This is a genomic window from Vibrio sp. 1F255, assembly GCF_041439145.1.
Lineage (GTDB): Bacteria > Pseudomonadota > Gammaproteobacteria > Enterobacterales > Vibrionaceae > Vibrio > Vibrio crassostreae_C.
Map to the genome: position 1 here is coordinate 230,687 of NZ_JBGONQ010000003.1, position 41,898 is coordinate 272,584.

Annotated in this window: 47 protein-coding genes and 2 pseudogenes (1 of these 49 running past the window's edge); 43 read left to right on the forward strand and 6 right to left on the reverse strand. The window is 43.7% G+C overall.

What is annotated here, in order from left to right; genetic code table 11:
- Positions 1-723: the 5' portion of an FCD domain-containing protein gene (locus ACED41_RS03735; RefSeq protein WP_083190198.1), read on the reverse strand. It extends 36 nt beyond the left edge of the window; the window shows 723 of its 759 coding nt (coding positions 1-723); its start codon is at positions 721-723; the stop codon falls past the left edge of the window.
- 414 nt (positions 724-1,137) lie between these two features.
- Here ACED41_RS03735 and ACED41_RS03740 point away from each other — a divergent pair, with 414 nt between their 5' ends.
- The 4 genes from ACED41_RS03740 (at position 1,138) to ACED41_RS03755 (ending at position 8,190) form a co-directional block, all read left to right on the forward strand.
- Positions 1,138-2,136, forward strand: coding sequence for an acetyltransferase (locus tag ACED41_RS03740; RefSeq protein WP_065583623.1), 999 nt, complete (start codon positions 1,138-1,140; stop codon positions 2,134-2,136).
- Positions 2,137-2,623: 487 nt separating this feature from the next.
- Positions 2,624-4,813 carry an immunoglobulin-like domain-containing protein gene (locus tag ACED41_RS03745; protein ID WP_371724504.1) on the forward strand — a complete coding sequence of 730 codons (2,190 nt, stop codon included), beginning with the start codon at positions 2,624-2,626 and terminating at the stop codon, positions 4,811-4,813.
- A 229-nt stretch (positions 4,814-5,042) separates the two neighbouring features.
- The gene (locus tag ACED41_RS03750; RefSeq protein ID WP_017059189.1) at positions 5,043-5,963 is read left to right on the forward strand and encodes a LysR family transcriptional regulator; all 921 of its coding nucleotides are present in this window, start codon (positions 5,043-5,045) and stop codon (positions 5,961-5,963) included.
- 181 nt (positions 5,964-6,144) lie between these two features.
- Positions 6,145-8,190 (forward strand): TonB-dependent receptor domain-containing protein, encoded by a 2,046-nt coding sequence (locus ACED41_RS03755; RefSeq protein ID WP_371724505.1) that lies wholly within the window; start codon positions 6,145-6,147, stop codon positions 8,188-8,190.
- Positions 8,191-8,319: 129 nt separating this feature from the next.
- Here ACED41_RS03755 and ACED41_RS03760 read toward each other — a convergent pair whose 3' ends face one another.
- A complete protein-coding gene (locus ACED41_RS03760; RefSeq protein WP_371724506.1) occupies positions 8,320-9,063 on the reverse strand; it encodes a class I SAM-dependent methyltransferase in 744 nt (247 codons plus the stop codon).
- Between the two features lie 459 nt (positions 9,064-9,522).
- Here ACED41_RS03760 and ACED41_RS03765 point away from each other — a divergent pair, with 459 nt between their 5' ends.
- The 7 genes and pseudogenes from ACED41_RS03765 to ACED41_RS03795 all read left to right on the forward strand — a co-directional run bounded on the left by ACED41_RS03765 (position 9,523) and on the right by ACED41_RS03795 (position 17,488).
- Entirely contained in the window at positions 9,523-10,047 is a 525-nt protein-coding gene (locus ACED41_RS03765) for a GNAT family N-acetyltransferase (RefSeq protein WP_371724507.1), read from the forward strand.
- A gap of 14 nt (positions 10,048-10,061) precedes the next feature.
- Positions 10,062-10,658 carry a LysE/ArgO family amino acid transporter gene (locus tag ACED41_RS03770; RefSeq protein ID WP_371724508.1) on the forward strand — a complete coding sequence of 199 codons (597 nt, stop codon included), beginning with the start codon at positions 10,062-10,064 and terminating at the stop codon, positions 10,656-10,658.
- A 13-nt stretch (positions 10,659-10,671) separates the two neighbouring features.
- Positions 10,672-10,845 (forward strand): annotated as a pseudogene (locus tag ACED41_RS03775) (porin family protein); the annotation flags it as partial.
- Positions 10,846-11,058: 213 nt separating this feature from the next.
- Positions 11,059-12,312 carry an exonuclease subunit SbcD gene (gene sbcD, locus ACED41_RS03780; protein WP_017059194.1) on the forward strand — a complete coding sequence of 418 codons (1,254 nt, stop codon included), beginning with the start codon at positions 11,059-11,061 and terminating at the stop codon, positions 12,310-12,312.
- A gap of 4 nt (positions 12,313-12,316) precedes the next feature.
- Entirely contained in the window at positions 12,317-16,033 is a 3,717-nt protein-coding gene (locus ACED41_RS03785) for an AAA family ATPase (protein ID WP_371724509.1), read from the forward strand.
- A gap of 275 nt (positions 16,034-16,308) precedes the next feature.
- Positions 16,309-16,443, forward strand: a complete 135-nt coding sequence (locus ACED41_RS03790) for a DUF2256 domain-containing protein (RefSeq protein ID WP_081324519.1) — start codon at positions 16,309-16,311, stop codon at positions 16,441-16,443.
- A gap of 160 nt (positions 16,444-16,603) precedes the next feature.
- Entirely contained in the window at positions 16,604-17,488 is an 885-nt protein-coding gene (locus ACED41_RS03795) for a PA4780 family RIO1-like protein kinase (RefSeq protein ID WP_029235559.1), read from the forward strand.
- Positions 17,489-17,635: 147 nt separating this feature from the next.
- On the opposite strand, the gene ACED41_RS03800 is transcribed toward ACED41_RS03795, so the two are convergent.
- The 3 genes from ACED41_RS03800 to ACED41_RS03810 all read right to left on the reverse strand — a co-directional run bounded on the left by ACED41_RS03800 (position 17,636) and on the right by ACED41_RS03810 (position 20,663).
- The gene (locus ACED41_RS03800) at positions 17,636-18,376 is read right to left on the reverse strand and encodes an SDR family oxidoreductase (protein ID WP_065583629.1); all 741 of its coding nucleotides are present in this window, start codon (positions 18,374-18,376) and stop codon (positions 17,636-17,638) included.
- Positions 18,376-19,947, reverse strand: a complete 1,572-nt coding sequence (locus ACED41_RS03805) for a cryptochrome/photolyase family protein (protein ID WP_371724510.1) — start codon at positions 19,945-19,947, stop codon at positions 18,376-18,378. Before ACED41_RS03805 ends, ACED41_RS03800 begins: the two co-directional genes overlap by 1 nt.
- A 293-nt stretch (positions 19,948-20,240) precedes the next feature.
- Positions 20,241-20,663, reverse strand: a complete 423-nt coding sequence (locus ACED41_RS03810; RefSeq protein WP_371724511.1) for a universal stress protein — start codon at positions 20,661-20,663, stop codon at positions 20,241-20,243.
- Between the two features lie 235 nt (positions 20,664-20,898).
- Here ACED41_RS03810 and ACED41_RS03815 point away from each other — a divergent pair, with 235 nt between their 5' ends.
- The 10 genes from ACED41_RS03815 (at position 20,899) to ACED41_RS03860 (ending at position 28,700) form a co-directional block, all read left to right on the forward strand.
- Complete coding sequence (locus tag ACED41_RS03815; protein ID WP_017059201.1) at positions 20,899-22,029, forward strand: PcfJ domain-containing protein; 1,131 nt, start codon at positions 20,899-20,901, stop codon at positions 22,027-22,029.
- A gap of 39 nt (positions 22,030-22,068) precedes the next feature.
- A complete protein-coding gene (locus ACED41_RS03820; RefSeq protein WP_267868948.1) occupies positions 22,069-22,203 on the forward strand; it encodes a hypothetical protein in 135 nt (44 codons plus the stop codon).
- 66 nt (positions 22,204-22,269) lie between these two features.
- On the forward strand, positions 22,270-22,704 hold the full coding sequence (locus tag ACED41_RS03825; protein ID WP_017059203.1) for a GNAT family N-acetyltransferase: 435 nt from the start codon (positions 22,270-22,272) through the stop codon (positions 22,702-22,704).
- 242 nt (positions 22,705-22,946) lie between these two features.
- The gene (locus ACED41_RS03830) at positions 22,947-23,201 is read left to right on the forward strand and encodes a DUF3297 family protein (protein WP_017059204.1); all 255 of its coding nucleotides are present in this window, start codon (positions 22,947-22,949) and stop codon (positions 23,199-23,201) included.
- Between the two features lie 503 nt (positions 23,202-23,704).
- A complete protein-coding gene (gene glpT, locus ACED41_RS03835) occupies positions 23,705-25,078 on the forward strand; it encodes a glycerol-3-phosphate transporter (RefSeq protein ID WP_371724512.1) in 1,374 nt (457 codons plus the stop codon).
- Positions 25,079-25,155: 77 nt separating this feature from the next.
- A complete protein-coding gene (gene glpQ / locus ACED41_RS03840) occupies positions 25,156-26,211 on the forward strand; it encodes a glycerophosphodiester phosphodiesterase (protein WP_102428724.1) in 1,056 nt (351 codons plus the stop codon).
- Between the two features lie 262 nt (positions 26,212-26,473).
- Entirely contained in the window at positions 26,474-26,938 is a 465-nt protein-coding gene (locus ACED41_RS03845) for an ASCH domain-containing protein (RefSeq protein WP_017059207.1), read from the forward strand.
- A 130-nt stretch (positions 26,939-27,068) separates the two neighbouring features.
- Positions 27,069-27,572: an HAD family hydrolase gene (locus ACED41_RS03850; RefSeq protein WP_371724513.1), complete on the forward strand. Its 504-nt coding sequence runs from the start codon at positions 27,069-27,071 to the stop codon at positions 27,570-27,572.
- 112 nt (positions 27,573-27,684) lie between these two features.
- The gene (locus ACED41_RS03855) at positions 27,685-28,065 is read left to right on the forward strand and encodes an STAS/SEC14 domain-containing protein (RefSeq protein ID WP_371724514.1); all 381 of its coding nucleotides are present in this window, start codon (positions 27,685-27,687) and stop codon (positions 28,063-28,065) included.
- A 233-nt stretch (positions 28,066-28,298) separates the two neighbouring features.
- Complete coding sequence (locus tag ACED41_RS03860; RefSeq protein WP_017070706.1) at positions 28,299-28,700, forward strand: NUDIX domain-containing protein; 402 nt, start codon at positions 28,299-28,301, stop codon at positions 28,698-28,700.
- 53 nt (positions 28,701-28,753) lie between these two features.
- Here ACED41_RS03860 and ACED41_RS03865 read toward each other — a convergent pair whose 3' ends face one another.
- Complete coding sequence (locus tag ACED41_RS03865; RefSeq protein WP_102428720.1) at positions 28,754-29,155, reverse strand: YkgJ family cysteine cluster protein; 402 nt, start codon at positions 29,153-29,155, stop codon at positions 28,754-28,756.
- 208 nt (positions 29,156-29,363) lie between these two features.
- Here ACED41_RS03865 and ACED41_RS03870 point away from each other — a divergent pair, with 208 nt between their 5' ends.
- From ACED41_RS03870 to ACED41_RS03975, 22 genes and pseudogenes are all read left to right on the forward strand, one after another.
- A complete protein-coding gene (locus ACED41_RS03870; protein ID WP_017059212.1) occupies positions 29,364-29,525 on the forward strand; it encodes a hypothetical protein in 162 nt (53 codons plus the stop codon).
- The gene (locus ACED41_RS03875; RefSeq protein ID WP_102333290.1) at positions 29,525-30,223 is read left to right on the forward strand and encodes a pseudouridine synthase; all 699 of its coding nucleotides are present in this window, start codon (positions 29,525-29,527) and stop codon (positions 30,221-30,223) included. Before ACED41_RS03870 ends, ACED41_RS03875 begins: the two co-directional genes overlap by 1 nt.
- A 65-nt stretch (positions 30,224-30,288) precedes the next feature.
- Positions 30,289-30,663 (forward strand): VOC family protein, encoded by a 375-nt coding sequence (locus tag ACED41_RS03880; RefSeq protein WP_371724515.1) that lies wholly within the window; start codon positions 30,289-30,291, stop codon positions 30,661-30,663.
- A 96-nt stretch (positions 30,664-30,759) separates the two neighbouring features.
- Entirely contained in the window at positions 30,760-31,368 is a 609-nt protein-coding gene (locus ACED41_RS03885; RefSeq protein ID WP_061024768.1) for a sugar O-acetyltransferase, read from the forward strand.
- A 160-nt stretch (positions 31,369-31,528) separates the two neighbouring features.
- Positions 31,529-31,867 (forward strand): hypothetical protein, encoded by a 339-nt coding sequence (locus ACED41_RS03890; protein WP_371724516.1) that lies wholly within the window; start codon positions 31,529-31,531, stop codon positions 31,865-31,867.
- 430 nt (positions 31,868-32,297) lie between these two features.
- Complete coding sequence (locus tag ACED41_RS03895; RefSeq protein ID WP_371724517.1) at positions 32,298-32,711, forward strand: GFA family protein; 414 nt, start codon at positions 32,298-32,300, stop codon at positions 32,709-32,711.
- A 108-nt stretch (positions 32,712-32,819) separates the two neighbouring features.
- Positions 32,820-33,628, forward strand: a pseudogene (locus ACED41_RS03900) (MBL fold metallo-hydrolase).
- 38 nt (positions 33,629-33,666) lie between these two features.
- Positions 33,667-34,224 (forward strand): nucleotidyltransferase family protein, encoded by a 558-nt coding sequence (locus tag ACED41_RS03905; RefSeq protein ID WP_017068328.1) that lies wholly within the window; start codon positions 33,667-33,669, stop codon positions 34,222-34,224.
- A 139-nt stretch (positions 34,225-34,363) separates the two neighbouring features.
- Positions 34,364-34,717: a tRNA-binding protein gene (locus ACED41_RS03910; RefSeq protein WP_371724518.1), complete on the forward strand. Its 354-nt coding sequence runs from the start codon at positions 34,364-34,366 to the stop codon at positions 34,715-34,717.
- A gap of 205 nt (positions 34,718-34,922) precedes the next feature.
- The gene (locus ACED41_RS03915; RefSeq protein ID WP_371724519.1) at positions 34,923-35,435 is read left to right on the forward strand and encodes a DinB family protein; all 513 of its coding nucleotides are present in this window, start codon (positions 34,923-34,925) and stop codon (positions 35,433-35,435) included.
- A gap of 6 nt (positions 35,436-35,441) precedes the next feature.
- Positions 35,442-35,900, forward strand: a complete 459-nt coding sequence (locus ACED41_RS03920) for a GNAT family N-acetyltransferase (RefSeq protein WP_017063941.1) — start codon at positions 35,442-35,444, stop codon at positions 35,898-35,900.
- A gap of 75 nt (positions 35,901-35,975) precedes the next feature.
- Complete coding sequence (locus ACED41_RS03925) at positions 35,976-36,797, forward strand: NAD-dependent epimerase/dehydratase family protein (protein WP_371724520.1); 822 nt, start codon at positions 35,976-35,978, stop codon at positions 36,795-36,797.
- A 137-nt stretch (positions 36,798-36,934) separates the two neighbouring features.
- Positions 36,935-37,384, forward strand: a complete 450-nt coding sequence (locus tag ACED41_RS03930; RefSeq protein WP_108193919.1) for a DUF3291 domain-containing protein — start codon at positions 36,935-36,937, stop codon at positions 37,382-37,384.
- A gap of 75 nt (positions 37,385-37,459) precedes the next feature.
- Entirely contained in the window at positions 37,460-37,891 is a 432-nt protein-coding gene (locus ACED41_RS03935; RefSeq protein ID WP_017068333.1) for a DUF2000 domain-containing protein, read from the forward strand.
- A gap of 80 nt (positions 37,892-37,971) precedes the next feature.
- Complete coding sequence (locus tag ACED41_RS03940) at positions 37,972-38,391, forward strand: GNAT family N-acetyltransferase (RefSeq protein WP_017083596.1); 420 nt, start codon at positions 37,972-37,974, stop codon at positions 38,389-38,391.
- 34 nt (positions 38,392-38,425) lie between these two features.
- Positions 38,426-38,860: a GNAT family N-acetyltransferase gene (locus ACED41_RS03945; protein ID WP_371724521.1), complete on the forward strand. Its 435-nt coding sequence runs from the start codon at positions 38,426-38,428 to the stop codon at positions 38,858-38,860.
- Positions 38,861-38,949: 89 nt separating this feature from the next.
- Positions 38,950-39,306 (forward strand): hypothetical protein, encoded by a 357-nt coding sequence (locus ACED41_RS03950; protein WP_017063935.1) that lies wholly within the window; start codon positions 38,950-38,952, stop codon positions 39,304-39,306.
- A 59-nt stretch (positions 39,307-39,365) separates the two neighbouring features.
- Positions 39,366-39,710, forward strand: a complete 345-nt coding sequence (locus ACED41_RS03955) for a glyoxalase/bleomycin resistance/dioxygenase family protein (RefSeq protein ID WP_017063934.1) — start codon at positions 39,366-39,368, stop codon at positions 39,708-39,710.
- A 55-nt stretch (positions 39,711-39,765) separates the two neighbouring features.
- On the forward strand, positions 39,766-40,236 hold the full coding sequence (locus tag ACED41_RS03960) for a GNAT family N-acetyltransferase (protein ID WP_017063933.1): 471 nt from the start codon (positions 39,766-39,768) through the stop codon (positions 40,234-40,236).
- Between the two features lie 77 nt (positions 40,237-40,313).
- Entirely contained in the window at positions 40,314-40,658 is a 345-nt protein-coding gene (locus ACED41_RS03965) for a VOC family protein (protein WP_017061800.1), read from the forward strand.
- Between the two features lie 119 nt (positions 40,659-40,777).
- On the forward strand, positions 40,778-41,194 hold the full coding sequence (locus tag ACED41_RS03970; protein WP_017061801.1) for a VOC family protein: 417 nt from the start codon (positions 40,778-40,780) through the stop codon (positions 41,192-41,194).
- Between the two features lie 52 nt (positions 41,195-41,246).
- Entirely contained in the window at positions 41,247-41,663 is a 417-nt protein-coding gene (locus ACED41_RS03975) for a GNAT family N-acetyltransferase (protein ID WP_102333300.1), read from the forward strand.
- The last annotated feature ends 235 nt before the right edge of the window (positions 41,664-41,898 follow it).

The window sequence follows — 41,898 nt, forward strand, 5'->3', positions numbered from 1 at the left end:
GGAGTTAAACAGATAACCATCAAAATTAGGGTCGGTAAAATCAGAAAGCTCTAAAAGCCTAATCTTCACATGTTCTAGATGTTGCCACATCGCTTGCTTGGCTTCGATTGGGTTCTTGCGTCTCATTGCTAGCAAAATAGCAGCATGATCATCTAGCCACTCTTTCCTATAGTCTTGGATCTCGATATGTGTATGCAGTATCTTCCACATAGGGCTAGACTCGCGACGTTCCCACGATTCCTTTAGAATATCGACCAGCACAGAATTCTGTGTCGCTTCGGCAATACACTGATGGAACATTCTGTCACCAACCGGATTTTGGACATTGTTTTCAATTTCGCGGCGCTCAATTTCTAGAGCTTCACGCATTTTTTCGATATCAGCAGGGGTTGCTTGTGTTGCAGCAAACTCAGCAATACTGCTTTCCAATAACTGTCTTGCTTGAAGCATTTCAAAAGGACCTACATCTTCATTTTGTGCCACTGTTGATGTAGTCGGTAAGTTAACGATGTACACTCCCGAGCCTTTCTTTACTTCAACGAGTCCCTCAAGTTCCAGCATGATGATTGCTTCTCTAACCACAGCTCTGCTCACGGATAGACGCTCAGCAATATCTCGCTCGGGCGGTAAACGACTTCCAATCGGGTAAAGACCATCAGATAGTTCTTTTCTCAAGATAAGACCGAGGGTTTGATAAGGGCGTTTGGGTTCGAAGTTGATCATGGAAATGCAGTGTACCTTTGGATCTGTGGTTTGAATTGAAAGTTTTCGCTAACTCGAAAGTCATTTTAAACGCTTATAAATGTCAATTCGAGTAAAAACCTAACTAATCCAACTCTAATTGTATCAAAGCGTAACGGTTCGTTGTGGTCACTTTTATGTACATGAACAAAAGGTTATCAACTTCGATATTAAACTTTCAAAAGCCATACAAGGAACGCGCTCATAGTTTTGAAGTGAGATTAAGCGTATTTCGTATAATCTTGAGTTTTTGATCAATAGCACAAGCCGTGAATAACCGCTATGTTCAATAGAGTTATATCACCTAACAAGTTGATATTGATAATAAACAACGGTGCTTGTAAAAATACAGATATAAACTTCAAGCCTAATCTGATTGAGAGTAAAAGGAACAACATGCACTACGACGTATTCAACGGAGACGCAGATGGCATAATCGCGTTGTTACAGCTGCGATTAAGTGAGCCAAGAGAGAGCGTGCTCATTACTGGTGTTAAGCGTGATATTAAGTTGGTCTCTCAAGTTGTTACTCAAACTATGGAGCCGGGTAAGCAAGGTGATGTTTCTTCCGTTACCGTTTTAGATGTATCGATGGAGAAAAACCTGCCTGCACTGCACTCACTGCTAGACGCAAACATCAATGTATTTTATTGCGATCACCACCGAACAGGGGATGTCCCAACTTCTAGTCATTTAGATACTCTGATTGATACCGCGCCAGAGAGCTGCACGAGCTTGCTGATTAACCAGAAGCTGAATGGTGCGTATGTGGCTTGGGCAATCGCAGCTGCCTTTGGCGACAATCTAAAAACGGTGGCGGCGCGGCTAGCGGATGAAAATGGATTCGCTCAATCTCAAAAAGAGTTTCTAGAAGAGCTAGGTACCTTGATTAACTACAACGGTTACGGTTCGTCACTCAGTGATTTGCATTTCACGCCAGCTGAGCTCTACGAAACCCTTTATCAATACCCGAACCCGTTTGATCTTTTGGATGATAAAGACTCGGTGTTTTATCGACTGCGAGCTGCTTATCAAAATGATTGCCAGCAGTTATCAAACCTTGCTCCTGTTTATGAAAGTGAAGTCGCACGTGTGTTTGAACTACCAGGCGAGACTTGGGCAAGGCGCATCAGTGGCGTATTTGGTAATGAAATCGTTAATCAAGATCCAAACCGAGCGCAAGCAGTATTAACGAAAAACCAAGACGGCGAGTCTTACACGGTGAGCTTACGTGCGCCATTATCAAATAGAACGGGTGCAGACGAAATTTGCTCAAGTTTTGCGACTGGCGGAGGAAGAAAAGCAGCGGCTGGAATTAATCAACTTAATGAACTTGATAAGGTGAATTTTATTTCACTATTGGATGCATATTATTCATCTGGCACTGACGGTTAACTGAAAAACTCCCGACGTATACATTCAAAATCCTACAAATTCTTGCTCCTATATTCCGTTATACGTGTGTATTGCTAGCACATGTATGATGGCTATATCCAGGCTGTTTTAGTGATATCACTCGCAATGGTATCTGGTCTTAGGTCAGTAATTACGGCGTATTTGGGGTGATTTTTGCCGATTTAAAGTTTATTTTTTCCTATCGGTGATTTTTTATATTTTTGGTTAATTATCTTAGTGAATTAAGATTGATTAAGTATTTTCATGGTCAATGTATTCGACCGAAAATAACAGTTTTTAGCATTTCAATTTGAATAAAAAGTCAAAGTCATATTGATTCTGATATTCAATCTGTGACTTAAAATCACAAGTTAAATCAAAGGTCATCTTTTCCTAAAAATTCCATTACTTCTCTATAAATATTCATGATTACAATGAATTGGTTCGGTTGTGATTGGCACAGCTGTTAAGTAAGGAAGTGGGACTAATGTTGAAACGTAAAGCTCTACAATTAGCAGTATCGCTCGGCATGGCGGCAATGTCTGGCGCTGTTTATGCGAATGGTTCAGATATGACGAATCCAGACTCTGGCGTGGTGGTTGGCTATTGGCATAACTGGTGTGACGGTGGCGGCTACCAAGGTGGTAATGCGCCATGTGTGACGCTGGATGAAGTGAACCCAATGTACAACATCGTGAATGTGTCATTCATGAAGGTCTACGATGTGGCTGATGGTCGAATCCCAACTTTTAAACTGGACCCAACCATTGGGCTTTCAGAAGAACAATTTATTGACCAAATCTCGGAACTCAACAAGCAAGGTCGCTCTGTGCTGTTGGCTTTAGGTGGTGCGGATGCACACGTAGAGCTAGAAACCGGTGATGAAAGAGCCTTTGCTGATGAGATTATCCGTCTAACTGAGCGTTACGGTTTCGATGGCCTAGATATCGACCTTGAACAAGCAGCCGTAACCGCAGCAAACAATCAAACCGTGATTCCTGATGCTCTTAAGTTGGTAAAAGACCACTACCGTGCTGAAGGTAAAAACTTCCTTATTACTATGGCGCCTGAGTTCCCGTATCTCACGACAGGCGGTAAGTACGTTCCTTATATCGATAATCTAGAAGGCTACTACGACTGGATTAACCCACAATTTTACAACCAAGGTGGCGATGGTATCTGGGTTGAAGGCGTGGGTTGGATTGCTCAAAACAACGATGCGTTAAAAGAAGAATTCATCTACTACATTTCTGATTCTCTTATCAACGGAACGCGTGGCTTCCACAAAATCCCACATGACAAGCTCGTGTTTGGTATTCCTTCAAGCATCGATGCTGCAGCAACCGGTTTTGTACAAGAGCCACAAGATTTATACGACGCATTTGATAGCCTAACGGCGCAAGGTCAACCGCTACGTGGTGTGATGACTTGGTCTATCAACTGGGACATGGGCACCAACAAAAACGGCCAACAATACAACGAGCAGTTCATTAAAGACTACGGCCCGTTTGTACACGGTCAAGTAACGCCACCACCAGTCGAGGGTGAGCCAGTTCTTAAAGGTATCGAAAATACGCGTGTTCTTCACGGCACAACGTTTGATCCTATGGATGGCGTGACGGCAACAGACAAAGAAGACGGCGATCTAACGTCATCAATCGATGTTGAAGGTTACGTTGAAACCAGTGTTATTGGCACTTACGTTTTGACTTACCGAGTGAAAGACAGCGATAACAACGAAACCACTAAAGCGAGAACGGTAGAGGTTTACAGCCAGAAGCCAGTATTTAATGGTGTGTCTGACACGACTGTTGTGTTGGGAACTGCGTTTGATGCAATGGCAGGCGTGACGGCGAATGATGCAGAAGATGGCGACCTGACAAGCACCATCACACACACTGGCAGTGTCGATGTAAATGAAATCGGCAACTACACACTTGTGTATAGCGTAACAGACAGCGCGAACCAAACTGTAACCGCTGACCGTAAGGTATCTGTAACTGATGGTTCTAACTGTGCTGCTGCATGGGATGCCGACACCGTTTATGTTGAAGGTGACCAAGTATCTCATGACGGTTCAACGTGGGGAGCAGGGTGGTACACTCGCGGCGAAGAACCTGGAACGACAGGTGAGTGGGGCGTTTGGAGAAAAGTTTCAGATTCTTCTTGTGGTGGTAACCCAGATCCGGGCGATGACTTAGAGCTTGCTGTTTCAGGGCTTCAATCAGAATATGCGCCAGATAACGGCAATGTTCGTTTAGATCTAACACTGACATCAAATGAAGCGTTAGATGTTACCGCTATGGTGATCAACAGTGCAGGTACTGTGGTTGAGCAAACTAAGGTTAACGTAACGGACAGCCGCGCCATTACCATAGACTTATACGATGTAGCGGAAGGGCAATATGGACTTGAAGTGGTCGGTAAAGCATCTGACGGTGAAATGGTGATGGTAAACGATTCGTTCGCTGTTAAAGACGGTGGTGGTACAACACCTCCTCCAGGTGATTATCCTCCATATGAAGCGGGCACCAACTACGCAGCGGGTGACATTGTGGTCGGCAGCGATAATGGCTTGTACGAATGTAAGCCTTGGCCATACACGGCATGGTGTGCAAGCGCGTCTTACGCTCCAGCAGATAGCCAATACTGGCAAGATGCTTGGACAAAGCTGTAGTCTGATAGCTCAACGCTAGCAATATAAAGTAGACGATCAAAGAGAGGCCATTGTGCCTCTCTTTTTTATGTTTAAACAGTTCTGACTTAGAGCTTTAAAACCCACTTAACCTTAAACTCTGCTCTGCATATTGCTCTAGATCAAAATAGGAGTGATTATCAATTGTATTACATGTTAAGAAATAGCACTATGCGCACATTGAATTTTATATATTGTTAATATTTGCATAATGAATCTTGCTCAAGTCGACCTCAATCTACTCGTTATTCTTAAACACCTTCTTGAAGAGAAGCACGTTTCCAACACGGCATTGGCGCTGGATATGAGCCAACCTACGGTGAGCCGATCTCTGCAAAAACTGCGTACCGTTTTCAATGATGATCTATTGGTGCGAGCGGCTTATGGCTATGAGTTAACGCCAAAAGCAGAAGCCATTAAGCAAGATCTCAATTCGGTCCTGACACGTTTAGAAAAGCTGGTACATGGCGATGTATTCGAACCGCAAAGCAGTGACAGTACGGTTCGCTTCTTTGGTTTAGTGCCTAATGTCGCGCACTTGCTGCCCAAGGTAGTTGCGGAGATACGTCAACAAGCGCCAAACATGACTGTTGATATCGACTCGATTCCTAAACGACACTTTGAGCCTCTGTTATCCGGTGATGCGCACTTTGTGTTGTCGACCCACGAGCCGTTAAGTTCAGAGCAAAATTTGTATCGAATGTTCGTGATTAGCCGCGATTACCGTTTGCTGATGAGTAAAAAACATCCTTTGGCGGACAAAGAGATCACGGTTGATGACTTGTTGAATAGCCAACTTGGTCAAATCTCACTGCAAGGGGATAAGAAGCTCTCGATCGAAAGTCGATTTAAAGATCTTGGCTTGATTGATAAGCAGCGCCAGCTGTCCATTCCAATTCAGCTTTCCAATTTTAACGTCGCGCCGGATATGGCAGAAGCAACCGACATCATCTTTCATTTACCGACACCTTTTGCTCAACAAGCCGCTACGCAAAGAGATCTTGTTTGTAAACGCGTGCCTAAAGCGTTGCGCCACCCATCAGAAGACGTCTACTTATACTGGCATAAGCGCTTTCATAACGACCCGATGTGTCGCTGGGTTCGCAATATATTCAAAGAGCTTTATACATAATCCATCTGCAGGGTGAATGAAAATTACGAATACCTATCGAGTTGGATATAGATCTCTTTCATTATTTGAATGGTGAATAACGAGAATCGATTTTTGGTATGAAACTTTCGTTGATAAGCGTGGTAGTTGGTTGTTTAATGCAAACCATTATCATTACCAATCACATATAAGAATGAATATCATGTCTGAGAGATCTCTTTTGATTCGCAAACCTCTTTTGGTTCGTAAACCCCTTTCGATCGCAGTCGCTGTTATTTGTACCTCACTTTCAGCTAACGTGTTGGCGCAAGAAGAAGCGCAAGCAACAGATGAACAAATGGTTGTTACGGCAACTCGTACCGAGATGGCACTAAAACAAGCGCCAGCTTCAATGTTGGTTATCACCGCGCAAGACATTGAAGACAGCCCTGGTATTACCTTGGCGGACATCGTTGCAGAATCAACGAGTGTAGAGTCTGATTTTGATAGCACACGTGCTGGCCGTCAGATGATCTCTATTCGTGGTATGGATTCAGATTACACTCTTATCATGGTGAACGGTCGTCGTTTAAGCTCTGCAAGTGCCATCATCCGTGGTAACGACTTTGACCTATCAACGATTCCTGCTGATTCGATCGAACGTGTTGAAATAATCCGTGGCCCAATGTCTGCACTTTACGGTTCAGATGGTATGGGCGGTACAATCAACATCATCACTAAGGCTCCAGAAAACGATTGGAGCTCTACACTGAGCATGGACACTTCATCTCCACTTGATGGTGATGGAGGGGAAGAGTATTCGATGGGCTTCACGACATCTGGTGCGTTGATTGAAGACGAGTTGTTTGCTCGCCTATCTGTTAACCAAACTAGCCGTGATGCTTGGCAACCCTATTCTGGTACGCATAGCTCTGGTTACGATCGTTCAGACATTACTGCGTTAGAAGAAAGAGAGACATTAAGCTTACTCGCGAGCCTGACATGGAATGCAACAGACAACCAAACCATTGATTTCGATTTTGGTTACAGTGACGACGAACGTGAGTCATCTGCGGAAAACGTATCATCTGTGATTGAGTCTGACACACGTGTTGTACGTCAGAGCCAAGCGATCACACATAGTGGTTTTTGGAGCTGGGGTGACACGCAAGTACGTTATTCACGTGAAAATGTGACAGATAATGATGCTGCGGACTCAGATACTAACTATAGCAGTGACATCGAAGAGCTGACTCAAATTGTTGAAGCTTCGGCGACCACTTATCTTGGTGATAGTCACACCGTAACGTTTGGTATGGACTACCAGTTGAGTGAATTAACCAACAAAGAAAACTTAGTCAATGGTACATCTGAAGCTTATCAAGGTGCGTTATTTGTTCAAGACCAATGGTTAATGACGGATCAACTAACGGCAACCATTGGTGGTCGTTTAGATAAGCATGAACTGTACGGTGAAGAGTTCAGCCCACGTGTGTACTTGGTTCATCAAACAACGAATGACCTGATCATCAAGGGTGGTGTGGGTAAAGCATTTAAAGCACCAACATTGACTCAAAATCAGACAGACTACACAGTTAATAGCTGTAAAGGCGTATGTGATTTACATGGTAATGAAGATCTTAAGCCCGAAACCAGCTTGAACTATGAGATCGCTGCGATTTATAGCCAACCTCGTTGGAATGTTGAAGGTGCCTTATTCCGAAATGAAATCAACGACCTAATTGATCGTGATGAAACCTATTGTGAGAACGGCGGAGTGTTTGAATCGGGTAAAGGTTGCGCTGATAGTTCAAGCTCAACTGGCTATGTGAATGGTAAGCGTACTTATACAAACGTATCAGAGGCTGTAGTTCAAGGTGCTGAGCTTACAGGCCAATTCCAAATTACTGATGAATGGGGTGTGTCTGGTAATTACACATTCTTAGACACTGAAGATAAGTCTACTGGTGACGAATTACTTGAGCGTTACAAGCATTCGGGTTTAGTTAAACTGAACTGGAGCCCAACTTACGATCTAAGTACTTTCGTGAGTGCGCGTTACCGTGGTGAACGTCAGATCGAAAGCGATCTAACTCAAGACGCTTACACAACGCTGAACCTAGGTGCTGTCTACAACGTGAATGCTTCAGTACGACTACGTGCAGGTATCACGAACTTAACTGACGAAGCTGTATCACAAGAGCTAGAGAGCATGGGCTATGTTGAAGAGCCACGTACTTACTACGTAGGTATGACAGCGGACTTCTAATTTAGAGTTCAGTAACTGATAGCTTGATACAAAAGAACCCACACTGGCTGATGCTCTAAAAGGAGAATGGCGAGTGTGGGTTCTTTTTTGATCTATAGATTTGGTTTAATTTGCCGTTTATCTATTAATCTAGATTTTGACACATGTGATCAGCGCATTACCGGACTGAGTATCCCAAGGAATCAGCTTGTCGTAATCGTGCTCGAAGATATTAACCTCGAAGTAGGGCTTCAATATCTCGATTAACTCTTTAAACGAGAATGCCACCATTGGGTGTTCATCATTCCACATTTGAGTTTCACCAGCAGTCGTCTTTTCGATGCTAAGCTTTAGCGCTTGCTTATCACCCTGACCAGAGTAATACCAACCAGAACGGAACGTGAAATCGTCTTTGTCTTGGTTTTTTGTGTGTCTAACAAACAGGTCGTTGCTGATCTTGTCTTTATCAACCACGTTAAAACAGAAAATACCTTTTGGCTTTAACGCACGATGCACACTTTCAATACACTCTTTAAGCTTCTCAAGGCCATCGTTGTAATGGATGGAATACAGGAAGCAAGTGATAAGATCGAGTGGTTCCGTGACCTCAAAGTTACTCATGTTTTGTACTGAGAACTTGGCTTCCGGGCAGCGAACTTCTGCGATATCTAACATCGGCTTGTTAAGATCTAGGCCACCGCTTTGGTAACCGAAATCAATAAAATGACGAACGTGTGGGCCAGTGCCACAAGCTAAGTCGAGGTGTGTTTTTCCTTCATTTCCAAAGATTTGATGGAGTCTAAGTACGCAGTTACTTTGCGCTTGGTAGTCAATATCTACACACATTAAATCATAGTAACCGGATAGGTCGGTATAGAGTGCGTTGGCGGACATATTTGCCTGCAGCATAAGCTGAAAAATTAGGGTGGCGCATCATATACCGAAATTGGAAAATCGCAATCAAATATTCGATCAATGAAAGCGTTTTATTTTCTAACTTATGGTCGTTTTAAATGAGACCGTTTAAAGGGATGTTTAAGCTGCCAACAACATCAGTACGCGTGTCATCGCTATTCACTTTGCCCTGACTACTTATTCGTTAACTAAAACAGGTGTTGCTCCCTCAATGCAGCGACCATACGGGCTTTGCGGAACGCTTTTATCACGAGACGAGATAGGAAAAATATGGTATCTAGGTAAACCCAGTGTGACATTTATAATTTTATGATTAATCAGTAATTTTACTGATTCAAACCGAGTTCTTGAAAAGGAAACAATTCAGGAAAGTGGGCTGTTGATAAAAACCAAATCACTCAAGCTAAATAAGCGAACTAAACAAGGAGAGTTGAAACAATGACATCAGCAATAAATGCACAGGGTTCAATGGAAAATAGAACAGCATTGGAAAGCAGTGCTTCAATAGAAATTAAGGTGGATGACTTGTCGGGTGGGGAAGTCATTGAATTACTTGAAGAGCACCTCGCTGATATGTACGCCACTTCGCCAGCCGAAAGCGTTCATGCACTGGATCTAGATGGGCTCAAGTCACCAGAGATTACTTTTTTCAGTGCTTGGAAAGACAGCCAACTACTTGGGTGTGTTGCCATTAAAGAGCTAAATACCCAACACGCTGAACTCAAATCGATGAGAACCTCACAGTTTGCTCGAAAGTCAGGTGTTGCGAGCCAACTTTTACAGCACGTATTGGATACAGCAACCGCCCGCCAGTATCAAACAATCAGTTTAGAGACCGGCTCAGAAGACTACTTTAAGGCTGCGCGTAACCTGTATGAAAAGTTTGGCTTCGGATACTGTGAACCCTTTGCTGATTATGTGTTGGATCCGCACAGCCAGTTTATGCGTATTGAGTTGCGTTAAGAGGCTAGCCTTAGATGTCGACTTACTTTGCAGGTTTCTCCCTTGGCCTTTCGCTGATTCTTGCGATTGGCTCTCAAAATGCGTTTGTTTTAAAGCAAGGGCTTAAGAACCAACACGTATTGGCAGTTTGTGCTGTATGTGCCATTTCTGACGCCTTACTGATTAGCTTTGGCGTGACGGGCTTTGGCGCAATCGTTAAGCAGTTCCCACAAATTGAGCAGTTCGCCCGTTATGGTGGCGCTATCTTTTTGGGTGTCTATTCATTCTTAAGCTTCCGATCAGCATTTACCGAAAACCACGCCTTAGAAGCCACGGCAGAAACTAAAGACTCATTAACCAAAGCGATTGCGATGTGTTTGGCGTTCACTTGGCTTAACCCGCATGTGTATTTGGATACTGTGGTATTGCTGGGGTCTATCTCAACTCAATATCAACCGGATCAAATGTTGTTTGGCGCTGGGGCGGTATCGGCGTCATTCGTGTTCTTCTTTTCACTTGGATATAGCGCTCGCTTCTTGGCTCCAATGTTTAAGAACCCGAGAGCGTGGAAGGTGTTGGAATTTGTCGTTGGCGTGATCATGGCATCTATTGCAATATCTTTGATTGTCTAGCTGCGCGTAATTAGGCTTCCATTTTGGTATAGGTGTTGAATACACGCCAGTAGAAAGCCTAACCTTACGTTTAATCTCACAAGCAGATGCAGTAAATATCGAATTCTTCGGCCCGAATGGTAATAGACTGGCAAGCCGTGATTTAGCGTTTAGCACAGTAACTCTGGGCGCTTCGTACAATTTTTGACGACCTCTGTGAAATAGCTTAAAGCTAAAGCTATGGACACCTAAAACCGCTCTAACGTTGAGCGGTTTTTTTATGTCAAAAATAACGATTGGTCACGCTATGGGCGGAGTTGGTCCAAAGCCTGAAATTAGTTGGTTTTCACAAGCTTATAAAAGGGAATTATCTCGACTATTTTGGTAGATTAAAGGTATTACAGACTTCCAGTGAGCAGCAATGAAGATTCTTCACACGTCCGATTGGCACCTTGGCCAAAACTTCTACAATAAAAGCCGCAAGAATGAACATGAACGGTTTTTACAATGGTTACTTGAGCAAGTTACAGAGCACGACATCGACGCGATCATTGTTGCTGGCGACATTTTCGATACCAGTACACCGCCGAGTTACGCTCGTGAGATGTATAACAAGTTTGTGGTCGATTCGAACAAGATCGGTTGCCAATTGGTGTTATTAGGTGGAAATCACGATTCAGTCTCTGTGCTTAAAGAGACACAACAGCTGCTCAAATACATGGGCGCAGACGTGATTCCTAATACCAATGAAGATCATGCGACTCAAGTTGTCGAACTAAAAGGCAAGAACGGCGATGTAGAAGCGCTGGTTTGTGCCATTCCTTTTATTCGCCCTCGCGATGTGTTGATGAGCCAGGCGGGTGTCACTGGCGTTGAGCGTCAGAAGCAACTCGGCGATGCAATCAAACAGCATTATCAAAGTGTTTATGATGCGGCGGTTGCTAAGCGCGCGACGTTTGCAAACAGCGAGCACATGCCGATCATCGCTACCGGCCACTTAACTGCGATGGGTGTTCAACAATCGGATTCGGTACGTGATATCTATGTCGGCAACCTTGATGGTTTTGCCGCTGATGGCTTCCCAGACGCAGACTATATTGCACTTGGTCATATCCACCGCCCACAAGTGGTGGCAAAGCGTGAATACATTCGTTATTCAGGCTCTCCAATCCCACTAAGTTTTGATGAACTTAAGTCTCAGAAACAAGTGTGTGTTGTTGAGTTTGTTGAAGGTGAGCGCACCATTTCTCAACTGCCTGTTCCCACATTCCAACCTCTAGCTGAAATCAAAGGCGACTTGAGCGAGATCGAATCTCAGCTTAACCAATACATAGGTTTAGATAGCGACCAAAGCGTATGGTTATCGATAGAAGTGCAAGCGCAAGATTACTTGTCGGATCTACAAGAACGTATGCGCGCACTGACCGAAGGATTGAATGTGGAAGTACTTCAACTGCGCCGAGCAAGAGAGCGTCGTAATCAAGCATTAGAGCAAGAGTCGGCAGAGACCTTATCTGAACTGAGCCCGATGGACGTGTTTACGAAGCGTATTGCCTTAGAAGAGTTTGAAACCGATTCTGAAAAAGCGCGTTTAGAGCGCATGACGGTGAAGTTCAAACAAGTGATGGTCGAAGTGTCTGAAAGCGCTCAAGCGCCCAATAAAGTAGAAGAGTAATCGTATGAAGATTTTAAGCCTAGAATTTGAAAACCTGAACTCTTTGAAAGGGCGCTGGAAGCTCGATTTTACCCAATCGCCGTTTGCAGAAAACGGTCTGTTCGCAATTACTGGTCCAACTGGGGCGGGTAAAACCACCATTCTTGATGCGATTTGCTTGGCACTTTTCCATCGCACACCGCGTTTGAAAAGCATTGCTAAAGGTAATAATGAATTAATGACTCGTGGTACGGGCGAGTGTTTTGCTGAACTGGAATTTGAAGTTCAAGGTAAAACGTACCGATCTAATTTCCACCAAAAGCGAGCGCGTGGAAAACACGATGGCGCATTGCAAACGCCGACCTGTGAATTTGCAGATGCCGACACAGATAAAGTGTTAGAGACCATGCTCACTAAGAAGATCAAGTTGGTGGAGCAGGTCACGGGCCTCGATTTCTCGCGCTTCACTAAATCCATCATGTTGTCTCAGGGTGAGTTTGCAGCGTTCTTAAACGCCAATGCTAACGACCGTGCCGAGCTACTTGAAGAGCTGACGGGCACAGAAGTCTATAGCCTGATTTCAGAGCGTATCTACGATCATTTTAAGTCGAGTGAAGAGTCGCTTAATCAACTTAAAGCGAAAGCTGAAGGTGTGAGCTTACTGTCTGAAGAGCAAATCAAAGAGCTGACCGCAGAGCGTGAAACGCTAGAAGTAGAGCAGAAGCGTTTAGCCGAGCAATTAAAAGAGTGGCAAGTGCATCTTAGCTGGTGGAAAGACGTGACCAAAGCTGAGCAAACTATTGCGGCCAGTGAGCTCGATCTGAAAACCGCTCAAGATGAACTAGACCGTAACCAACCGTCACTAGAGCGCTTGGCAAACAGTGAGCCGGCTGAAAAGCTGCGTCCAGTACACAAAGATTTAAAGCGTTGCGAACAAGAGGTGAACACTACTCAAGCTCACCTAGATAACAGCACCAAGTTACTTGCCGTTCGTGATGCAGAAATGCAAGACGCGCAAACTAAACTGACTCAAAGCAGTGCGATTGTCGAACAGGTAAAAGCCGAACAGCAGGATCAAGAGAAGATCATCGAGCAGGTTCGCCCGTTAGATAACCAAATTGCCGTACTCAAAGATAAGCAAACTGCGGCCGTTAGTGCAACGAATAAGCTTAACGAGCAACATGCGCAGCAGCGTAATCAACAGATTGTTTTAGTCCAAAAAACAGATGCACTGAAGCAACAAGATAAACTCAGCACTGAGTACCTAAATACGCATCAAGCTGACCAACATCTGGAAAAATACCTAGGTCAGTGGCAAGCAAAGGTCGAGCAAGTTCGTACTCTAGAGCGCCAGCATTCAGAGCAGTTGAATTCAGCGAAGCAAGCTTTGTCTGCAGTTGATGCACAGCAAACGATCATCAAATCTGCGCAAGACGCGAAAACAACGCAAGATAAGGCCTTAGCTAAATTGGTTGTGCTAGAGAGCAGTGCAAAGCAACAGTGGGAAGCATTGCAAGGCAACACCAGTGAGCAAGTGCTGAATGCGCAAAAAGATCTGTTGGAGTTTTGGAACCGCAATACGCACTCATTACTCGAGATCAATCGTGGTTTCCTAAATGCCCAGCAACAGCTGCACGTGAAAACACAGGCACATCAAACTAATACGGAGCTGCGTCGCAAGCTTTCGAAAGAGCGTGAAGTGCTGGCGGATCGATATCAAGAAAAAAAGACTTCGCTTCAACGATTGACGCGTCTGATTGCACAAGAAGGCGAGTTAGCGAAGTATCGTGCGGCATTGAAGCCGGGAATGGATTGCCCATTGTGTGGCTCAACAGACCATGCGATCGAACAATCACAAAGTTCGAAGGATTTGAATGCCCAGAGTGAGCTTGAGGAACAAGAATTAGCAGCGATTCAGAAAGAAGGCCAAGAGCATCGTCAGCAGTTAGATTCTCTTGACCCTATGATTGCAGCGCTGAACGATGACATTCAACGTGCGCAAGCGGATATTCAACAAGCTCAACTGAATTGGCAAGGCGTTGTCGGTAAGCTTCAACAGAGTTTATCAGATTTCGTTGGCACTGCTCCTGAATTGGCGCTGCTAACGATTAACGATTTAGGCAATGAAGCCACAGTCGCGACCTTTGCTCAGCAGTGTGAACTTCAACTAAGTCAGAGCTCGCAGCAACTCAAAGCATTGGCTGATGCTAAAGCGCATTGTGCCGAAGCTGAGAAACAACGCTTGTCGGTAAGTGTTATGGCTGACAAGGCGCAATCTAATCTCGAGTTGGCCGAGCAACGCTTAGCGGATCTGAATAAGCAAAACCAAGTCGCAAACGAACAAGTGGCTCAGATTGCTCAAGCGAAAGAACAACAATGGAACGCTCTGAAAGAGAGCATTGTTCAAACTTCTATCGAAGCGCCTGAACTTGAACATATCGATGATTGGTTTACTGCGAAATCGCAAGCATCAAGCACATGGCAGCAAACCAAACAGCAACAGACCGATATTGAGAAGCAACTGATTACTCAAAATGCCGAATTGAAAACCTTAGATGACAAGCTAAGCAGTGTTGAGAAAGAGCTCGCGACACTGACGCAACAGAGTGAGTCTTTAGTCTCAGAACTCACTCGTGTAACGGCTGAAAGAACAGAGTTGTTTGGTGACAAAGACATTCAAGCCACCAGCAATGCGATGAAGCAAAGAGTCACTGAAGCAGTAAATGCATTTGATGCCGCGCAGTTAGTGCTTAACCGCAGCGAACTTGAACATCGAACCGAGCAAACCAAACACACTGGTTTCTCGGACGAGTTAGTCAGTAAGCAATCGAGCTACACACAAGCGTCGAATGCTTGGTTAGAAGCGCTGAAAACTAGCCCGTTCGAAGATGAGGCTAATTTTGAAGCAGCGTTGTTAGATGAAGAGGTTAGAACTCAACTTCAAAGCCTGAAGAAGTCTTTAGACGAAGCGATTGTCAGTGCGCAAGCTAGGTTGAACGCCGCCAAAGCGACACAAGTGGATCTACTAAATCACGAAAATGCGAAAGCATGGCAAGAGCAAGACCAACAGCAAGTTGAAGAAGCGACGACTGAGTGTCAAAACGCACAGCAAAGCCATGCGACCAAGATCGGTGCAATTTCTGCCAATCTTGAAACGGATAGCCAGAACCGCAGTAATCAGCAAGATCTGTTTAAGCAAATTGATGAGCAACAAGTCGAGTTTGATGATATCTCTCGTTTGAACTCACTTATTGGCTCTAAGAACGGCGACAAGTTCCGTAAGTTTGCCCAAGGTTTAACATTGGAAAACTTGGTGTACCTTGCGAACAAGCAGCTACAACGTTTGCATGGTCGTTACGAGCTTAAACGTAAAGCCGACGATGGTTTAGAACTGCAAGTGCTCGACACATGGCAGGGCGATGTGATGCGTGATACAAAGACTTTATCAGGTGGCGAAAGCTTCTTGGTGAGCTTGGCGTTGGCATTAGCGCTATCTGATCTTGTGAGCTACAAAACCAGTATTGATTCTCTGTTCTTAGATGAAGGTTTCGGCACGTTGGATAGTGACACATTGGACATTGCCCTTAACGCGTTAGATAACTTGAATGCATCAGGCAAGATGATCGGTGTCATTAGCCACGTTGAAGCACTGAAAGAGCGAGTGCCCGTTCAGCTTAAAGTGACAAAACACTCTGGCTTAGGTGTGAGTGAGATGGAGAAGCAGTACAAGGTTGTCGCTTAGGTTGTTACTTTGGTTCTTGCTAAATTTATCTGCGCAGAAATAGAAACAGAGCTAGATGAAGCAGATCCCCGACTCAGTCGTTCCTCCTTCTCGAGGATGACGGAGTCGGGAGTAGTCACAAATCACTACGCAGTCACTCCTTAAAGTCAGGAACGAACGTCATAGAGAACTAGGCTTTGTTCGTATTGCCTTCGTCATTCTCTAAAGCGAGGTACGAGCGTAATAGGGAATCTCTAGTAAACGCAGGAAGTGGATGCTTCAAGAAGGGAACGGCCATGCACAAGAAACCCCATTTACCGACTAAGATATGTCCTGTTTGCCAAAAGCCTTTCGCATGGCGTAAAAAATGGCAGCGCTGTTGGGATGACGTGATCTACTGTTCTGAACGTTGTCGTCGTAATAAGTCTTAGTCCCATAATCTGAATAGATCAGGTCAATACTCATGATCTAAACCCGTTAACTCCAATATTTCCTTCCTTTGTCGTAATTTTGATGATCCTTTAATCGTTTCGTCATTCATTTCTCAAGTTAATATTTCTATCTGTAAGATAAGTGATGTATAAAGGCGGCATGAAGATACCTAAAAGAATACAGCCTTTAGTTGACGACGGTTTAGTCGACGAGGTGACAAGCCAACTCATGAGTGGCAAAGAAGCATCGGTGTACATTGTGCGCTGCGGCGATACGATCCGTTGTGCCAAGGTATATAAGGAAATAAGCCAACGCAGCTTCAAAAAAGCGACCGCGTATCGTGAAGGCCGAAAAGTCCGAAATAGCCGCCGCGCTCGAGCGATGGAAAAAGGCTCTGGCTTTGGTCGTGAACAACAAGAAAAGGTTTGGCAAAGTGCTGAAGTGGATGCCTTATATAAACTGGCAGAAGCGGGTGTTCGTGTGCCTGTCCCTTATGGTTGCTTTGATGGCGTACTGCTTATGGAGCTGGTCACTGACGATGAGGGTTACGTTGCACCACGTTTGAACGATGTGGTGATGTCAGCAGAGCAAGCGATCGAAGACCACGCCGTGATGATGACTTACGTAGTTAAAATGCTGTGTGTTGGTTTGATCCATGGTGACTTGTCTGAGTTCAACGTATTGGTGGATGAGTACGGTCCAGTAATTATCGACCTACCACAAGCGGTTGACGCTTCGGCTAACAACAACGCTGAGTGGATGCTGGCTCGTGACATCAATAACATCCGTGACTATTACGCTCAGTTTGCTCCTGAACTGGCAAAAACCGAGTATGCCAAGGAAATGTGGGCGCTGTACGAGAAAGGCGACTTGAAGCCAGACAGCAAACTGACGGGTGAGTTTACGGAAACCGACGACTTGGCTGATATCGAAGCCATCATGCAAGAGATAGACGCTGCGCGAATTGAAGAACAACATCGACGCGAGCGAGCTAAAGAAGAGAAAGAAGGTGTTGACGATACTAAGTTCAATTGGGCTGAATAATCGTGATGATCAGTTTTGATCTTTAGCTAGATATCAACCAAACGCCTTTTAAAACAGAGGCGTTCTTTCTAAATAAAAACCCAATGGAGCTTCAACTCTGTTGGGTTTTCTTTTTTAGCACTAATGAAAGACGGACACTCGTATCAACTACCAATTTAACTGTTCACCATCGTAAGCGTAGAAGTGCCCACTGTTATCCGGTGTGGCAGTGCGAATAATATCGACCAACTGATGGGCGACATAGCTTGACTCAAACAACTTACCTTCAGGGACATTGGTCTGAAAAGGCTTCGACAGAGCTGTGTCTGTCGTGCCCGGGTGCAGAGCCAACACGGTGCCTTTCTTAATGGTGCGTTGCCATTCGATCGACATGGTTTTGATGAACATATTTAGGGCTGCTTTCGATGAGCGGTAGCTATACCAACCGCCTAATCTGTTGTCTGAAATACTGCCAACCTTTGCGGATACCACAGCAAACTTTGGATTGTCGCTCGCTTTAAGTATCGGCGTGAAGTGTTTTGCTAATAACAAGCTGGGCAGGGTATTCACAGAGATGTTTTTGAGGAAAAACTCAGGGTCGATGGACGACAAGTTCTTTTCCGGTCCAAGATCTGGAGTGTGGAGCATACCCACGCAGTTGATCAGCCAATCAAGTTGTTCAAACTCAGAACTCAAGCGCTTAATATCAGCTTCGTCGGTGGCGTCGACTTTGTGCCAGCTCAAGCGATTGTTTTCTAGTTCCGGCTGTTGAGAGTGGTAAGTCGCGTCTACATGCACATCAAGAAAATCAAACCGAGAGAGCTCAGATAATAGGTGTTTAACCACAGCGAAACCAATACCGCCGCTCCCACCGACCACCAATATGTGTAATCTGAGTTGCTCCACCATTATAAGTTCTCCAAGTTTGTGATTCGTTGTTCAGCAGTATCGAGAATCGCTTGTTGTGATTGCTCATCCATGTTGTCCCAAGAGCGATATAACATGCCCATACGTGGGTTGCGGTTTAACGCATCGCGGTGCTGGTCCATAAAGCGCCAATACAAGCTATTGAAAGGGCAAGATTGCTCGCCGCTGCGTTCTTTTATCTTGTAGTGACAGCCTTTGCAGTAGTCACTCATGCGGTTGATATAGGAACCGCTGGCAGAGTATGGTTTGGTTCCGACGATCCCGCCATCCGCAAACAGTGCCATACCTCGCGTATTTGGCATTTCAACCCACTCAATCGCGTCGACGTAAATACCGAGGTACCAACTGTCTACTTGGTCAGGGTCTATGCCTGTGATTAAACAGAAGTTGCCAGTGATCATTAACCTTTGGATATGGTGCGCGTAAGCAAACTCAAGAGACTGGTCAATCGCATGCTTCATGCAGTTCATCTTGGTTTGTCCGTCCCAAAAGTAATGGGGCAGGTTATTATGTGCTGAGTAATGGTTTTTGTTGGCGTAAGCAGGCATGTTTGCCCAATAGACGGCGCGTATGTACTCTCGCCACCCCAGTATTTGGCGTACAAATCCTTCGACCTGTGCAATATCGATGCTTGGCTTATCTGGTGAGCTGTCTCGAAGACAGGATGCTTGGTAGGCCGACAGTGCTGCATCAATCACTTCGTTAGGGCTCAGCAGTTTACTGTTCAGCGAGAACGATATACGGCTATGATACAAGCTCCATTTAGAGTCGTGCTCTGTCGTCATCGCATCTTGAAACTGCCCAAATAACGGCAAGCAGACTTGGCAGAAATGAGCGAGTAGAGACAAGCTTTGTGCGCGGTTCACCGGCCATAGTAACTGGTTACCGACTTGACCAATGGTTTGTACTTGGTGACGTTCGATACGTTGCAAAATGTCGGTTATATCATTGGTAAACATCAGCGGCTGAGGTAGGTTTTCGATGTCTTGTTTCTTGAGCTTATTTCGATTGTTCGCGTCGTAATTCCATTTTCCGCCAACGGGCTTTCCGTCTTCTAGCAAAATGTCGAAACGTTTTCTCATTCGGCGATAGAAGTGTTCCATCATGATGTGTTTGTCTTTTGGAAACTGTTGTTCTATCTCCTCGAATGGAAAGAGGAAGTGTTCTGTATCACAACAACCTTTGGTCGCATTGGTCAGCTTGAGCTTGTTCATCTGCTCTAAGAGGCGATATTCATCTGGCCTTTGATATTCGAATTTCTCTGCGCCGAATTCGTGTACATAGTGCTTTAAAAGTGTGTCTAGGTTTTCAAATTGCGTTGTGTCGTCAAGAGTAAGGTGGAGTACTTGATGACCTTGTTCTTTGAGTTCGTTAGCGAAGTAACCCATCGCACAGAAAAACGCGGCCACTTTTTGAACGTGAGAGGCAACATAATCTGTTTCTTGTTTTAGCTCAGCAATGATGTAAATAACGTCATCGTTAACCTGTCTAAACCATGAATGCTCAATGTTGAGTTGGTCACCTAATACAAGTCGTACCGTTTTAAATTTCATAATGCGTCCTGGTTTGTGAGGCTTGTTGTGACTGCGTTACCGCCTGTCCATTGATTGATGAAGGCATGGTCTGGGTCGTACATTTCAGTACGTTGATTCAAATCGAAATGACGTGATTTGTTAATTATTAGACGCTTACGAGTTGATAGGCTGACAAGATCACAAATGACTACTCTAAGTGGGAAATAGGAGATTTCTATCAGGATGAGTGTGTTGAAGAGGATATCAAGCCAACCAATAATACCGATAGAGGTTGGCAATGCCGGTTATTTTTGAGTGTCGAACTGGAGCTTCTATTCCATTGGAACAACGAGAATATCGATAGGGGAAGTATCGATGATCTGTTTAGAATGGGAGATGAGCTTATGCCAAAAATCATGGTGATGGCCGCATAGCAATAGGTCAACGCCGTTGGCTTCGATGGCATTTTTGAGCTTATCGTTCAAATCACCCGTTCCCACGAAAATGTGCTTGATTGGGTGCTTGGCGTAGGCTTCAAACTCTTTCAAATGCTTAACGGCATCTTCATTGATGGGTAAATCACCGTCATTTCCCTGAATATCAACGAGCTCTGGATAAATTTCTCCATGCGTACCATCGATATAAACAAATGAAATGCCAGCCTCCAGTTTATCAGCGAAGAAGGTCGCTCTATCAATGATAATCTTGGTGTCGTCAGACAGTTCAAGTGCGACCAGAATATGTCGGTAATCCATAATTAAAGCCTCTTGTTGTGAGTTATGTAACAAGCATAGTTTCTGTTGACGCAAATGATATCGAAGAGATCTCATATTCCGTAAAATCATCATTCAATGTTCTTCTAAGCACTATCGTATTTATATCGCTTTGATTGGTAAGAAATTTACAAAAGGTTGATATAGTGGTTGAAGCGCTAGCTTATGCTGTTAGATAGGCTTGATAGTTCAATGCGCCAATAACGAAGAGGCATCAATGACAGCACTACTAACCATTCCCACTCGAACATTAGGTTTCGACTACGATATTGAGATCCGAGACTGGTCTCAAAAGCTCGTCGGCTTTCATGTGTTTGAAGATGGTAGACGACCGCTTGATGGAGGCATTGGGCTGAGCCTCAACCTTGTTGAACAGTTTGACGTGAATGGTCGTTGGCTAAATTCATTACCTGCGCGTTATCGTGAAATCACCGACGACTTTCCAGAATACCAATACCAGATGTTGTGGCTTGCTGCGAATACTTATGAAGCCGCGCAATTGCTTGAATTAAGGCCTGTTATTTTGGCTTTGATCTGCATGAAATACAGTGTCGACAACAAGAAAGCACTGGCACTAAGTCGCTTAGGGCAGAAGAAGATCCTTACCAAGTTGGGCTTAGACGGCAGCAAGGCGACACTCAAATTCATCGACAAGCTAGAGCTTCATTACAATGTTGGTGATGAACTCGACCACATTGTTCGCATTCTCGAGCCACTGCAAAGACGAGTTCTTAAGTTTAAGCATTACTCAAAAGTTGGATACACAGCCCTGCGTTTGGACCAAGTTCATCCATTTCTAACTGGTAGCAGGCTAGGGATTGCAATGGTGGAAGAGGGCAGACTTAACGCACCGTCGAAGATGGCGATGTTCCAAGATGCGATATTGCTAGGGCAAGATTTGGAGATGGATGATCCACTGCGCGCGATTACCAGTCAGAACTCTTTTGCGATGTTTGAACAACTCCATGACCGCTGGACGGAGCAACGCCAATTACGTCGTTTGGAGGGTAACTGCCCAATGGATAAAGACATCCCTTATCCCGTTCCTTTACTTGGCAATGACAACATTCATCCGCTCACGGATTATTACGACCTTGAACACGAAGGCATCGAGCAGAAGCACTGTATTGGCGTGTATCACAACCGAATCATGAGCGATCGTTATGTGGTGTTCCGTATGCTCAAGCCTCAGCGTTTAACCATAGGTTTACGCCGCGTCCCGAGCAAAGCATTTCCTTTTGAAATAGACCAAATCTGCGGAAAACGAAATGCACCTCCGTCGGAATCCGCTCGCCAAGTGATTCACGACTGGTTGGAAGCGAGTAAGCAGAAGTATCCTAAGCAATAACCATCCCAATCAATAACCATGAAGTAGAAGGAATACAGGATGTTTCAACAAGGCGATCTTTGCCCTCATTGTGGTTTGATTATTGTGATGCCTAAGGATCTGCAAGGTGAATGCCTAGGATGCGGCGAAGAAATTAATCAAGACCCAGCAGACGATTACGACGAAGAAGAGTAGCTTTACCTACACTTAGATTAAACAAGGCTAGGATAGCCGAATTACTCTCTTTAAAAGGACGGAAAAATGCAGAAAGTAATCTTTAGAAATTGCGATGAAAACTCACCTTATTGGCATGAGTTAGAGGGCTTATTTCAAAGTGAATGGTCTGATTTCAAGTTTAAAGATACATATAAAGAAAACGTACAACTCCCTCCAGTAATAACAGTACTTCGCGATAATGTGGTCATTGGTGGCTTGGCGTATTCCTATTTTCAAGAACCTCACCAAGTTCGTGATGTAGTGTGGATCAACGCTGTGTTTGTCGACCCTCAATGGCGCGGTCAAGGCATTGCCAGTGAACTGATTAATCGTGGTGTCAGACAGGTTTCTTCTGCAGTGCAAACTCAACTCTACGCGTACACCAATATCATGGGTCTCTACCAAGGGCTAGGTTGGTCAATCGTAAATATCGAATCAGAACCGAACCATAAAGTGATGAGTATTGAGCTTAATCGATAAGCTCGGAATAAAAGCCTGATATTAGTTTATCTGCCGTTCGAGTAATGAATTTCTCCCTTTCATCCATAATGCATAAACCTGTTAAATTTTCGTTGAAACTCATGCCGATATCGCCTTTAAATCAAACAACTAGCTGTTGATTAAAACGATCAAGACGATTTATTGCAGCAGTTGTTGAGCACAAAGCCTATATTGACTAGAATGACGCACTTTTTTTATTTACGTACATACAGGTAATGAACATGAGCGATACTAATTCAAGACCAGCTTTACCAGATCATCTTGCAGGCAACCCACGCAGCCCACACCACGTTGCTGAGTGTTTCGAATACCCAATCGGCATTCGTCTAAATGGTAAAGAGCGTACTGATGTTGAAGAATACTGCATCAGCGAAGGTTGGGTTAAGATCCCTTCTCCAAAAGCGCTAGATCGTTTTGGTCAGCCAATGCTTATTACTCTAAAAGGCACTGTAGAAGCTTTTTACATCGACGCATAATCATGTCGTGTGGCTAGCTAATACATCGACGCATAATCACGTCGTGTGGCTAGCTAATACTTCGAGTAATTAGCTAATGTTTGCTTAATTAGCCAACATCAAGCCACCAAGCGTTATTACCTAAAAGGGTCTAGAGAAATCTAGACCCTTTTTGTTTGCATTGATTTTAGCGAACTTCTTTAACCAATAGCCCAAACCACCTTCATAACTCCACAGATTCAACCAAAATTGTTGTTGGTTGATTTATGTTCGCTCGCTCTTTTTGGATTTATTCGTACTCGAAAGTTCTGATGTTTAATTAAACAGATACAAACAAAAATATGAAGCGCAGTCTAATTAAATGAAACTAATATGCTGTATTTAAAGTTATTTTTTGTTAATAACTACCTCTATCACAGAAATTAATCCTGAAGCACATACAATTCCCTTGATTTCGAATGAGCGCTAAATTTTTTCGTTCGAGCATTTAAATTCTTCCTTCGCCCAATAATTATGAGGTTCCTATGTTTGGAATATTCAAACCTATGGCGCATATCGATCGCTTGTCATCAGATAAGATCGATAGCACCTACACACGACTACGATGGCAGCTGTTTCTTGGCATCTTCGTTGGCTATGCGGGGTACTACTTAGTCCGTAAAAACTTTAGTTTGGCGATGCCTTATCTCATTGAACAAGGTTTTAGCCGTGGAGAACTAGGGGTTGCATTAGCGGCGGTATCTATCGCTTACGGCTTATCTAAGTTCTTAATGGGCAGTGTTTCTGACCGTTCTAACCCTCGTTACTTCCTCAGCGGTGGCTTGTTAATGTCGGCACTGGTGATGTTCTGCTTTGGCTTTATGCCTTGGGCAACAGGCAGCATCACTGCGATGTTTATCCTGCTGTTCTTGAATGGTTGGTTCCAAGGTATGGGTTGGCCAGCTTGTGGACGAACCATGGTCCACTGGTGGTCACGAAAAGAACGTGGTGAGATAGTGTCAGTATGGAACGTTGCTCACAACGTGGGTGGCGGTTTGATTGGCCCAATGTTCTTGTTGGGGCTGTGGGCTTTTAACGACGATTGGCGAACCGCTTTTTATGTTCCTGCATTTTTTGCCTCTCTCGTTGCTGTCTTTGTTTGGTTTACTGTAAGAGATACACCTCAATCTTGCGGCTTACCACCGATTGAAGAACACAAAGACGATTACCCAGACGACTACGATACGTCTCATGAGAAAGAAATGACGGCGAAAGAGATCTTCTTTAAGTACGTTTTCTCTAACAAGCTGTTGTGGTCAATCGCTATTGCCAATGCGTTTGTTTACCTTATCCGCTATGGCGTACTCGATTGGGCTCCAGTTTACTTAAAAGAAGCAAAAGACTTCTCTGTAGATAAATCATCTTGGGCTTACTTCTTGTATGAGTGGGCAGGTATCCCTGGCACCTTATTGTGTGGTTGGATTTCAGATAAGTTATTCAAAGGCCGACGTGCACCTGCAGGTATCTTGTTCATGGTTCTAGTGACAGTCGCTGTGTTGGTATATTGGCTGAATCCAGCAGGTAACCCAACGGTTGATATGCTGGCACTGGTTGCGATTGGTTTCCTTATCTATGGTCCTGTAATGTTGATCGGTTTGTATGCACTGGAACTTGCGCCTAAGAAAGCAGCGGGTACAGCGGCTGGTCTAACGGGTTTGTTTGGTTACTTAGGTGGCGCGGTTGCTGCGAACGCAATACTCGGCTTTATGGTTGACCATTACGGCTGGGATGGCGGCTTCATTATTTTGGTCGGCGCTTGTGTGGCTTCAATCATCTGTCTGCTTTACGCCTTCTTAGGTGAGCGTGCGCACCATAAACAAAAAGATCTCGAACGAGAGAGAGAAGCGCTAGCTCAGTAGTGTATTTACTGAATCACATCTATAAATAACAACAGAGGCAGGTATATCCTGCTTCTGTTTTATCAAGGGAAACAATAATGAAAACAACGTCACTGTCTCTGACCTTATTAGCACTAAGCTTATCTGCAAATGCATTAGCAGATCCTTTAGTGATTGCGCATCGCGGCGCTTCTGGTTATTTACCTGAACACACTTTACCCGCTAAAGCGCTCGCTTACGCAATGAAACCCGACTACATCGAACAAGATGTCGTGATGACCAAAGACGACCAATTAGTGGTTTTGCATGATCATTATCTAGACCGCGTCACCGATGTCGCGGATCGCTTTCCAACACGCGCTCGCGCAGATGGCCGCTACTACGCGATTGATTTTACGCTCGCTGAGATTAAATCCCTGAAAGTGACCGAAGGCTTTAACCTCGATGACCAAGGTAAAAGAGTGGCAGGGTACCCAACGCGCTTCCCAATGTGGCAGTCTGATTTTCGTGTCGCTACCTTTGCAGAAGAGATCGAGCTGATCCAAGGCCTAAATAAGACCTTAGGTTATGACGTCGGCATCTATCCTGAAATTAAAGCACCTTGGTTCCATCGTCACGAAGGCAAAGACATCTCCAAAGCGGTACTTGCGACCTTGCATCAATATGGTTACCTATCGAAAGACGACAAAGTGTATTTGCAGTGTTTTGACGCCAATGAACTTCAACGCATTAACGATGAGCTCATGCCAGTGATGGAAATGGATCTTAAGCTCGTTCAGTTGATGGCCTATACAGATTGGAATGAAACCATGACCTACCAAGGTGACAAAGCAACGCCGTACAGTTACGACTGGATGTTTGAAGCTGGTGGCATGGAAAAAGTGGCGTCTTATGCGGAAGGAATAGGCCCTTGGAAGCCAATGTTGGTGGACGATGCATCGACCAAAGATAACATCATTATTAAACCGTTAATGAAGTCAGCAAAAGACGCGGGCTTAGATGTTCACCCGTACACGTTCCGTGCTGACCCAGGAAGAATCCCAGCTTATGCTGATAACTTTGATGGCATGTTGGATGTCTTCTACAACCAAGTCAAAGTTGATGGTGTGTTTACCGACTTCCCAGACAAAGCGGTCGACTTCTTGAACCGTTAATACCCCGTCAGTTACGAGCTATTAGTAACGAGATACTAAGAGCCAAAAGCACCGACTAAAGGTGCTTTTGGCTCTTCTTTCACTTTTTGGATCTCCTTGTACTGGCCTCGAAATCCTACCTATATTCTTCTTTCTCAGCCCACATTTTGATATTCACTCGGTTTACAGCTATAACCTGACTTGATAGGTTACTCCCAATGCAGCCAGATGCTTAATCTATAAGTGTTTATCGGCTCAACCTGATATTGAATTTGGAAAGATCATGGAAGAAAGAAGCAAAGCTTATCTTGATAGCTACCTCAACACATTACCAGCAGACGTTGCTTCGCAATACACCTCTTTTAGTGCCGACTATTACTGTGCTGATGAATACAACGCCAACCTCTGCGCCCAGTTAATTCTCAAGGGTGAAAAACAAGCGTCTTGCAGCCTTGAATATTGGTACAGCCATGAAGGCGAGACGAGACCAGTAGTTGGTCACTTGCAAGTTGTCACTGACTGGGATGGCAAGCCAGTTTGCATTGTAGAGATCACTTCAGTCTCACAGTGCAAATATAACGAAGTGACGGCGGAGTTTGCTGCTGCCGAAGGCGAGGGTGACAAAACACTCGAATGGTGGAAAGAAGCTCACTGGAACTTCTTCTCTCGTGAATGTGAAGAGCTCAAGATCTCACCAAGTGAAGACATGTTACTTATGTTGGAGCGTTTCAAAGTGGTTTATCAATAAAGGGTATTTTGTGTTTAGAAGATCGTGCTCCATAAACAGTAACAAGGTTGTCCATAATGAGCCTAACCGTCCGAGAAGTTTTTATAGGCTCGCTTAAACATTAGATAATTCATCGTATGCAGGAGGCAAGATGACAAAGCTAATCGAATTAACAGAAATAGTCTTATTCGACTGGGGCAATACGCTGATGGTCGATTTCCCAGACGCACAAGGGAAGATGTGTGACTGGGAAACCGTACAAGAAGTGAGCGGTGCTCGTGCATTACTGGCTGAACTCTTCAAAAATCATCAAGTCTATGTTGCCACCAATGCTGGTGATTCCAGTAAAGACGACATCATTCGTGCCTTTGAACGCGTTGGCCTATCTCAATATATCTTGGGTTACTTTTGTAAGGCGAGCATTGGCTTTTCTAAGTTCGAGTCGGGGTTCTATCCTGCCATTATTTCTAAGCTCGGTGTTTCACCACAAGACATCACCATGGTAGGCGACACCTTAGAGAAAGACATTTACCCAGCACTTGAAGCGGGTTTGAATACGGTGTGGTTGAACTCGGAAGGAGTTGAGCTTAAGTCACAGCATCCAGGTATCGTCCAAGTTCAAAGCCTAAGCGAACTGTTGGAGAAACGAGATTAACTCTCTGATATTAAGTTCAGATAAAGCGCTTGTCTGTTTTGACGCCAATCTCTCATCTCTTTGTTGTTTAATCCTCTAAGCTAACTCTAGTTTCTACTATGAGGGCTAGGTTATGAGTGTCGAACGTCACGGAATATCGGTTGGAATTGAACGTGTTAGCGGTGAAACCATCGTTGTGTTCAAAGCGAAAGGCAAACTCACACACGATGACTATCAAGCAATGATGCCAATTCTAAATACCACGCTAGAAGAACTCGATTCATCTAAACTCAAGATGCTGGTCGACATCTCCACCTTAACAGGATGGGAGTTACGTGCAGTTTGGGATGATTTTAAACTGGGATTAGAGCTCAATTCTAAGATAGACAAGATTGCTATTTTCGGCGATAAAAGCTGGCAAGAATTCGCTTCAAAAGTAGGGAGCTGGTTTGTGTCCGGTGAGATTAAGTCATTCGAAGACCATGACTCTGCGCTTAAGTGGCTAGTCGATTGATACTATTCGCGGGCAGCTAGAGAGCAGTTCGTAAACATCGCCAATGACAGTTGATGAGCATTGTCTCGAACGCTGTCATTTTTCGTTTTGGTTATGATATTTCCTATTTGATTCAATAGAGTATATTCCTTCCAGCGTGTAACATACCCAGGCTTTGTTTGGTCGTGACTAATAGAATAGCGCGGCCAGATTCAGTAATAACGAGAACTAAAACAGAAATAAGGTCTAACGACATGCATAAGGTAATTGATAAGCTGGCTTGGATATTCATCAAAGACGGCAAGTTGTTGATGGTGAGATCAAAAGGCAAAGAACTGTTCTATCTACCGGGTGGTAAGCGTGAAGCTGGCGAAAGTGATGAGCAAGCACTGGTTCGCGAAATCAAAGAAGAGATCTCAGTCGATTTAGTGCCTGATTCCATCAAATACGTCGAGACGTTTACAGGCCAAGCTGATGGTAAAGCGGAAGGCGTATCAGTGCAATTGACTTGTTATCTTGCTGATTATACAGGCGAACTGTCTCCAGATGCTGAAATTGAAGAGCTTAAGTATGTGGATATCAACGACAGAGCGGTATGTTCATTGGCAGCACTGGTTGCGCTTGATTGGTTAGAAGCGAACCAGTATTTGGCTTAAGGTTTTAGCGGCTACTAGCTAATACTGAAGATTGATCTTCAAAAGATCATCGCTTACGAATAGCTTGAAGGGCGGCTGTCTTTCATCAATAGGTCGAGTTTCCTTTGAGCTTTCTTCGTGTTTTGTAAATCCACCACCTCAATCATTTCACACTCATCTCGTACCATCTCATTAATTAGGCTTGGGTAGTGTCGGCAATCTTCTGGTCGGTCTAAGTAAATGCTACATGTGTACTTGGCTTGAGCCTTGGTGTCTTTCGTCGGAACCAGCTCCAGAAAAGGGCAGCGAGTTAAACGTTCGCCAGATTCAGGGTCGAACCAGATCTCGCTTCCTCGAACATATTCAAAGATGTCTGGGTTGAACAACTCCCACAAATCGATCTCTTCTTGAGTCGCGGCAAGGTCGCCATCTCCGTATTTGATACAGCATTTTCCGCATTGATTACAATCTTTCATTATCGACTTCATAAGTTGGTGAGCTTTTATCATTTTACCACTGATAGGCGTGGCACGTTGATTTTGTTGTTCATGGTTAAGCCGTTACGGGCGGGAACTTGGAATAGCGGTACTTAAAATCAATTTATCTATGAACCGCCACTCCAATCAAAGCTGTAAACAGTGATACAATTTGCGCCTCTCACGTTATTCAAACAAAGGCATCAAGATGAGAACCGTATACACCACCGAAGGCAACATTAACGCAAAGAAACAAAAAGAGGCTTACCCAAAGCTCGCTTTATGTGACAAGTGCGTTGGTGACTATGTGGTTATCGAGCAAGGTGAACGAACTTACAAGCCTTGTGCTAAATGTGGTGCCGACGATTAATGCGCCTTGATAAATACCTATGTAAAAGCACTGACCTAACCAAGCCTGAAGCGATTGAACGCATCCATAATGGCGAGGTGAACGTAAACAGTGAAACAGTCACCGATGAATCGACTCAGGTTCATGAAACCAACGCCATCTTGTTTAATGGCATGCCGCTTAAATTGCGTGAATTTCGATACCTCTTAATGCACAAGCCTGCGGGTACTATCTGTTCTAATGTCGATGAAGTTTATCCTTCACTGTTCAACTACATCGAGATAGACAAAGCATCAGAACTGCACATCGCAGGGCGCTTAGATGCCGACACAACAGGCTTAGTCTTGATTACCGATGATGGGCGATGGTCATTCAACATCACTCTGCCAACCAAGTCATGTAAGAAGGTATATCGCGTGACATTGTCACGAGACATCAAAGACGATGTCGCTGATAAGTTTAAAGCGGGCATTCAATTGCAGGGCGAACAAAAGCCGACGCGTCCGGCAGAGCTCGAGGTGATTACCAGTAAAGAAGTGCTGTTGACCATTACAGAAGGCAAGTTTCATCAAGTAAAACGAATGTTTGCTGCGGTCGGGAATCGAGTTGTTGGCCTACACCGTGAACAGATTGGTGACGTTCGTTTGGATGTTGAAGCAGGCCAGTGGCGTTATCTAACTAAAGCCGAAGTCGACTCATTTCAGCAAGACTCTGAATAAACACCGTAACCACTTAAAGCGTTAAGCGTGTCAGCACAAGAACATCAACACTATAAGGATGTAGGATGGAAAACCTCAAAGTCTCAGAAATTAAGTCTTTCGTGCCCGCGAAAGACTTCGATTTATCTAAGCGTTTTTACCAGTCAATCGGCTTCGAAGTGATGTCTGAATTTCACGATATCGCCTATCTACGACACGGCAGTTGTGCGTTCCTTCTGCAAAATTTTTATGAATCTGCGCACTGTCACAATTACATGATGCACTTGCTGGTTGAAGACGTAAAAAGTTGGTATCAACACATTCAAAACTCTAATGTAGTGTCGGAATTTGAAGTCAACGTTTCCGAGGTTGTTGAACAGCCTTGGGGAATGCTTGAGTTTTGTATCACTGACCCAAGTGGTGTGATGTGGCGTGTGGCTGAAAACATCAGGCCGCGTTAATTCATCCAACTTGCATTAAGGCCAGTGAAAACTTCAAATTATCCATCTGTTTCTTTATTTATGCCGACATAAGGCAATGATCAAATAGGTTCAAACATGGATATAAAGGCTAAAATGCACAGCCAAGACGTTTACTACTGTGACGACGTTGATTTGGTTGCTGAGCAAACTCAATGCTTAGAAGTGCTATACGATTTCAACCATACTCGCCCGAGCGAAGGTGATAAACGACAACAAATCATGAAGCAGTTGTTCGCCGAAGTCGGTGAGGGCTGCTACATTGAACCACCATTACATGCGAACTGGGGGCGTCACACGCACCTAGGCAACAACGTATACGTGAACTTTAATCTGACTCTGGTCGACGACACAGACGTATTCATCGGCGACAACGTGATGATAGCGCCTAACGTGACCATTGCCACTGGCACACATCCCATCAGCCCAGAACTCAGGCTAAAAGCAGCGCAGTTCAATGTTCCCGTTCGTATTGGTAACAACGTATGGCTTGGCGCGCACACAGTCGTACTTCCCGGTGTCACCATTGGTGAAAACTCAGTAATAGGCGCAGGCAGCATCGTCACCAAAGACATCCCGGCCAATGTCGTCGCAGTTGGCAACCCATGCAAAGTGATACGCGAAATCAACGAGAGCGACCGAGAGTATTACCACAAAGATCGCCGCATTCCAGATGAACTAAAGTAGGCGGGTTTTCACACGCCTGAAATTAGCTGTGACATAAGTCATTGCTATGCAATGGCTTAGTTGCATATTGCTTGCCTATCTTAGAAACTAGACAAAATTATTCTGGAGTTAAGTGCAGAATTTTTCTGTTTGATAGCTGTTATATGTACAGGGAGTTTCAATGAGGGGTTTTCTCAAAGGGCTTTTATCTTATCTTGTTGTGATCTCGGTAGCTCTGCTAATTTCTCGCAATTTTTTTGATTACCTATCCACAATAGACTTGGTTGACTACATTGCATATAGCGGGGTTTTACTTGTTGTATTGGCAGGCATTACATTTGATGGTAACAATCTAGCTAATCAAGACTTTTTGTCGTTAATGATTCATCGTGAACTTGTGTCCCGAACCAATGACTTTCAAGACGAAACTAATAAAGTAAGTTTTGCAGTTAATGTCGGATTGATAGGAATATTTTTACTTATTGCTAGTGGCGTAATGGCTTGGCATATTAGTAAGTAAAACATATAACAAGGTGCCTAAATCTGAATCGTAAACGCGTGCCGAACTCGCTTCGCTCAGACATGACACACCCACTCACAGCGTAGCTAAGCGTTATGCCTCGTATTTCTTCCAGAGTTAAAGCAACTACCATATCTAGTCTTAATAGTTTGTTTAGGTTCACGGTGCCTTTCTCAACTATTTGGTAGAGTGACATTTCAATGAGCATGGAGGTTTTGTAATGGGAACTGTAATCGGTTTGGTGATTCTAGCTGCTATAGATTGGTATCTTGTTCGTAAAACAGGGCTTCATATTCATAAATGGATCTCTACAAAATATGCCGCGTATCTGTCGGAGAAGGGAAACAAAAAATAACCTTTCTTATTAAGTCATCGGTATAAAAAGCGTTATCTGCTATTCATTTCACACACTGCAAAGATTGGAGGATTCATGAAAGGTAAAGGAAAGTGCCTATGTGGCTCGGTTGAGTTGGAAGTAGAGTACGCCAGTAATGAATTGGGGGCTTGTCATTGTAGTATGTGTAGAAATTGGTCTGGCGGTCCAATGTTAGTCATTGATTGTGCTGATTCCGTCAAAATATCAGGTGAATCAAATGTAGTGAGATATAAGTCGTCCGATTGGGCTGAGAGGGGGTTCTGCGGTAAATGTGGTACTCACTTGTTTTACTTTTTAGTGCCAAATAATCAGTATCATCTTCCTATCGGATTATTGATGTCTGGGGATGACTACAAATTAACTCATCAGATATTCATCGACGAAAAGCCCGGATACTACGAATTTAAAAATGAAACTCAAAATATGACTGGCGCAGAAGTATTTGCCCACTTTGAAAGTGGAGAGTGATCACTGGGTTTACGGTGCGACGGTTTAGGTTTGGTGGTTCGTCGTTGCTCAGCGTGAACTTATTTCCGTTGGGCAATGTGCGATTCGTAAATGAATCAAAAGGGAACTATGAAAATAACGACGCTGGTTGATAACTCTCGACTGGATAACAGGAAAGATTTAGCCGTTGAGCGCGGACTATCACTGCATATTGAAACTGAATCGCTAAAGATCTTGTTCGATATGGGAAGTGGCGATACGTTTTGTCAAAACGCACCATTACTGGGTATTGATATTAAAGATGTAGACCTCGCTGTCATATCACACAGGCATCATGATCATTGTAATGGCACCGCTGATTTTGTTGCTCATAACTCTAAAGCCAAAGTGTTTCTGAAAAATTGCAAACAGAAAAGCTATCATTTCCGGACTTACTAGAAAACAGCAACGAGCGGTTAGTCTTCGTTAATCGTACTACTGAGATCGCCCCAAATGTCTTTGCTATCACAGATATTAGCGTGAAACACGAACAACCTAAGGGTAATAAATACCTTTATACACAGTCGGAAAATCGACGGGAGCGCGACTCATTTGATCATGAGTTACTGTTAGTGATTAAAGAGCCAGATGGTTTAGTTATATTCACGGGATGTGCGCATAGTGGCGTTCTTAATATGGTTGATACAGCGGTTACTCTGTTCCCAGGAGAGAGAATAAAAGCGGTTGTCGGGGGCTTCCATCTAGTGGGCTTACCATTGTTCAATAGTATTGGTGGCACAAAGCAAGACATTAGAGATCTTGGATTGACGTTGTCTCAATACCCCATTGATAAACTGTATACAGGGCACTGCACAGGCAAGAAAGCTTATGAGTTGTTGAAAGAAGTATTAGGCAAGCGTCTGGAAGCAATGCCGACAGGTCGGCGTATTCATGTGTAGCGTTGGTCAAACCTTAGATGGATGTTAGTTAGGTCACGATGAATAAACAAAAACTAAAGAACCTCATTCAACAAGTTCCTGAGCTAATCGATACAGCCAAAGTATGTCGTGAGGTGGGCTTGCCAAACTTCTATATTGCAGGCGGAGCTATCACTCAAATCATCTGGAATGATATCGAAAACAAACCGCTTCTAGACCAAGTCAAAGACTTCGATGTTGTCTATTTCAATAGTACCTCAGCTATCACCGAAGATGAGTTCAAAAACCGCATTCGTTCGCGGTTAAGTCATTGTGTCGACGTGGACGTAAAGAACCAAGCGACCATTCATGAGCATTACGCTAAGAAGTTCGGTTGCTTCATTCAACCATACGATCGTGTTGAACAAGGTATCGAGTCTTGGCTCTCTGCATTTGCTATCGGGTTTACTTTGAATGATTCAGGCGGCATCAAGTTGTTTTCACCATACGGTGTAGAGGATGCGTTTGATATGCTGATTAAACCGAATAAGCGAGCAATGACAGAAGAAAATTACAACAAAATGACCACTGGCTATAAGGCTCGATGGCAGCAAGTAAAAGTGCTTCCTTGGAATTGATCTATAAAGCTTTGTGGGATCGCTCTTAACATTGGGTATTTAATTCAGTTTGGCGTCAGTGGTAAATTTGAATCTAGTCTCAGCATTGTTAGTGACTTAGTTGTACGTTATGTGATTTGGAAACAACGAGGTCTGGTTTATGAAATACGCTCCAATTAAAGATGAAATTACGTTTGATGATTTCGCGAAAATCGACATTCGTGTGGGTTTAATCACCGAGGTTTCTGAAGTCGCTAAATCAGATAAGCTGATGAAACTCACCGTCGACTTTGGCGATCATCAGCGTTCAATCTTGGCTGGCATTAAACAAGAGCGTGAAAACCCCAAAGAAATCGAAGGTAAGCAAGCCTTGTTTGTCGTGAATCTACCTGAAAGAAAGATGGCGGGTGAAATGTCTCAGGGTATGTTGTTTGATATTGGTTATGAAGACAAATTAAATCCGTGTTTAGCTTGTCCTGAAGCCGAAATGCCTAATGGTGCTCGAGCTGGGTAACGTACACACTTGGATGTTGGAGTTGTTTTGGTCTTTGTTCGAAGTTCCAGATCCCAATGAAAATGTGGTTTGGGTTCAGCAAGCGCTCTCATTGCAGAGCAAACTGGCTTTATAGCGATTGGAACATCGAGTGTGGCAATTGCACGCAGTCACGGAGTGGATGACGGTACATAAGTGAATAACTGAAACAAAAAAGGATAAATAAATGCAGTTTGCGAAGGCATTTGAATACAAAAAGTGGGCAAATAGTCAGTTACTTGATTTTGGAGCGAGACAATTCTCAAAATTGCCGGAAAACGATGGCACATTTTTCGTTAGAATTTCAAACCATACGACCGTAGTGGATAGTCTATTCATAAGTCGAATTCTCGGTGAACCAGAAAAATATACTGCTGATAATACCGTTGAAACCCCTTCGTTTTCAGAGCTGCGTGAGAGAATGGCTCACAATGACAAATGGTTAGTGCAGTATGCGCTGTCGGCCTCAAAAGAAGAATTAGACAAGGTTATTCAGTTTAACTTCGTAGATGGTGATATAGGAACAATGTCTGTTGAAGAGATTCTTATCCACTTACTCACACACGGTAATAACCACAGAGGTATGGCGTCTAGGGTGTTGGCTGAAAACGATTTAGAACGCCCAAAGGACACATTTACCCGCTATCTGCACTTTGCTGAGCCATCACGTAGAGGTAGCGACGTGTTGAAAGAAAAGTAAAAGGTTATGTACTTAAGAACAGCACATACGCATGAGTTGGATGATATTTATCTCATGGGTTTTGATGTATGGGGAAGCCAGTTGTCGGTCGATGAGTATCTAGCTTCTTGTTACAACAGTGGTAAGTATCAGAAAGGAACTTGGTATGTGCTAATAGAACAGGAACAAATTGTGTCTTCTTTGATTGTTTATCAGAGAGAGTTTGGCCTTTTGGAAGGAAGCCGTGGGTTGGGTTCCATTGCAACGCCACCAGAATTAAGGGGCAAAGGCTATGCTTCAAAATTAATTAACTTGGTAAAAGATGAGCTATTCCAAAATCAAAATAGTAAGGCGTTGTTTCTGCATAGTGATATTGACAAAGAGTTTTATAGGCGACTAGGATTTACCGCAATTGAAGGGTCTGACTGTATGTACAGTACGAGTGATAACGCGGAATTCAAAGGCGCGATACCTGCGTATTTTTAATCGCTAACATTATATTTGTTTTTATGAAGAATAAATGGTCAACGGTTGAAGCTTGGTGTTTAATTTAGGGAATGAATGAGAGTTTTAATAGCAGGTGCCAATGGTTATATTGGTCGTCACATTACGAAGGCATTCGTAAACAGTGGTTTTGATGTTTTTGGATACAGGAGGGACAAAGGCATTGTCCCTTGTTCGGATTACATCAAAGACCTATCCACAGATTATGAAGATTACTTCGATGTGGTTATCAATTGCGCACGCCCTCACTGGTCAGAATTTTCGCCAGTTGAAATCGTAGACATTGAACATGGTTTGCTCACACAGCTTGATAGGTTTGCGTCTGAAGATGCGATAAAGATCCACACATCGGGAGTTTGGCTGTTTGGTCATGCATCTCAACAAGACCTTAAAGAGTTTAGGCTTAAACCTTTAAAGCCCGTTGAGTTAGACGTAAAAACAATTCATTCCGTGATTGGTACTAACTGGCATATCGTTTACTGCCCGAGCTTGGTATATGGCGGTGACAATTGCCAATTAAAGCGAATCATCGAATCGTATGCAAATCGAACCGTTAAGGTAGCTGTCCCATCCCAAGGGTATAATCAATACGTCCACGTCTATGACATCGCCAAATTCTATTTGTTGTTAGCGCAAAAGCAAACCTCAGAAAAGCAACATTTTATTGCAGAAACTAAGGGGTACAGCCCAGCTCATTTTGCTCAACTTTTATTAGAATCAAACGTGATTCGAAAAGTAGATGAATGTTCTTGGGTTGAATTCGAGGCTTTAAATGGCTGTGAGGTTGTAGATATTGAACAACTGAACCTCACACTTCCAATTAGCCCTTTTTTCAAAGCCAATGAACTTATCAGCGACTACATAAAAAGTTGGATGTAATGAAATCAATAACAAAACAATCAATTTAGCTTTCGTGTTACGGTGTAAAGTATCAGTGAGGATCTGAGATTGGCGAATGGTTATTGCTTATCGCAGCGTTCTCTATTTTTATCATAATCATTCAAGGAAGAAGCATTGTGAAATTAGCTCAGTTAAATATTGCTCTAGCGAAGTACGCTTTAGATGCACCAGAAATCAAAGACTTTGTCGATAATTTGGATCTTGTTAATGGCATAGCCGAAAGCAGTGAGGGATTTGTCTGGCGTCTTAAAGACGAATCTGGTGATGCGACCAATATAAAAGCGTTCGATGATCCGAATATGATCGTCAATATGTCGGTGTGGGATTCAGTAGACTCGTTAAAGAACTTCATGTTTAGAACTCACCATCGCGACTTCATGCGAAGAAAAAACGAATGGTTTCATCGTTTAACTGAAGATACGTATGTTCTTTGGTGGGTTGATGATGAACATATTCCGAGCCTTGATGAAGCAATCGAGCGGTTAGAGCATCTAAGAGAAGTGGGTGATTCGCCTTATGCATTTACATTCAAAACCAATTTTACTGAGTCAGAAGCTCCTAGATGAAGCACTTGCAATGTCTACACCTCGGTAATACGTTATATAGCTAATGTATTTTCGCAAACAAATAAGGGGGACACTGTGAGCACTTTGCCAGATGAAAACCAGAAACGATTTATTGCTGTTTTAAGTAAGAAGATGGATTTGGGAAGAACGCTGAATGTACTAGGGCATTTAAGTGTTGGCTTGTCGAATCAATTGAACGAGGGTGAAACCTGTTACGTCGACTATCAAGATATGGATGACGGCACTCACCCTAATTTGTCTCACTATCCTTTCATTGTTTTGAAAGCCGACAATTCAAACAAGCTTCGAAAAGTACGTGAAGAGGCTATTAGCCGTGGTATCAAATTTACCGATTTCACGAGTACGATGATCGAAGGTGGCTCCATCGAGCAACAGCAAAGAACTAAGCAAACCAAAGAAGCAGACTTAGAGTATCTCGGAGTATGCTTATTTGGTGACACTGAAACCCTGCGTGAATTTACAAAGAAGTTTAGCTTGTATAAGTAACTCACTTTAGTGGTTTAGCTATCTGCTAGTAAGTGCATCGAACATGTTACATAAGCCGTTAATCTATAGATAGGAAGTCAATGGAATACCAATTAGATATTGAACCTTCCGATGACGACATTAATGAAGTCCGAGGCGGGTTAATCAAACACAACACACCGTTTCTGGAAGGGATACCCAAGTCTCAAGTTGCGTACTACGCGATGGTGGAAGGCAACAAAGTTGGTGGTATTGTCGCTGATCTTTGGGGAAACTGGTTACTGATTAAGTTTCTCTGGGTCGATGATTCGATGAGAGGAAAGCAAGTCGGTAGTGCGTTGCTTGAACTTATTGAAGAGTATGCGAAGTCTCAAGGCTGTACGTCGTCACTGATCGATACATTAAGTTTCCAAGCTAAGCCTTTCTATGAGAAACGAGGGTATGAATGCCAGATGGTGTTAGAAAATTACCCTGTAGATTCCTCGCTATCGTTTCTCACCAAGTCGCTCGTCAAAAAGTAGCGTATTAAGCGCCCGTTTATACAAGGAGAGTAGATTGGTCAACATTCGGGAAATGGCAATTTCAGACTACGACTCAGTGATCGCGTTGTGGTGCCAGACAGAAGGCATGAGTATTCGCGATGCCGATTCGAAAGAAAGCATTGCGAGCTATTTAGATCGTAACCCCGGTCTAAGTTTTGTGGCTGAAAGCAACAACGAGATCATTGGCGCTGTGTTGGTCGGTACGGATGGACGTCGTGGGTATTTACAACATTTAGCTGTCTCGGCCAACTTCAGAGGGCAAAAGTTAGGTTGTAAGCTTGTCGCAGAGGCGGTCAACGCCCTTGCAGGGTTAGGTATCCCGAAGACCCACTTGTTTGTCTATAACTACAACATCAATGCTCAACAGTTTTACGAAAAATTGGGCTGGTTTCCTCGAGATGAAGTTCGAATGTACTCGTTTAATAGCTCGGATAATAGTAACGTTTAGCCTTAAAGGTTCGCGCTGGCTGAGCTTGAATTTGTAACAGATTCGCGTGCATCTTCCCAATATCAAAACAATCCTTGGAGTATTTAGAAATGTTGTTTTCTAGTCTGTCTAAACCATTGGTTCATGGCTCCGAGTTATGTTCTGAACTGGTCAATTTCTTAACCGAGCATAAGAGTGATTTCGAAGAAAAGTTAATCCCTGATCTGTCATACATCGATGATATGGCACATGTGGTGAACGGCATTAAAATCAAAGACGTTCTACACATCAATGCGAATCAATATCGAGTTCAATATTCGTTTGATTGGGAGTTGTTTCTAGGTTGTTCAGATAGGAACGAAACCGGTGTAGAGAATGGAAGTGTTCTATTCACGCTTGAGGACGATAACGTTCTTAATATCAACTTCCCAAACTACGGTTCTCGAGACACTAGCGATGAGCTCTAGTCGGTTCAGACTAACTTGTTTTATCCTGAATAATCGGTAACAACGAAGAAGAGGTAAATTTGAGTCCAATCGCTATCCTTGTCCATGTCCCAAATATTGAAGAAGGGCTGAACTGGTACCAGAAAGCATTTCCACATGCCGTTGCCATTTATCATCCAGATTCTGATTTTACAGTTTTGGATCTTAACGGGTTCTCTATTGAAGTTGTGCAAGCCGACAGTAAAGTTAATGCAGGTAAAAAAGGAACAGTACTGTATTGGTCAGTCGACAGCGTTGAAGAATCTCTTGTTTATTTTCAGTCAATTGGAGCAACGTTATATCGTGGTCCAATGGCCATAGAAGGTGGGCTAATCATGTGCCAAGTAGAGGACCCATTTGGTAACCTAATTGGCTTACGAGGTTAGAACTTCTCCCGCCTCTCAATAAGGGACTATGTGGTTTGTATAAAAAGGAACAACAATGATAACTATCGAAAGGCTTGAAGAATCACATGTGGCGTTAGTTCAGGCCATCCAACTCGCCGATGAACAGGTTAAGTTCGCTGGTACAGCTGCAGAGTTTTTATTAGACGGCAGTGAAACGACGCACTTGCACGTGATTAAGTCTGATAACGAAGTTGTGGGTTTCTTTAAGCTGGATATCGCTTACGCAGAGCACTACGAATTCTGCCCTGAAGGAAGCATTGGCTTGAGAGCTTTTGTGCTTGATAAAAACCAGCAAGGTAAAGGTTTAGGAACAGGCACGGTGAAGGCTTTGTTTCCGTATTTAAAAGCGAATTACTCAGCGTATGAGTCGATTTATTTAACCGTGAATTGCAAAAATCCCGCCGCATTCAACTGTTATAAGAAAGGCGGCTTCGAAGATATCAATCAACAGTATTTAGGTGGCGCAGCAGGCCCGCAATTTATCATGCGCGGTCGAATTGCTTAGTAATAAATTATTGATGAGAAACACCTGCACAGCTGTATGCAGGTTGAGAGTCTTAAAGAACACGAGAAGGAAATTTGATGAAGGTTCAATATCTTGAAGTGGTTACCCCAGAGGTCGATGTCGTTTGTGCAACATACGCTCAGCTCTACAACGTGAAATTCAGTGGTGCAGATGTGAACCTTGGTGGGGCGCGCACTGCAAAGCTATCTAATGGCGGGGTAATTGGCATTCGAGCACCGCTTCGTGAAACTGAAGAACCAACTGTTCGTCATTACACGTTGGTTGAGGATATTCAGTCTGCAGTAACTGCAGCCGAGAAACTAGGCGCCGAAGTTGCGGTGCCGCCAATGGAGTTACCACGTCACGGGATGTGTGCCATTGTCATTCAAGGTGGCGTCGAGCTCGGATTCTGGCAGTTATAAATGATGTATACCTTTTAGATTGTGACGGACGAGATACTACGATTTATGATGCGACACCTAGTGTCTTTACCTGCTTCATGGCATCATTCCACGCAGCTAAAACCCCAACAAGGTATGTTATGAAACAGAATATTGTCCACATTGCACTCGTGGTAAAAGACTACGATGAAGCGCTTGATTTCTATGTAAACAAGCTTAAGTTTGATCTCATCGAAGACACGTATCTGCCAGAAGAAGATAAGCGCTGGGTTGTTGTTGCTCCACCAAATTCAACCGGTGTGAGCCTGTTACTTGCTAGAGCTTCCAAGCCAGAGCAACTCGATTTCATCGGCAACCAAGCTGGTGGACGCGTATTCCTATTCTTAAACACCGATGACTTCTGGCGTGATTACGAACGTATGACGTCTTTGGGCATTAACTTTGTCCGAGAGCCTAAAGAGCAAGGCTACGGCACCGTTGCTGTGTTTGAAGATCTTTACGGTAACTTGTGGGATCTGCTTCAGTTAAACCCTGAACACCCTATGGCTAACAGGTAGAAAAGCTTAGTCAACAACCTTAATTCTGGTCATACGGATAGGCAGGAGCGACATGGAAGTCACAAGGTATCAACCCAAGTATTTAACCGCTTTACAGGCGCTCTATCTAGAATCAAGACAGGACACCTTTCATTGGGCTGATGCCGACGCTTTTGAGTTATCCGATTTCGAATTAGATACAGAAGGTGAGCAGATATGGGTGGCTGTTTCTGGCGACAAGGTTTTAGGTTTTGCCTCTGTTTGGGAACCTGAGAGTTTCATCCATCACCTCTATGTGTGCCCGCGAACGCTACGTTCTGGAGTAGGCTCTGCTTTACTCAATACCTGCAAACAACATTACACTGATCTGACTTTGAAGTGTTTGACTGCCAATGAACATGCTATTGGCTTTTACCAGTCGCAAGGTTTTGTTATCTCATTCACAAAAGGAGAGGGATTAGAGCGTTATCATTTAATGGAATACAGATAGCTGATATCTAAAGTTAGGATGTGAGCTACAACTTAGCTCTAAGTATTGAAAAATCAAATTTGAGTTCTTTGTTTACGGTGCAATAGATAATTTCAAATGGTAGCGTCATCCAATTCTGTTTCAATGTTTAGTCGTTACTAGAGGTCCCGAATGAATCAAGTTGAAGTTCTTTATGCCCTAACATAGACAGGATCTTAAGAGCTAACTTGTTTATTTAGATAGAAAAAAGGCTTAA

Excerpts from the sequence above, each read along its gene's own strand:
- ACED41_RS03765 (WP_371724507.1), top strand. The coding sequence starts at position 9,523 with ATGACATCAGCAATAAATGCACAGGGTTCAATGGAAAATAGAACAGCA.
- ACED41_RS03790 (WP_081324519.1), top strand. The coding sequence starts at position 16,309 with ATGCACAAGAAACCCCATTTACCGACTAAGATATGTCCTGTTTGCCAA.
- ACED41_RS03805 (WP_371724510.1), bottom strand. The coding sequence starts at position 19,947 with ATGAAATTTAAAACGGTACGACTTGTATTAGGTGACCAACTCAACATT.
- ACED41_RS03745 (WP_371724504.1), top strand. The coding sequence starts at position 2,624 with ATGTTGAAACGTAAAGCTCTACAATTAGCAGTATCGCTCGGCATGGCG.
- ACED41_RS03800 (WP_065583629.1), bottom strand. The coding sequence starts at position 18,376 with ATGGTGGAGCAACTCAGATTACACATATTGGTGGTCGGTGGGAGCGGC.
- ACED41_RS03785 (WP_371724509.1), top strand. The coding sequence starts at position 12,317 with ATGAAGATTTTAAGCCTAGAATTTGAAAACCTGAACTCTTTGAAAGGG.
- ACED41_RS03750 (WP_017059189.1), top strand. The coding sequence starts at position 5,043 with ATGAATCTTGCTCAAGTCGACCTCAATCTACTCGTTATTCTTAAACAC.
- ACED41_RS03795 (WP_029235559.1), top strand. The coding sequence starts at position 16,604 with ATGAAGATACCTAAAAGAATACAGCCTTTAGTTGACGACGGTTTAGTC.
- ACED41_RS03855 (WP_371724514.1), top strand. The coding sequence starts at position 27,685 with ATGAGTGTCGAACGTCACGGAATATCGGTTGGAATTGAACGTGTTAGC.
- ACED41_RS03755 (WP_371724505.1), top strand. The coding sequence starts at position 6,145 with ATGTCTGAGAGATCTCTTTTGATTCGCAAACCTCTTTTGGTTCGTAAA.
- ACED41_RS03810 (WP_371724511.1), bottom strand. The coding sequence starts at position 20,663 with ATGGATTACCGACATATTCTGGTCGCACTTGAACTGTCTGACGACACC.
- ACED41_RS03825 (WP_017059203.1), top strand. The coding sequence starts at position 22,270 with ATGCAGAAAGTAATCTTTAGAAATTGCGATGAAAACTCACCTTATTGG.
- ACED41_RS03875 (WP_102333290.1), top strand. The coding sequence starts at position 29,525 with ATGCGCCTTGATAAATACCTATGTAAAAGCACTGACCTAACCAAGCCT.
- glpT (WP_371724512.1), top strand. The coding sequence starts at position 23,705 with ATGTTTGGAATATTCAAACCTATGGCGCATATCGATCGCTTGTCATCA.
- ACED41_RS03740 (WP_065583623.1), top strand. The coding sequence starts at position 1,138 with ATGCACTACGACGTATTCAACGGAGACGCAGATGGCATAATCGCGTTG.
- sbcD (WP_017059194.1), top strand. The coding sequence starts at position 11,059 with ATGAAGATTCTTCACACGTCCGATTGGCACCTTGGCCAAAACTTCTAC.
- ACED41_RS03905 (WP_017068328.1), top strand. The coding sequence starts at position 33,667 with ATGAATAAACAAAAACTAAAGAACCTCATTCAACAAGTTCCTGAGCTA.
- glpQ (WP_102428724.1), top strand. The coding sequence starts at position 25,156 with ATGAAAACAACGTCACTGTCTCTGACCTTATTAGCACTAAGCTTATCT.
- ACED41_RS03940 (WP_017083596.1), top strand. The coding sequence starts at position 37,972 with ATGGAATACCAATTAGATATTGAACCTTCCGATGACGACATTAATGAA.
- ACED41_RS03850 (WP_371724513.1), top strand. The coding sequence starts at position 27,069 with ATGACAAAGCTAATCGAATTAACAGAAATAGTCTTATTCGACTGGGGC.
- ACED41_RS03760 (WP_371724506.1), bottom strand. The coding sequence starts at position 9,063 with ATGTCCGCCAACGCACTCTATACCGACCTATCCGGTTACTATGATTTA.
- ACED41_RS03975 (WP_102333300.1), top strand. The coding sequence starts at position 41,247 with ATGGAAGTCACAAGGTATCAACCCAAGTATTTAACCGCTTTACAGGCG.
- ACED41_RS03890 (WP_371724516.1), top strand. The coding sequence starts at position 31,529 with ATGAGGGGTTTTCTCAAAGGGCTTTTATCTTATCTTGTTGTGATCTCG.
- ACED41_RS03970 (WP_017061801.1), top strand. The coding sequence starts at position 40,778 with ATGAAACAGAATATTGTCCACATTGCACTCGTGGTAAAAGACTACGAT.
- ACED41_RS03915 (WP_371724519.1), top strand. The coding sequence starts at position 34,923 with ATGCAGTTTGCGAAGGCATTTGAATACAAAAAGTGGGCAAATAGTCAG.
- ACED41_RS03960 (WP_017063933.1), top strand. The coding sequence starts at position 39,766 with ATGATAACTATCGAAAGGCTTGAAGAATCACATGTGGCGTTAGTTCAG.
- ACED41_RS03910 (WP_371724518.1), top strand. The coding sequence starts at position 34,364 with ATGAAATACGCTCCAATTAAAGATGAAATTACGTTTGATGATTTCGCG.
- ACED41_RS03895 (WP_371724517.1), top strand. The coding sequence starts at position 32,298 with ATGAAAGGTAAAGGAAAGTGCCTATGTGGCTCGGTTGAGTTGGAAGTA.
- ACED41_RS03950 (WP_017063935.1), top strand. The coding sequence starts at position 38,950 with ATGTTGTTTTCTAGTCTGTCTAAACCATTGGTTCATGGCTCCGAGTTA.
- ACED41_RS03885 (WP_061024768.1), top strand. The coding sequence starts at position 30,760 with ATGGATATAAAGGCTAAAATGCACAGCCAAGACGTTTACTACTGTGAC.
- ACED41_RS03770 (WP_371724508.1), top strand. The coding sequence starts at position 10,062 with ATGTCGACTTACTTTGCAGGTTTCTCCCTTGGCCTTTCGCTGATTCTT.
- ACED41_RS03860 (WP_017070706.1), top strand. The coding sequence starts at position 28,299 with ATGCATAAGGTAATTGATAAGCTGGCTTGGATATTCATCAAAGACGGC.
- ACED41_RS03815 (WP_017059201.1), top strand. The coding sequence starts at position 20,899 with ATGACAGCACTACTAACCATTCCCACTCGAACATTAGGTTTCGACTAC.
- ACED41_RS03820 (WP_267868948.1), top strand. The coding sequence starts at position 22,069 with ATGTTTCAACAAGGCGATCTTTGCCCTCATTGTGGTTTGATTATTGTG.
- ACED41_RS03920 (WP_017063941.1), top strand. The coding sequence starts at position 35,442 with ATGTACTTAAGAACAGCACATACGCATGAGTTGGATGATATTTATCTC.
- ACED41_RS03870 (WP_017059212.1), top strand. The coding sequence starts at position 29,364 with ATGAGAACCGTATACACCACCGAAGGCAACATTAACGCAAAGAAACAA.
- ACED41_RS03830 (WP_017059204.1), top strand. The coding sequence starts at position 22,947 with ATGAGCGATACTAATTCAAGACCAGCTTTACCAGATCATCTTGCAGGC.
- ACED41_RS03965 (WP_017061800.1), top strand. The coding sequence starts at position 40,314 with ATGAAGGTTCAATATCTTGAAGTGGTTACCCCAGAGGTCGATGTCGTT.
- ACED41_RS03880 (WP_371724515.1), top strand. The coding sequence starts at position 30,289 with ATGGAAAACCTCAAAGTCTCAGAAATTAAGTCTTTCGTGCCCGCGAAA.
- ACED41_RS03845 (WP_017059207.1), top strand. The coding sequence starts at position 26,474 with ATGGAAGAAAGAAGCAAAGCTTATCTTGATAGCTACCTCAACACATTA.
- ACED41_RS03925 (WP_371724520.1), top strand. The coding sequence starts at position 35,976 with ATGAGAGTTTTAATAGCAGGTGCCAATGGTTATATTGGTCGTCACATT.
- ACED41_RS03865 (WP_102428720.1), bottom strand. The coding sequence starts at position 29,155 with ATGAAAGATTGTAATCAATGCGGAAAATGCTGTATCAAATACGGAGAT.